The sequence below is a fragment of the Streptomyces sp. NPDC021224 genome (assembly GCF_044332905.1).
Lineage (GTDB): Bacteria > Actinomycetota > Actinomycetes > Streptomycetales > Streptomycetaceae > Actinacidiphila.
Genome location: NZ_JBIRPW010000025.1, coordinates 1 through 57,671, shown reverse-complemented (window position 1 = coordinate 57,671; position 57,671 = coordinate 1). Strand labels below are relative to the sequence as shown.

Annotated in this window: 44 protein-coding genes and 1 pseudogene (1 of these 45 running past the window's edge); 33 read left to right on the top strand and 12 right to left on the bottom strand. The window is 74.5% G+C overall.

All coding sequences use genetic code 11. The features are described from left to right. The 10 genes from ACH4PY_RS35275 to ACH4PY_RS35230 all read left to right on the top strand — a co-directional run. On the top strand, positions 1–1,541 hold the 3' portion of the coding sequence (locus ACH4PY_RS35275) for an FAD-dependent oxidoreductase (RefSeq protein WP_398192558.1). Its footprint begins 106 nt before the window's first position; 1,541 of the gene's 1,647 nt are visible here — the last part of the coding sequence; the start codon falls outside the window, past its left edge; it ends in the stop codon at positions 1,539–1,541. Positions 1,542–1,675: 134 nt separating this feature from the next. Then, a complete protein-coding gene (locus ACH4PY_RS35270) occupies positions 1,676–2,482 on the top strand; it encodes a class I SAM-dependent methyltransferase (protein WP_398192556.1) in 807 nt (268 codons plus the stop codon). 308 nt (positions 2,483–2,790) lie between these two features. After that, positions 2,791–3,801 (top strand): LacI family DNA-binding transcriptional regulator, encoded by a 1,011-nt coding sequence (locus ACH4PY_RS35265; protein ID WP_398192554.1) that lies wholly within the window; start codon positions 2,791–2,793, stop codon positions 3,799–3,801. Positions 3,802–4,102: 301 nt separating this feature from the next. Continuing rightward, positions 4,103–5,350 carry an extracellular solute-binding protein gene (locus ACH4PY_RS35260; protein ID WP_398192552.1) on the top strand — a complete coding sequence of 416 codons (1,248 nt, stop codon included), beginning with the start codon at positions 4,103–4,105 and terminating at the stop codon, positions 5,348–5,350. Beyond that, the gene (locus ACH4PY_RS35255; protein ID WP_398192551.1) at positions 5,350–6,342 is read left to right on the top strand and encodes a carbohydrate ABC transporter permease; all 993 of its coding nucleotides are present in this window, start codon (positions 5,350–5,352) and stop codon (positions 6,340–6,342) included. The genes ACH4PY_RS35260 and ACH4PY_RS35255 overlap by 1 nt, the downstream gene beginning before the upstream one ends. A 74-nt stretch (positions 6,343–6,416) precedes the next feature. Next, positions 6,417–7,178 carry a carbohydrate ABC transporter permease gene (locus tag ACH4PY_RS35250; protein WP_398192597.1) on the top strand — a complete coding sequence of 254 codons (762 nt, stop codon included), beginning with the start codon at positions 6,417–6,419 and terminating at the stop codon, positions 7,176–7,178. Positions 7,179–7,301: 123 nt separating this feature from the next. Continuing rightward, positions 7,302–9,323, top strand: coding sequence for a TIM-barrel domain-containing protein (locus ACH4PY_RS35245; RefSeq protein WP_398192549.1), 2,022 nt, complete (start codon positions 7,302–7,304; stop codon positions 9,321–9,323). Between the two features lie 65 nt (positions 9,324–9,388). Next, positions 9,389–11,185: a beta-xylosidase gene (locus tag ACH4PY_RS35240; protein WP_398192547.1), complete on the top strand. Its 1,797-nt coding sequence runs from the start codon at positions 9,389–9,391 to the stop codon at positions 11,183–11,185. 58 nt (positions 11,186–11,243) lie between these two features. Next, on the top strand, positions 11,244–11,642 hold the full coding sequence (locus ACH4PY_RS35235; RefSeq protein ID WP_398192545.1) for a signal peptidase I: 399 nt from the start codon (positions 11,244–11,246) through the stop codon (positions 11,640–11,642). Positions 11,643–11,800: 158 nt separating this feature from the next. Further along, positions 11,801–12,268 (top strand): hypothetical protein, encoded by a 468-nt coding sequence (locus tag ACH4PY_RS35230; RefSeq protein ID WP_398192544.1) that lies wholly within the window; start codon positions 11,801–11,803, stop codon positions 12,266–12,268. A 67-nt stretch (positions 12,269–12,335) separates the two neighbouring features. On the opposite strand, the gene ACH4PY_RS35225 is transcribed toward ACH4PY_RS35230, so the two are convergent. Further along, positions 12,336–15,818 (bottom strand): phosphodiester glycosidase family protein, encoded by a 3,483-nt coding sequence (locus tag ACH4PY_RS35225; RefSeq protein ID WP_398192542.1) that lies wholly within the window; start codon positions 15,816–15,818, stop codon positions 12,336–12,338. Between the two features lie 292 nt (positions 15,819–16,110). On the opposite strand from ACH4PY_RS35225, the pseudogene ACH4PY_RS35220 reads away from it, so the two are divergent. Beyond that, positions 16,111–16,857: pseudogene (locus tag ACH4PY_RS35220) on the top strand (helix-turn-helix transcriptional regulator); the annotation flags it as partial. Positions 16,858–16,866: 9 nt separating this feature from the next. Here the strand turns inward: ACH4PY_RS35220 and ACH4PY_RS35215 are convergent. Further along, the gene (locus tag ACH4PY_RS35215) at positions 16,867–18,072 is read right to left on the bottom strand and encodes an MFS transporter (protein ID WP_398192540.1); all 1,206 of its coding nucleotides are present in this window, start codon (positions 18,070–18,072) and stop codon (positions 16,867–16,869) included. Positions 18,073–18,208: 136 nt separating this feature from the next. Here ACH4PY_RS35215 and ACH4PY_RS35210 point away from each other — a divergent pair, with 136 nt between their 5' ends. After that, complete coding sequence (locus tag ACH4PY_RS35210) at positions 18,209–19,150, top strand: DUF6924 domain-containing protein (RefSeq protein ID WP_398192539.1); 942 nt, start codon at positions 18,209–18,211, stop codon at positions 19,148–19,150. 4 nt (positions 19,151–19,154) lie between these two features. On the opposite strand, the gene ACH4PY_RS35205 is transcribed toward ACH4PY_RS35210, so the two are convergent. Further along, positions 19,155–19,631 carry a nuclear transport factor 2 family protein gene (locus ACH4PY_RS35205; protein WP_398192537.1) on the bottom strand — a complete coding sequence of 159 codons (477 nt, stop codon included), beginning with the start codon at positions 19,629–19,631 and terminating at the stop codon, positions 19,155–19,157. 69 nt (positions 19,632–19,700) lie between these two features. Here ACH4PY_RS35205 and ACH4PY_RS35200 point away from each other — a divergent pair, with 69 nt between their 5' ends. Continuing rightward, entirely contained in the window at positions 19,701–20,291 is a 591-nt protein-coding gene (locus ACH4PY_RS35200; RefSeq protein WP_398192535.1) for a TetR/AcrR family transcriptional regulator, read from the top strand. Between the two features lie 284 nt (positions 20,292–20,575). Continuing rightward, positions 20,576–23,983: a CARDB domain-containing protein gene (locus tag ACH4PY_RS35195; protein WP_398192534.1), complete on the top strand. Its 3,408-nt coding sequence runs from the start codon at positions 20,576–20,578 to the stop codon at positions 23,981–23,983. Between the two features lie 63 nt (positions 23,984–24,046). Here ACH4PY_RS35195 and ACH4PY_RS35190 read toward each other — a convergent pair whose 3' ends face one another. From ACH4PY_RS35190 to ACH4PY_RS35170, 5 genes are all read right to left on the bottom strand, one after another. Next, the gene (locus ACH4PY_RS35190) at positions 24,047–25,039 is read right to left on the bottom strand and encodes an NAD-dependent epimerase/dehydratase family protein (protein WP_398192595.1); all 993 of its coding nucleotides are present in this window, start codon (positions 25,037–25,039) and stop codon (positions 24,047–24,049) included. A 36-nt stretch (positions 25,040–25,075) separates the two neighbouring features. Next, positions 25,076–26,032: an ATP-binding cassette domain-containing protein gene (locus ACH4PY_RS35185; protein WP_398192532.1), complete on the bottom strand. Its 957-nt coding sequence runs from the start codon at positions 26,030–26,032 to the stop codon at positions 25,076–25,078. Between the two features lie 79 nt (positions 26,033–26,111). Further along, complete coding sequence (locus ACH4PY_RS35180) at positions 26,112–26,876, bottom strand: ABC transporter permease (protein WP_398192530.1); 765 nt, start codon at positions 26,874–26,876, stop codon at positions 26,112–26,114. Next, a complete protein-coding gene (locus ACH4PY_RS35175; RefSeq protein WP_398192528.1) occupies positions 26,873–28,066 on the bottom strand; it encodes a glycosyltransferase in 1,194 nt (397 codons plus the stop codon). The genes ACH4PY_RS35180 and ACH4PY_RS35175 overlap by 4 nt, the downstream gene beginning before the upstream one ends. Further along, the gene (locus tag ACH4PY_RS35170; RefSeq protein WP_398192526.1) at positions 28,066–29,322 is read right to left on the bottom strand and encodes a methyltransferase domain-containing protein; all 1,257 of its coding nucleotides are present in this window, start codon (positions 29,320–29,322) and stop codon (positions 28,066–28,068) included. Before ACH4PY_RS35170 ends, ACH4PY_RS35175 begins: the two co-directional genes overlap by 1 nt. A 722-nt stretch (positions 29,323–30,044) precedes the next feature. Between ACH4PY_RS35170 and ACH4PY_RS35165 the strand changes: the two genes are divergently transcribed. The 19 genes from ACH4PY_RS35165 (at position 30,045) to ACH4PY_RS35075 (ending at position 49,984) form a co-directional block, all read left to right on the top strand. Beyond that, entirely contained in the window at positions 30,045–31,544 is a 1,500-nt protein-coding gene (locus ACH4PY_RS35165) for a class I adenylate-forming enzyme family protein (RefSeq protein ID WP_398192524.1), read from the top strand. A gap of 86 nt (positions 31,545–31,630) precedes the next feature. After that, positions 31,631–31,912, top strand: coding sequence for an acyl carrier protein (locus ACH4PY_RS35160; RefSeq protein WP_398192522.1), 282 nt, complete (start codon positions 31,631–31,633; stop codon positions 31,910–31,912). Between the two features lie 8 nt (positions 31,913–31,920). Beyond that, positions 31,921–32,589, top strand: a complete 669-nt coding sequence (locus ACH4PY_RS35155; protein WP_398192520.1) for a hypothetical protein — start codon at positions 31,921–31,923, stop codon at positions 32,587–32,589. Beyond that, positions 32,582–33,736 (top strand): beta-ketoacyl synthase N-terminal-like domain-containing protein, encoded by a 1,155-nt coding sequence (locus ACH4PY_RS35150; protein ID WP_398192518.1) that lies wholly within the window; start codon positions 32,582–32,584, stop codon positions 33,734–33,736. Before ACH4PY_RS35155 ends, ACH4PY_RS35150 begins: the two co-directional genes overlap by 8 nt. A gap of 353 nt (positions 33,737–34,089) precedes the next feature. Then, positions 34,090–34,662: a hypothetical protein gene (locus ACH4PY_RS35145; RefSeq protein ID WP_398192516.1), complete on the top strand. Its 573-nt coding sequence runs from the start codon at positions 34,090–34,092 to the stop codon at positions 34,660–34,662. Then, a complete protein-coding gene (locus ACH4PY_RS35140; RefSeq protein WP_398192514.1) occupies positions 34,659–35,939 on the top strand; it encodes a beta-ketoacyl-[acyl-carrier-protein] synthase family protein in 1,281 nt (426 codons plus the stop codon). The genes ACH4PY_RS35145 and ACH4PY_RS35140 overlap by 4 nt, the downstream gene beginning before the upstream one ends. A gap of 70 nt (positions 35,940–36,009) precedes the next feature. Beyond that, positions 36,010–37,104, top strand: coding sequence for a 4-hydroxyphenylpyruvate dioxygenase (hppD, locus tag ACH4PY_RS35135; protein WP_398192513.1), 1,095 nt, complete (start codon positions 36,010–36,012; stop codon positions 37,102–37,104). Next, on the top strand, positions 37,104–38,060 hold the full coding sequence (locus tag ACH4PY_RS35130; RefSeq protein ID WP_398192511.1) for a phytanoyl-CoA dioxygenase family protein: 957 nt from the start codon (positions 37,104–37,106) through the stop codon (positions 38,058–38,060). Before hppD ends, ACH4PY_RS35130 begins: the two co-directional genes overlap by 1 nt. Beyond that, positions 38,053–39,027: a thiamine pyrophosphate-dependent dehydrogenase E1 component subunit alpha gene (locus tag ACH4PY_RS35125; RefSeq protein ID WP_398192509.1), complete on the top strand. Its 975-nt coding sequence runs from the start codon at positions 38,053–38,055 to the stop codon at positions 39,025–39,027. The genes ACH4PY_RS35130 and ACH4PY_RS35125 overlap by 8 nt, the downstream gene beginning before the upstream one ends. Further along, positions 39,027–39,998 (top strand): alpha-ketoacid dehydrogenase subunit beta, encoded by a 972-nt coding sequence (locus ACH4PY_RS35120; RefSeq protein ID WP_398192507.1) that lies wholly within the window; start codon positions 39,027–39,029, stop codon positions 39,996–39,998. The genes ACH4PY_RS35125 and ACH4PY_RS35120 overlap by 1 nt, the downstream gene beginning before the upstream one ends. A gap of 79 nt (positions 39,999–40,077) precedes the next feature. Beyond that, positions 40,078–41,715 (top strand): class I adenylate-forming enzyme family protein, encoded by a 1,638-nt coding sequence (locus ACH4PY_RS35115; RefSeq protein WP_398192505.1) that lies wholly within the window; start codon positions 40,078–40,080, stop codon positions 41,713–41,715. Then, the gene (locus ACH4PY_RS35110) at positions 41,712–43,172 is read left to right on the top strand and encodes a condensation domain-containing protein (protein ID WP_398192503.1); all 1,461 of its coding nucleotides are present in this window, start codon (positions 41,712–41,714) and stop codon (positions 43,170–43,172) included. The genes ACH4PY_RS35115 and ACH4PY_RS35110 overlap by 4 nt, the downstream gene beginning before the upstream one ends. Then, positions 43,169–44,101: a 3-oxoacyl-[acyl-carrier-protein] synthase III C-terminal domain-containing protein gene (locus ACH4PY_RS35105; protein ID WP_398192501.1), complete on the top strand. Its 933-nt coding sequence runs from the start codon at positions 43,169–43,171 to the stop codon at positions 44,099–44,101. Before ACH4PY_RS35110 ends, ACH4PY_RS35105 begins: the two co-directional genes overlap by 4 nt. A 52-nt stretch (positions 44,102–44,153) precedes the next feature. Continuing rightward, positions 44,154–44,456 (top strand): phosphopantetheine-binding protein, encoded by a 303-nt coding sequence (locus ACH4PY_RS35100; protein ID WP_398192499.1) that lies wholly within the window; start codon positions 44,154–44,156, stop codon positions 44,454–44,456. After that, positions 44,453–45,466: a hypothetical protein gene (locus ACH4PY_RS35095; RefSeq protein ID WP_398192497.1), complete on the top strand. Its 1,014-nt coding sequence runs from the start codon at positions 44,453–44,455 to the stop codon at positions 45,464–45,466. Before ACH4PY_RS35100 ends, ACH4PY_RS35095 begins: the two co-directional genes overlap by 4 nt. Before the next feature lie 406 nt (positions 45,467–45,872). Continuing rightward, positions 45,873–46,964, top strand: coding sequence for an alpha-hydroxy acid oxidase (locus ACH4PY_RS35090; protein ID WP_398192495.1), 1,092 nt, complete (start codon positions 45,873–45,875; stop codon positions 46,962–46,964). Continuing rightward, complete coding sequence (locus ACH4PY_RS35085; protein WP_398192493.1) at positions 46,961–48,271, top strand: PLP-dependent aminotransferase family protein; 1,311 nt, start codon at positions 46,961–46,963, stop codon at positions 48,269–48,271. Before ACH4PY_RS35090 ends, ACH4PY_RS35085 begins: the two co-directional genes overlap by 4 nt. Beyond that, entirely contained in the window at positions 48,268–48,960 is a 693-nt protein-coding gene (locus tag ACH4PY_RS35080; protein WP_398192491.1) for a 4'-phosphopantetheinyl transferase family protein, read from the top strand. Before ACH4PY_RS35085 ends, ACH4PY_RS35080 begins: the two co-directional genes overlap by 4 nt. 73 nt (positions 48,961–49,033) lie before the next feature. Next, the gene (locus ACH4PY_RS35075; RefSeq protein WP_398192489.1) at positions 49,034–49,984 is read left to right on the top strand and encodes an alpha/beta hydrolase; all 951 of its coding nucleotides are present in this window, start codon (positions 49,034–49,036) and stop codon (positions 49,982–49,984) included. A 60-nt stretch (positions 49,985–50,044) separates the two neighbouring features. On the opposite strand, the gene ACH4PY_RS35070 is transcribed toward ACH4PY_RS35075, so the two are convergent. The 4 genes from ACH4PY_RS35070 to ACH4PY_RS35055 form a co-directional block, all read right to left on the bottom strand. Further along, positions 50,045–51,493, bottom strand: coding sequence for a glycoside hydrolase family 76 protein (locus tag ACH4PY_RS35070; protein WP_398192487.1), 1,449 nt, complete (start codon positions 51,491–51,493; stop codon positions 50,045–50,047). Next, positions 51,490–54,117, bottom strand: a complete 2,628-nt coding sequence (locus ACH4PY_RS35065; protein WP_398192485.1) for a glycoside hydrolase family 97 catalytic domain-containing protein — start codon at positions 54,115–54,117, stop codon at positions 51,490–51,492. The genes ACH4PY_RS35070 and ACH4PY_RS35065 overlap by 4 nt, the downstream gene beginning before the upstream one ends. Before the next feature lie 43 nt (positions 54,118–54,160). Next, complete coding sequence (locus ACH4PY_RS35060; protein ID WP_398192484.1) at positions 54,161–55,276, bottom strand: ricin-type beta-trefoil lectin domain protein; 1,116 nt, start codon at positions 55,274–55,276, stop codon at positions 54,161–54,163. A 106-nt stretch (positions 55,277–55,382) separates the two neighbouring features. Next, the coding region (locus tag ACH4PY_RS35055; RefSeq protein WP_398192482.1) for a ricin-type beta-trefoil lectin domain protein at positions 55,383–57,671 on the bottom strand (2,289 nt) is incomplete at its 5' end.

The following is a 57,671-nucleotide window of genomic DNA, read 5'->3' as shown; positions in this document are numbered from 1 at the left end:
CCTCGTCGGCCGAAGCCGTGGTCGCCGCGCTGAGCACGTATCTGGCCAGGCCCGCGGAGTCGCGGCGGCGGATCACCGTGCGCTCGGGCGGGCATTGCCACGAGAACTTCGTGTCGTCGCCGGACGTCGGCGTCATCGTGGACGTCAGCCCGATGAACCGCGTCCACTTCGACCCCGGGATGAACGCGTACTGCATCGAGGCCGGGGCCACCAACTGGGACAGCACGACCGAGCTCTACCGGACGACGGGACTCGCCCTGCCGGGCGGCTCCTGCTGCTCGGCGGGGCTCGGCGGCCATGTCTCGGGAGGCGGGTACGGGCTGCTGTCCCGGCTGTTCGGGCTGACGGTGGACTACCTGTACGCCGTCGAGGTCGTGACGGCGCCGGACGGCAGGCACCCGCAGAAGACCTTGGCCCGCAAGGACGCGGAGGATCCCGCGCTGCGCGACCTGTGGTGGGCGCACACCGGCGGGGGCGGCGGCAACTTCGGGGTGATCACCCGCTACTGGTTCCGCGGCCTGCCCCAGCCGCCCGCCCAGGTGCTGCTGCGGGCCGTCGCATGGGACTGGCAGGACTTCCTCGCCCACCCCGAGCTCTTCCGCTCGCTGGTGCGCCGCTACGGGCAGTTCTTCGAGCACGAGGCCGCGGGGCGGCTGCCCGCCTCGCCGTTCAGGTCCTACGGCTACCGGGACATGTTCACCCTGCTGAAGCTCACGCACATGAGCGCGGGCAAGGTCGGGCTGACGGTGCAGCTGGACGGGACGAAGCCGGACTCCCCCGCGCGGCTCGCCGCCTTCCTGGACTGGATCACCGCGGACTTCCGGTCGGGCAGCACCCAACTGGTGCGCGAACAGCCGCTGGACCAGGCGCTCGGCGAGCACCCCGCGCAGGGCGGGCTGTTCATCCCCACCCTGCTGCCGTGGCTCACGGCGGCCCAGAGCCTCAACGACTCCGGGCCCAACCGCTGCGCCAAGTACAAGTCGGCGTACATGACCAGGGGCTTCACCGACCACCAGATCGAGGCGATACGACGTCATCTGACCGACCCCGGGTACAGCAATCCCGACGCCCTGGTCCAGGTCGACTCCTACGGCGGCGCCGTCAACGACCGGGCCCCCGGCGCCACGGCGGTGCCGCAGCGCTCGTCGGTGCTCAAGCTGCAGTACCAGGTCTACTGGACCTGGGGTGCCGACGCCGACGAGAACGGCCTCTTCGACTACCGGGACGCCGAACTGGAGCCGGGGATCGCCGCCCCACACCTGCGCTGGATCCGCCACCTCTACCGGGACGTCTACCGGCCGACCGGCGGCGTCCCGGCCGTCGCCGACCCGGAAGACCCGGTGACCAGGGACGCCAACACCGACGGGTGCCACATCAACTACCCCGACGTCGATCTGTCCGACCGCCGGCTCAACACCTCGGGCCAGTCCTGGCACCGGCTCTACTACAAGGGCGGCTACGAACGCCTTCAGCAGGTCAAGCAGGCCTGGGACCCGCACGACGTCTTCCGCCACGAGCAGTCCGTCGCCGTGCCCCGGTAGACGCGGGGCCCGCCTTCCGTGGGCGGCCCCGGCCCGGGGGGTGGCTCGGGCGGGCGGTGCGCGGGCCGTCGGTAGAGTCCGCGGTGGCCGCCGGGGCGTCCGGCGGGCGACAGTACAGAAGGGGGCCGGCGGGCGTGGAGGACTTCGACGAGGCGGAGCGGCAGATCTGGTCGGGAAGGGCCGCGGCCTTCCGGGACAGCTTCGCCAAGCTGTGCGCGCACACGGCTCCGGCGCTGCTGGACGCGGCCGGGGCGGGGCCGGGGATCCGGCTGCTCGATGTCGGCACGGGTGCGGGCACGGTCGCCGCCGCGGCGGCCGCGCGCGGTGCCCGCGTGACCGCGGTGGACGCCGAGCCCGGCATGATCGAGCTGGCCCGCGAGGCGGCGCCGGAGGCCGACTTCCGCCTCGCCGTGCTGCCCGACCTGCCGTTCGGGCCCGGCAGCTTCGACGCGGTGGTGGCCAACTTCGTGGTCAACCACGTCGGACGGCCCGCTGCGGCCGTCGCGGCGATGCGAGCCGCGGCCCGGCCCGGCAGCCGGGTCGCCGCGACGATCTGGTGCAGCCCGGCGGGAGCGGGGCACGAACTGCTCGGCCGCGCCGTGGAAGCGGCGGGGGCACGCGACGAGGCCGGCGAACCCCGGCTCGACCCGGCGGAGGACTTCCCCCGCACGGTGGCGGGTTTCGCGGCACTGCTGGCTGCCGCGGGGCTCACCGAGGCCGGCTGCGAGCCGGTGACATGGGATCACGTCGCGACCCCGGAGGAGTGGTGGGGCGGCGCGGCCGCCGGGGTGGGACTGATCGGGCAGACGGTCAGCCGCCAGAGCCCCGGCACGGTCGCCCGGATCAAGGCGGCCTACGACGAACTGGTCCCGGAATACGCGGGCCCCGACGGACACCTGGTGCTGCGCTACCACGCCCTGCTGGGCCACGGAGTGGCCTGAGGCGGCGGGGCAGCGGGGGCCGCGGCAGCAGCCCGGTCGGCCCCCGGCTCCGGCCCGCGGGTCGGTCCGTCCCGGGCCGGGACGCAACCGGGCGGGGCACGGGCCCGGGCCCGGAGCCGACCGGCGCGGCCGCCGCCCGGCGAATTCGTGCGCGACCCCTTGAGGGCCGCGCGGCCCGATGCTACGGTCCCGCTCGTCGAATCAGTTCGACACCGCGACGCACCGGTGGCGCGGCGGCGTACGGTTTCGGCACGGCAGTCCGGCGCACACCGCGGCAGGTACGCGGGGCAGACAGCACAGGAGCGGGCATGGCGGTCACCATCGCGGACGTGGCACGGCACGCCGGGGTTTCCCGGAGCACGGTGTCGTACGTCCTCAGCGGCAACCGGTCCATCTCGCCCGGCACCTCGCAGCGCGTCGAGCAGGCCATCAAGGAGCTGGGGTTCACGCCCCACGCCGGAGCCCGGTCCATCCGCACCCGCCGCACCGGCGTGATCGCGATGGCGCTGCCCATGGTGCACGGCCCGCACAACCAGGTGCAGATGCCGTACGTGTGGGCGGCGATGACCGAGGCCCAGGAGTCGGGCCTGAAACTGCTGATGCTCACCGCCGACGACGACGGCGCCGCGATCCGGGACGTCGTCGCGACCTCGCTGGTCGACGGGGTGATGCTGATGGAGGTGCAGGAGCGCGATCCGCGGGTGGCCCTGCTGGGCGGGCTGGACTGCCCGGCGGTGATCGTCGGCAGCCCGGACCGCGCGCACGGCCTGCCGCGCGTGGACTTCGACTTCGCCACCATGGCGCAGGAACTCGCCGACCACCTGCTGGAGCTGGGCCACGGCGCGGTCGGCTACCTGGGGCAGACGCCCGAGGTGTTCGAGCGCCAGGCCGCCTACGCCTCGCATGCGCGCGACGAGGTGCTGGCGGCCCTGGAGCGGCGCGGCCAGCGCTCCGCCTGGGCGTCCTGCGACGGCTCACCGCAGGGCGTGGCGGATTCGCTGGACGGACTGTTCGAGCGGCTGCCCGGTATGAGCGGCCTGATCGTCTACAACGAGCGCGCCCTGCGGCCGGCCATGGACCGGCTGGCCGCGACGGGCCGGCGGATCCCCGAGGACCTCTCGGTGATCGCGCTGTGCCCGGACGAGGAGGCCGAGCGGACCAGCCCGCCGGTGACCTCGCTCTCGCTGCCGGCGGAGGAGCTGGCGCGGCTGGCCGTACGCAGTCTGGCGAGCCTGGTCGCGTCCCGGCCCGTGCCCGCCCGGCAGCTCCTCGCCCCCACCTGGACGGCCCGCGCGAGCACCGCGGCCGCCGCCGGCTGACCTTCCGTACCGCCCCCGGCCCGCACCCCCGCGGACCGGACCGCCCTCCCGGCCCTTCGCACTCCCCCGGCGGCCGCCCCACGGCCCGCGCCCCCGTACCCCCCGTCACCCCGTCCGCCCCTCCGTCCGCCGTTCCACCGCCGGTCCCTCCCGGCGCGCCGGGGCACCGTCCCGTACCCCCGTACCGGGCCCGCGCCGCGGGCCGGGCATCGCACGCACTCCCTCCCGTCACCCTCCTCCCATCCTCTTGCCGTCCTCCTGCCATCCGTCGAATCAGTTCGATCAATCGAAGAGGCACCTCATGAGCCGCACCACCCGACTCCCCCGCGCGTCCGGACCCTCCGCGGCAGCCGCCTGCCTCGCGGCGGGCGCCCTGCTCCTCACCGCCTGCGGCAGCGGCGCCGCCTCCGGCGGCTCCGGCTCGGCCGGCACCCTCACCGAGACCGACTACTACAGCTCGGCCCCGCAGAACACCCAGCTCCCCAAGGTGCTGGACGCGTGCGGCGAGCAGGTCGGGGTGAAGATCCAGCACCAGACCGTCCCCCGCGAGCAGTTCATGCCCAAGCTGCTCCAGCAGGCCGCCGCCCGCTCCATGCCGGACCTGGCCCTCATCGACAACCCCGACCTCCAGCAGCTCGCCGCCACCGGCGGCCTGGTCTCCCTGTCCGGCGCCGGGCTCTCGACCGCCGGCCTCTACCCGTCGATCGTGTCGGCCGGCCAGTACAAGGGCGGCACGTACGGCATCGCGCCCGGTGTGAACGGCCTCGCCCTCTACTACAACAAGGACTTCTTCACCGCCGCGGGCCTGAAGCCCCCGACGACCTGGGACGAACTGACCATCGACGCCAAGGCGCTCACGAAGGGCGCGCGGCGCGGCATCGCCTTCTCCGCGATCGGCACCGAGGAGGGCAGCTTCCAGTTCGAGCCGTTCTTCTGGACGGCGGGCGCCGATCTGAAGGACCTCGCCTCGCCGCAGGCGGTGCGGGCCCTGACGCTGTGGAAGGACCTGGTCGACAGCGGATCGGCGTCCAAGTCCGTCGTCAACTGGAGCCAGGCGGACGTCAACGCGCAGTTCCTCGCGGGGAACGCGGCGATGATGGTCAACGGCCCCTGGCAGATACCGGCCCTGGACGCCAAGAAGGACCTGCACTTCGGCATCGTCCCGATCCCCGTGCCGTCGGCCTCCGCCGAGCCGGTCACGCCGATGGGCGGCGAGGTGTGGACCGTGGGGCGCAGCAGTTCCGCCCGGCAGGCCAAGGCCGTGGCGGTCGTCAAGTGCCTGCTCGACGCCGAGCACAGCCTGGAGTGGTCGAAGGACGCCGGATACATCCCCGGCAACCAGGCCGCCGCGGCGCAGCTCGGCGCGTCCACCCCGCAGCTCGCGGCCTTCGTGACCGAGATCGCCACCGCCCGCGCGCGGACCGCCGAACTGGGCACCGACTACCCGAAGGTGAGTTCCGCGCTCTGGACCGCGATCCAGGCGGCCCTGGCCGGGGGCACGTCGCCGCAGGCCGCGCTGACCGACGCGCAGAAGCAGGCCGGCAGCTGATGTCCGCCCTGCTCGGCAGAGCCTCCCGTCCCCTCCGGCCCGGCCGCACCGCCGGGCGCGAGAACACCACCCGCCCGGCGCGCGGCCTGCGTTCCGGCCGCCGCCCCTCCCGCACCGGCTGGCGGGCGCTCGGTTTCGTGCTCCCCGCCTGGCTGTACGTGCTGGCCTTCTACGCCTATCCGCTGCTGTCGAACGTCAAGATGGGCTTCCAGGACTACACCGTCTCGTCGTTCTTCACCGGCTCCGCGCCCTGGACCGGCCTGGCGAACTACCGGGCGGTCTGGAACAGTCCGCAGTTCACCCGCACGGTCGTCAACACCGCGCTGTTCACCGCCGGTTCGCTGCTCTTCCAGTTCGCCCTCGGTCTGGCGCTGGCGGTGTTCTTCCGCCGCTCCTTCCCCCTGGGCGGGGTGCTGCGCTCGCTGCTGCTGGTGCCGTGGCTGCTGCCGCTGGTGGTGTCCGGCACGGTGTGGCGCTGGATGTTCTACAACGACTCCGGCGTGGTCAACCAGGTGCTGCTGCAACTGCACCTGGTCCACCAGCCGGTGCCCTGGCTGGTCAGCACGAACATGTCGCTGGTCGCCGTGACGCTGGTCAACATCTGGGTCGGTGTCCCCTTCAACATGGTGATCCTCTACGGCGGCCTCCAGGCGATCCCGGAGCAGTTGTACGAGGCGGCGGCGATCGACGGGGCGAACGCGTGGCAGCGCTTCACCCGCATCACGCTGCCGATGCTGCGGCCGGTCGCCCTCGTGGTGCTCACGCTGGGGCTGATCTACACGGTCAAGGCCTTCGACGTCATCATGACCGTCTCCCAGGGCGGTCCGGCGAACTCCTCGCAGACACTGACGACGTTCGCCTACCAGCTCTCCTTCCAGCAGCTGACGTTCGGGCGCGGCGCGGCCGTCGGCAATCTGCTGATCCTGCTGGCGGTCGTCTTCGCGGCCCTCTACCTGCGCGCGGTGCGCGACCGGGAAGGAGGTGCCCGGTGAGCGCCCCTTCCGCCGTACCGCGCGGGCTGCGCCGGGTGCTGGTCCCGGCCGCGGGCGTGCTGATCGTGGCCGTGATGCTCTTCCCGCTGTACTGGATGCTCGACGCCTCCCTGCTGCGTCCCGAGGACCTGGTGAGCCCGGACCCGGTGTGGTTCCCGGTGCACGGCACGCTGGCGGGCTACCGCAGCGTCCTGGACTCGCAGGGCGGGCACCTGCTGGTGAGCCTCGGGGTGTCACTCGGCACGGTCGCGGTCACGCTGCTGATCGCCGCACCCGCCGCGTACGGCATGGCGACGCTGCGCAGCCCCGGCCGGCGCGCGCTGCTCTTCGCGCTTCTGGTGGCGCAGATGATCCCGGGCATCGTGATGGCCAACGCGCTGTACGTGGCCGCCGACCACCTGCGGCTCATCGACTCGCCGGTCGCGCTGGTGCTGGCGGACTCCACGCTGTGCGTGCCCTTCGCGACGCTGATCCTGCACTCCTTCCTGCGCGGGGTGCCGGACGAGCTGAGCGAGGCGGCCGCGCTGGACGGGGCGTCCCGGCTGCGCACCTTCGTGTCCGTCGTGCTGCCGGTGGCCCGCAACGCGGTCATCACCGCGGGGCTGTTCTCGTTCCTCTTCGCCTGGGCCGACTTCCTCTTCGCGGTCACGCTGACGACGCGGGACGACCGGGCGCCCGTCACCGTCGGCATCTACCGCTTCATCGGCGCCAACCTGACGGACTGGAACAGCGTGATGGCCACAGGTGTCGTCGCCTCGCTGCCTGCCGCCGTGCTGCTCGTCGTCGCCCAGAAGTACGTCGCCGCGGGCATCGGCAGCGGCGGCCTCAAGGACTGAACCGCGGGCGGGGCACGGCCGCCCCGCCCGCCGTCCGGCCCCAGAACCCCGGCGCCACAGCCCCCGCAGTCCTTCCGCTCCCCCCCGCTCGCGGGGCCCCCGAGACCGACCCCAGGAGAGTCCGTGCCCACCCCCTTCGACGTCGCCGGCGACACCCTGACCTGGCGCAACGGCCACCATGTGCTGACCGTCCAGCCGTGGGGCGCCGACAGCGTCCGCGTCCGCGCCGGACTGCACCGCATCCTGCCCGGCCTGCCCGGCGCCCTGGAGGCGGAACCGCCCGGAGCCGATCCCGCCGCCCTCCGTGTCGAGGCCGCCGCGGACGGCTCGTCCGCCACGCTCACGCACGGCCGCGTACGGGTCGGGGTCGACGGGCGGACCGGCCTGCTGGACTTCCGGCACTCCGGCACCGGCGCCGAGGTGCTGCGCGAGCAGCCCGCGCACTTCTGGTGGCCGGGCCCGCGCTATTTCGACGCGCTCGGCGGCGGCCTGCACCGTGTCGAGCAGCGTTTCGCCGCCCACCCCGGCGAGCGCGTCTACGGGCTCGGGCAGCACGGCCACGGCCGTCTGGACCAGAAGGGCATGGTGCTGGAACTGGCCCAGCGCAACGGCGAGGTGTCCATTCCCTTCGTGCTGTCCAGCCGCGGCTACGGGCTGCTGTGGAACAGCCCCGCCGTGGGCCGGGTCGAGTTCGCCGCCAACGGCACCCGCTGGGTCGCCGACCGGGCCCGGCAGATCGACTACTGGGTGACGGTCGGCGACACCCCCGCCGACGTCCTGACCGGCTACGCGGGCGCGACCGGCTTCCCCGCCGCGCTGCCGCGGTGGGCGTCCGGCTTCTGGCAGAGCAAGCTGCGCTACCGCGACCAGGACGAACTGCTCGCGGTGGCCCGCGAGTACGCCCGCCGCGGGCTGCCGCTGTCCGTCCTGGTGATCGACTACCTGCACTGGAAGCACCTGGGCGACTGGGACTTCGACCCGGCCGCCTGGCCCGACCCGCGCGCCATGGTCGAGGAGCTGCGGGAGCTGGGCGTCGAGCCCGCGGTGTCGGTGTGGCCGTCGGTCAGTCCGCTGTCCGCCAACCACGCGCCGATGCTGGATGCCGGACTGCTCGCCGCCTCGGGCGGCGGGGCGGCCGCGCACTCGGTGTGGCCCGACGGCGACACCCCCGCGGAGATCGGGGTGGCCTTCTACGACGCGACCGACGGGCGGGCCCGCGAGTTCCTGTGGCAGCGCGTCAAGGAGAACTACTACGACCGGGGCGTCCGCGCCCTGTGGCTGGACGGCTGCGAGCCCGAGATGCGCCCTGCCCCGCACCACCTGGACTTCGCGGCGGGCACCGGCAGCGAGGTCGCCAACCTCTACCCGCGCGAGCACGCCCGCGGGGTGTACGAGCACCTGCGGGCGGCGGGTGAGGAGGCGGTGTGCTCGCTGGCCCGCTCGGCGTGGGCAGGCTCGCAGGCGTACGGCGTCGCCCTGTGGTCCGGCGACATCCCGGCGACCTTCGGCGCGCTCGCGGACTCCGTCCGGGCGGGCCTGAACGTCGCGCTGAGCGGCATCCCGTGGTGGACGACGGACATCGGCGGCTTCCACGGCGGTGACCCGGACGACGAGGCCTACCGCGAACTGGTCGTGCGCTGGTTCCAGTTCGGGGTCTTCTGCCCGATCCTGCGGCTGCACGGCCACCGCGAGCCGCGCACCGGATTCGGCCCCATCGGTGACGGCGGCGGCCCCAACGAGGTCTGGTCGTACGGCCCGCGGGCGTACGCGATCCTGCGCGACCTGCTGGAGCTGCGCGAGCGGCTGCGCCCGTACCTGCACGCCCATCTGCGGGAGGGTGAGCGCACCGGCATCCCGCTCATGCGGCCGCTGCTGCTGGCCTTCCCCGGCGACCCGGCGGCCTGGGACGTCGAGGACCAGTTCCTCTTCGGCCCGGACATCCTCGTCGCCCCCGTCACCGAGGCGGGCGCCCGGCGGCGCCGGGTGTACCTGCCGGCCGGCGCGCGGTGGACGGACGCCCACTCCGGGCGCCGCTACCCCGGCGGCGGCCACGTTACGGTGGACGCGCCGCTGGACCGCATCCCGCTGTTCGTCCGCGACGACGCGGTGACGCCGCTCTCCCCGGCCGCCGGGCCGCACGCCTGACCGGCCCGGGACCCCAGACCGTGCGCCGTCCGGCGCACGTCCCCCCCACTCCCACGGGAGGCACGATGAACCACCGTCCCCAGCGGCCGCGCCGCGCCCGCGCCGTCACGGCCGGGCTCGCCGCGGCGGCGCTCGCGGGCAGCTGGCTGCTCGGCACCCCGGCACACGCCGGCCCGGCCGACACCACCGTGAGCATCGACCTGTCCCGCCCCGGCGCCGCGCCGAACCACGTCGGCTCCGGTTTTCTGTACGGCCTCGGCCAGGACGGCTCCGCCCCCGCCGACAGCCTGCTCCAGCCGCTCGCCCCGACGCTCTTCCGCGGCGGCGGCGCCCGGCTCGACGGCGGCGGCTGGCGCGGCGACGGCTACCGCGCGGGCAGCGGCTACCAGGCCCGGATCACCTCCGCCCTGGCGCAGGCCCGCCGGGTCACCGCCGCGCCCTACCACGCCACCTACCACCTGCTGGTCTCCGACCTGTGGGGCGCCGACACCACCCAGCCCGCCGACACCGTCTACCCCTGCGACAACGGCGACTGCTCCAACTGGGCCGCCTTCGTCGACCGCGTCGTGGGCGACGTGCGGGCCTCCGGCGTGAACGTCTCCTACGACATCTGGAACGAGCCGGACGGCACCGGCTTCTGGCAGCGCGGCGTCAACAGCGAGCAGTACTACGCGATGTGGGACACCGCGGTGCGCGAGACCCGCCGGCTCCAGCCGTCGGCCACCGTCGTCGGCCCGTCCTACAGCGGCTACAACCACGGCTGGCTGGACGGCTTCCTGGGCCGTACAAAGGCCGACGGCACCCTGCCCGACGTGGTGAACTGGCACTTCGGGCAGGACCCGGTCGCCGACAACGCCGACGCGAACGCGCTGATGGCCGCGCACGGCGTCAGCGGGCGGCCCACGACGATCAACGAGTACCTGTTCGCGCAGCAGCAGAACGCGGGCTACAGCGCGTGGTTCCTGGACCGGCTCGCGGCCTCCGGGGTCTCGCAGGCCGCGCACGCCATCTGGTCCGACTGCTGCACCAGTCCCTCACTGGACTCCCTGCTGACCGCCGACGGCCGCCCCACCGGCCAGTGGTGGACCTACCGCGCCTACGCGGCGATGACCGGCAGCACCGTCGCCGCCACCAGCAGCGGCGCGATCGCCGTCGCCGGGACCCGCGACCAGGGCGCCGCCGCCGCGTACGCGCTGCTCGGCAACAACTCCGGCCAGTCCGGGACCACCACGCTGAACGTCACCGGCCTGGCCGCCACCCCCTGGCTGCGCGGCGCGAACGGCGCGGTGCACGTACGCGTCCAGCGCATCCCCGACCAGGCCCCGCTCGACGCGCCGGTCACCGTCCTCGACACCGACCTCGCCGTGTCCGGCGGCACGCTGTCCGTCCCCGTCTCCTACGCGAGCGGCACGGACGCGTATGCGGTCACCCTCACCCCGGGCACGGGCGCGAGCGGCCCCGTCACGACGGTCGTGGACGGCACGGTGACCAGCGGCACGAACTCCTTCCGCTACGGCGCGAACTGGGGCGTGACCACCGGGGTGCCCGACATGTACCAGGGCACCGCCGACTGGACGTACACCGCGGGCGCCAGCGCGGACTTCCGCTTCACCGGCACACAGGTCGCCCTGCACGCCGTCCGGGACGTCGACCAGGGCGTCATGGCGCTCTCGCTGGACGGCGGCGCACCCGTCACCGTCGACGACTACGCCCCCGCGCGCAACGCCTCGGGCACCGTGTGGACCAGCCCCGTCCTGCCGCCCGGCCCGCACACCCTGACCATCACCCACACCGGCACCCGCAACCCCGCCTCCTCCGGCGCCAACATCGCCCTCGACCGCGCGGACGTCACCACCTCCTGACCGCGCTCCCCCGCCGGGACGGCCGTCCCGGCGGGGGACCTTGATAGCGTCGGGACGCGTGAACGACACCGTGTACACCGGCCGCGCGGCCCATGACGCGGCCCTCGACCGCGGCTGGCTCCTCGGCCACTTCAAGCCCGAGGGCGACCCGCGGCACAGCGAGGACCTGGAGATCAAGTGGGGCGTCCACCCGCCCGGCGACACCCGTGCCGCCTGGGTCCGCGGCGAGCAGCGCACCGCCCTCCTGGTCCTGATCAGCGGCCGCTTCCGCCTGGACTTCCCGCACCGCAGCGTGCTCCTGGCCGAGCAGGGCGACTACGTCGTCTGGGGCCGCGGCACCGACCACTCCTGGGAGGCCGAGGCCGCCTCGGTCGTCCTGACCGTCCGCTGGCCCTCGATCCCCGGCTACACCGCCCCACCCCCGCCCACCACGCGATCGACCCCTGAACCAGCCTGACCCCGGCACACCCCGCTCCGACACACCCCGCTCCGGTACCCGACCTCCTGTACGGGTACGCCGGATTCGCTCGCTTCGTCTAGACGGGCCCGCGCACACTGCGTAGTCCGGACGAAACGCACCACGGGCCGCGGCGGGCGGACCCTACTGTTCCGGCCATGAAGATCACTCGCACAGTTGTCGCAGTCATCGGCGGGTTCGCCGCGTTCACGCTCACCGCGTGCGGACCCGCCGGAACGCCGGACGCCGGTTCCGCGGCGCGGGCCACGCCGACCGCGACGGCAAGCACCAGCACGACCCGGGCCGCCACCCCCACGACGGAACCCGCGACCACGTCCCCGTCGCCGACCACTGCGCCGCCCACGACAAGCGCCCCGCCCACCACGACCGCGCCGCCCGCGCCGAAGAAGACGGCCGCGCCGAGGAGAACGACCGCGAGACCCGTGGTCCGGCACACCGTGGCGGCGCCGAAGAAGGACGTGTGCAGCATCCGCTCCAACGCGGGGAACTGCTACAAGGCCGGCCAGTTCTGCCGCAACGCCGACCTCGGGGCGACGACGACGGACGCGAACGGGCGGGACATCACGTGCGAGACGGTGTCCGGCAGGCCGCACTGGCACTACTGACGGCGCCGGGGGCGGGCACCTTTCGGTGGCCGCCCCCGGTGGGTGTCGGTGAGAGGTGTGGTGGGGGCTACTTGAGGATCTGGACGGTCTTCGTCGTCGTGACCGGGGTCAGCGACGTGTCGTCGGTGTAGGGGCGCATGGAGTCGTTCGTCACCGAGACCGTCACCGTGCCGGGGCGCAGTGCGGTGAGGGTGTGGGTGGCGGGGTCGAGGATGGCCGTCCTGCCGTGCCTGCGGGCGTCGTCGACGGCCTTCTTGCCGCTGCCGATCGCCAGCGAGGTGGAGCCGCCCCAGTCGACGCTCATCGGGTAGGCGAGCGGGACGACCCGGGTGCCGGTGCCGACACCCTCGGGCTGGACGATGCTGCCGGACAGCCGGGCGGTGGCACCGACCCGGAGGGAGTCCGGGGTGTCGAGGGTGACGGACTGGGCGAAGGCGTGCACGTCGGTCTCCAGCCACTGCTGGTCGGCGTCGGCGCGCGTGTCCACCGACCAGTCGGCCCAGCCGGTGAAGCCGCCGCGGTCGGGGGTGCCGTACGGGTCCTTGCCGGAGGACGGCAGCACCACGTACGGGACGCCCTCGACGCGGTGGACGTCGGCGATCTGGGCGTGCGAGCCGACCATGGCCGCGCCCTTGCCCGTGGTGCCGCGGAAGTCGGTGAGCATGTTCTCGATGAGGGCGACCTCGTCACGGTCTCCGAGCTGGCTGGACTTCGTCTCCGCCGGGTCGTCGACCGGGTGGTGGGCGAAGACCATGACGTTGTGCACGGACGGGTCTTTCCGCGCGTCGGCGAGCGCCTTCTGCATCATCGGCAGCTGGTCCCAGGCGGTGCCGTGCAGCGAGCCCAGGGAGCTGGCGAGCAGGATGAAGCGCGTGCCCTTGTGGTCGAAGGTGCGGTAGGGCTGCCCGAACTCGGCGGTGAAGTTCGTCAGGTCGGACTGGACGTTGTTCAGACCGTACGACTCGTGGTTGCCCGGCACGTAGTAGCAGGGCACGGAGCCGGACCGGGGGTCCGGCGTGCTGTTCGCGGGCGGCTCCTGGCCGACCGGGATCAGGTCGCAGCCCGCGTCGGTGAGCACCTGGCGGGCGAGCACGAGGTCCTGCGGCAGGCCGCGGTCGGTGATGTCGCCGTTGAGGACGATGAGATCCGGGTCGGTCTTGCGGATCCGCGCGATCGCCGCGGTCGCGACCTGCGCCAGCGCCGGGTTGTCGGCGGTGAACTGCACGTCCGAGAGGGTCGCGAAGTGCCAGGTGTTCTTGCCCTGGAGCAGCGAGCCGTCGTCCGAGACGAGCGGGTCGGCGCGCAGCGGGGCCTGCGCGGGCAGGTCCACGGGCGTCGGGATGTCCGCCTCGACGCGGTCCAGGACGAACGTGCCCGCCTTCTGCTGGGCGACATTGGTGTTGATGCCCTGGAAGCTGGAGACGGAGACCGGGAAGACGGTGGTGGCGGGCAGCGTGAAGGTCGCGTACTGCCAGTCCGGGCTCGCGGTCAGGGCGGTGCCGTAGACGCCGCCGCTCTTGCCGTTCCCGTCGTAGTAGCCGAGGTAGGTCAGCCCGCCGGGCACGCTGATGCTCGACCTGATCCGCACCCGCAGCCGCAGCGGCTGTCCGGGCACGGTGACGCGCTGGGCGGACGAGGCCGCGGCGATGCCGACGTTGCGCATGGCGGCGAAGTCGATGCGCAGGCCGTCGGGGTCGGCCGAGAAGGTGGTGGCGGCGGTGCTGTTGTTGTGCCAGCGGGCGAGCACGTCGTCGTCGAAGTCGTAGACGGTCTTCGTCTGGACGCCGATGGTGATCGGCAGCTGCACGGACCTGCCGCCCGCGGTGACGGTCAGCAGGGTGCCCGCGGCGGTGAGCGGGGTGATCCGCAGTTTGCCGCCGGAGGGCGTGATGCCGACGACGGAGTGGTCGTAGTCGAGCGTGAGGTCGCGCGGGTCGATCGGGGCGGTGTAGCCCTGTGCGTCCCGGCCGGTGACGGAGACGGTGGCCGCGTCGGCGGGCGTGGCGTCGGCGATCGACAGCAGCTCGGAGGACAGCTCGACGGAGTCGACCGGGCCGAGCACGGTGACCTTCTGCTCGGCCTTCGCCTTCCCGTCGTGGGCCTTGACGGTGACCGTGCCGTGCGCCCCGGACCGCACCGTGAGCGTGCCGTCCTTGACGGATGCGCCGGACGCGGACCAGTGCACGGACTTCGGTGCGACCGCGACGGGCGTGAGGTGGTCGTCGACGCCCTCGGCGACGAGCGCGCGGCGCATCCCGGGGAAGACCTTCACACCGCCGTCGGCCGCGGCCGCGCCGGGGGCGGGCTTGGCCAGGAGGCGGTGCAGCTTGCCGTCGCCGGGGGCGACGAAGACACCGACGCCGTTGGGGTCATTCCGTTCCTGGCCGTCGGAGGGCACGTTGCGCACGGTCGCGTCGTCCTCGCCGAGCGAGCGGGCGACCATCGTGGTGGAGCCGCCGCCGTCCAGGTTGACGGCGGTCTGCACGCCCATCGCGACGAGGTCGCGCGCCTCCTCGTCGATGCCGACACCGCCCTTGCCCGTACCACCCGGGCCGTCCCAGGTGGCCAGGACGAGAGTGTGGCCGCCGTCCTTGAAACCGAGGGCGGTGCGCGGCGCGATCGAGGTCTCCAGGCCGGGGACGGCCTGGCCGCCGGATACGATGGTGCCGCCGTGGCCGAGCGCGAACTTCATCGTCCTGGCAGCGTTGTCGGCCAGCGCGTAGCTGAGCGTCGCGGGGTCGCCCGCCTGGAGCGTCCGCAGGGCGGCCGCGGCGGCGCCGCGTCCGACGAGCACGAAGCCGTCCGCCGGGACGGCTCCGGAGCCCGCCGGGCCGTTCGGCGTGACGGAGACGACCGCGCCCTTCTCGACCAGGACCTCGGCGATCTGGTCGTTCGCGACGCCGGTCAGGCCGGTGTTGCGGCTGTACGTGCCCCAGGCGGACGTGAAGGCGACGAGCCCGTCGGCCGGGACGCCGCCGCCGTTCGCGGCGTTGAGCGTCAGCACCTTGTGGTCGGTGCCGCCGAAGGACGCGGTCGCGTCGACGGTGAGGTCCACCAGCTGGGCGATGCCGTCCTGGCTGACGCCCACGTGCTTGCGGCTGCCGGTGGCGTCGGCGGACTTGACGACCTTGCCGTCCTGGACCTCGCCGCCGAGGGAGGCGTTGGAGTTGCCGATGTCGAAGAAGTCGCCGTTGACGCCCGCGACCGCGCCCGCCTTGTTCGCGGCAGCGCTGAGCGGACCGCCCGACGCGACCGGGCCCGACGTCAGCAGGTTGGTGCTGACGGCGTGGTCGGACAGGTCGACGGTCAGGAAGTGCGCGTCGTACCAGCCCTTCTGGTCCAGCGCCTTGACGTGCTGGAGGCTGATACCGGGGCCGGTCTGCTCGACCGTGTTCACGAGCGGGATCCCGCCGGTGGCGGGCGGGGCGGGTACGGCGGGGGCGCCGCCGTGCTTTCCGCCGCTGTCGGCGAAGGCCGCGGCGGGCGTGCCCGCCACGAGCGCCGCGGCGGCGAGCACCGCGAGCAGGGGTTTCCGGACGGTGAGTCTCATGCATGCACCTCGGGCTGGACGGGACGCTGGGGACCGCGCCCGGCGGCGGCCGCGCGCGCCTTGATCCAAAGGACGCCCCGCGGAAAGCGCGTGACGTGACGTCAAGCGCCGGGTGAACGCTGCCGTAACCCCGCGGGGCGCGCGTTTTCGCGCTCCGGGGTGCCCCTTGCGGTGGCCCGCACGAGCTTCCGCCGGCGGGTGGTCGAGGGACGATCCCGCGACGGCGGCCCGGGGCAGCCCGTGGGGACGGGGGGGGCGGAATAGACGCGGGACGTCGCGTGGTTGCGGGGGCATGACAGCGAGTGGGGGGCGCGGCACGCCCACATGGGACCTCGTGAGTGTGCACAAGTACGCGCTCGGTGTCGGGGACGCGCTGCGCGGGGTGGACGGCGCGGTCTGGGTGCTGGTCCTGGACGGCGACGTGCGGCTGGCGAGCGACGCGGCGGGGGCCGAGGCCCTGCACGCCGGGGACGCCTTCCATGTGGACGCCCGCACCGCCTACCGGCTGACCGCGCTGACCCGGGCCGAGCTGGCCGTGGGCCGGCTGCTGGCGGTGCCCCAGCTGCCCAGCCCCCTGGTCGCCCGGGAGTTCGCCGACCGGCACCGGGGTATCGCCGAGCTGGTCCGGATCTGCCCGCTCGACCCGGCGTGCGGGCAGTCGCTGTTCGCGGCGAGCTACGGCGGGCTCATCCAGGCCGCGATGCTGCAGTCCCTCGACGCGGACGAACGCGCGCGGCAGGGCCCGGACCCGCAGATCGTCGCGCTGATGTCCGTGCTCGACGCGCATCCCGGGCGTCCGTGGACGGTGGAGGGGATGGCGCGGGTCGCGCACCTGTCGCGGTCGTCGCTCGGCGAGCGCTTCCGGCGGGCCCTGGGCCGTACTCCCGCGCAGGTGCTGCGGGAGGTGCGGATGCGGCACGCCCGCGCGCTGCTGGCGACGACCGACCGGCCGGTGGAGCAGATCGCGTTCACCGTGGGGTACGGCTCGGCCGCCGCGTTCAGCCGGGCGTTCTCCGCGTACCACGGGACGCCGCCGCAGGCGTGGCGCTCAGACCCCGGGAGTGCGCAGCGAGGCGAATCCGGCGCTGCCCGCGACGGCCACGACGGCGCCGAGCAGCATCGCCGCGCGGACCCCGCTGTGGTCGACGACGGCGCCGCCGACGGCCGATCCGGCGGTGATCGCCACCTGGAAGGCCGCCACCTGCAAGGACAGCGCTGACTCGACGCTGCGCGGCTCCGCGCGGGTGACCCACAGCTGGGTGGCGACCGGCACCATGTTGAAGCCGAAGCCCCACACGACGATGCCGGCCGTCGCGAGCACCGGGTTCGTCGTCGCGACCAGCAGCAGGAGGCTCGCGCCGAGCAGCGCGGGCGCGGCGACCACGGCGAGCCGCAGCCGGGCGGCGAGCATGCCCGCCGCGAGGTTGCCGCCGAGTCCGCCGACGCCCCAGCCGAGCAGCAGCCAGACCGTGCCGCCGTCGGTGACGCGTTCGATGGCGAGCCGGATGAAGGGGTAGGCGGCGAAGTTGCCGAAGGCCACCAGGGCGATGCAGCCGACCCCGGCCATCAGGCGGCGGCCGGACACCACCCGGCGCAGCATGGCCAGGCCCGCGCCGGGCTGGGCGGGTACGGGCGGCAGCGTCGCCACCACGGAGACCAGCGCCAGCACGCTCAGGCCCGCCGCGGCCCAGAACACCGGCCGCCAGCCAACCGCGTCGCCGAGCACCGAGGACAGCGGCACCCCGATGATGGTCGCCGCGCTCACCCCGAGGGCGAGGCTGGTGGAGACCACGTGGTCGCGTCCGGGCATCGCGCGGATGCCCGCGGCGAGCGCGAAGGACCAGAAGCCGGCTATCGCGGCGCCCAGCACCAGCCGTCCCACCAGCAGCAGCGGGAAGTCGGGGGTCACGGCGACGACCAGGTTGGAGACCACGGCGAGGGCCAGCAGCCCGATCAGCACGGTCCGCCGGTCGGTGCGCGGCAGCAGCACGCCGATGGTGGGGGCCGTCACGGCGCCCGCGACCGCTGTCGCGGCGACCGCCAGTCCGGCGGTGCCCTCGCTGACGCCGATGTCCGACGCCATGGCCGGCAGCACGCTCGCGGGCAGGAACTCGCTCCCGACGAGCGTGGCGATCCCCAGCGTGAGCGCCATGACCGGCGCCCACGAACCCTCTTCCCCGGCGGTGCCGGGCTCCACCTTGCCGCCCGCCTCGGCGGCGGCTTCCGGAACGGTCGTACGACCCTCAGACATCATGGGCCCAGTCTCCCGGCCCCGTGTGCCCGCGGCTTGACCGTTCGGCCGCTCCCCATGACGCGGACGCCGGTTCCGCGGGCTGTCGGACGTGCGGGTTAGTGTCCTGTCCTGTCCCGCCGCCCTCCGAAGGAGCGTCATGTCCCTGCCCCTGCTGCCGCGGCCCGCGCCCGGTGAGGTGCTCGTGGTCGCCACCTGTTACGAGGAGGGCGCGGCCCGCTGGGGCGGGCTGGTCGAGGCGGCCGGCGGCCGCCGGGAGGGCGGCGCGGTCGTCCTCGCGGGGGGCGGGGTACGGCTGCGCCCGGCCGAGGACGTCCGGTGGGACTTCCTGCACGGCGGCAATGTGCCCGCGCTCCTGCCGGGCGGCGCCCCCGTCCCGCCCGTCGCCGTGCTGGCCGACATCCCCGTGGTGCACGGCGGGGACGGCCCGCTGCTGGTGGACCTGGCGGTGATACCCGGGCGCGGTGTCCGGGTCCCGGCGGCCCGGCTCGGCGGGATCCTGGCGCGTCTGCTGGACGGGACGCTCGCCTTCGACGACCTCGTGCACGGCATGGACGTGTGCGGCATGTACCAGGGGGACGCGGGACGGCCCGCCTTCCCCGTGTCCACGGCGGTGTCGCCCCGGCCCTTCCCCGCGCTGCCCGGCGGCGAGGAGGCGCTGCTGGTCCGCACCTGCTTCGACGACGAGGAGGGCTGGCGCGCGCTGCTCGACGAGCTGGGCGGGGCCGACGCGGACGGCAGGGTCGGCGCGGACCTGGACCCGGAGTCGATCGACACCGACCACTACCCGCTGACGGCGCTGGTCGTCGACGACCGGGCCTTCGAGGGCCTGACGCCCGGTCATGTCCCCGCGCTGGTCCCGCCGGGCGACCACACCCCGCTGGTCGCGCTCGCCTGTGCCAGGACCTTCGCGGAGCCCGGCCGGCCGCTGACCGCCGTCGATCTCCACGACACGCCGGGGCATGCCGCGGTGCTCCCGTGCGACATGGTCGGCTCGCTGGCGTGCAACCTGGAGATCGCCAACATGGACTTCCACGACTTCGTCCTCGCGGAGGGCGCGGAGCCGTGGTGGGAGGAGTGACCGGCTACAGCACCGGGAGGTCGGTGCCGTGCTCCTCGGGCGGGCGGGGGCCGAAGATACGGCGGTCGGCGGGCTCGATGGGCAGGTCGTTGATGCTGGCCTCGCGGCGGCGCATGAGGCCGTGCTCGTCGAATTCCCACAGCTCGTTGCCGTAGGAGCGCCACCAGCGGCCGCGGGCGTCGTGCCACTCGTACTGGAAGCGCACGGCCATCCGGTTCTCGCGGAAGCCCCACAGGCTCTTGCGCAGGGCGTAGTCCTGCTCGCGCTGCCACTTGGCGGTGAGGAAGGCGACGATCTCCTCGCGGCCGTGGACGAAGGTGTCGCGGTTGCGCCACACGGAGTCGGGCGTGTAGGCGAGGGCGACATGCCGCGGGTCGCGGGTGTTCCAGGCGTCCTCGGCCGCCTGGACCTTCTGCCGGGCCGTCTCCGCCGTGAACGGCGGGCAGGGCGGGCGGTCTTCCGGCACGATGGCCCCCTTCATGGAGAACGCGCGTTCTCTACGCGGGCCCTAAGGTAGGGAACGGCCGTTCCCGACGTCAAGGAGGCAAGGATGCCGGCCCCGATCACCGAGGAGCAGTCCCGCCGGGACCGCGACGCGCTGCTCGACGCGGCCGAACGGCTCTTCTACGAACGGGGTTTCCGGGCGGTCGGCATGGACCAGGTGCGCGCGGCCTGCGGACTGCCGCTCAAGCGGATCTACCGCTTCTTCCCGGCCAAGGAGGACCTGGTCGTCGCGATGCTCCGGCGCCGCGACGCGCGCTGGCGCGGGAACCTGGCCGCGTACGTCGAGACCGCCGCCGCCGACCCCCGCGGGCGCGTCCTCGCGGTCTTCGACTGGCTCGCCCGGTGGTTCGCCGAGCCGGGCTTCCGCGGCTGCGCCTGGATCAACGCCTTCGGCGAGCTGGGATCCTCCTCCGGGCCGGTGCTCGCCGAAGTCCGTGCGCACAAGCGGGCCTTCCACGCCCAGGTCGCCGCCTGGACGGCAGCCGCGGGCATCGCGGCCGAGCCGGTGTGCCTGCTCGCCGAGGGCGCGATGGTCATGGCCGGCATCACGGGCGACCCCGCCCCGGCCCGCCAGGCCCGCGCGGCGGCCGGGGCGCTGCTCGACGCCGCGGCCGCGGCCCGCCCGGCGGCCGGCTGAGCCGGGCCGGGCAGGACCTGGCACCGGAGCGCGCCGACGTAAGGACGCCGTGCCGGGAACGTCGTCGATCCGCCAACCCTGTGTAAAGCGTTGACAAAGCCACGCCGTCCTTGCACCCTGTGAGTCGCAAAAAATCGATGACAACAGCCTCAATTACTCGCTGGCGTCTGCAACTTCGCAGCATGACCGCGCTCGACAGGTCACGGAGCTGTGCAAGACGCCGTCGACGCGGCTCGCGTTCTCCCCCCACCCGCTCTCCCGTTCCCGGCAGAACAGAGGAGTTCATGAAACGCAAGCAGCTCAGACGCATGATCACCGGCATGCTGACGTCCGGTCTGGTGGCCTTCGGCCTCACCCCGCTCGCCGCCACCGCGCACGCCGCCGATCCGGTCAACCTGGCCAAGGGCAGGGCGGTCTCGGCGACCGGCGCGATCGGCGGCTACCCGGCCGCCAACGTCACGGACGGGAACCAGGGCACGTACTGGGAAGGCCCCTCCAACGTCTTCCCGCAGTCCGTGCAGGTCGACCTCGGGCAGAGCGCGACGGTCGAGCAGGTGGTGCTGCGGCTGCCCGCCTCCTGGGAGGCGCGCTCCGAGACACTCGGCGTCGAAGGCAGCGCGGACGGCACCACGTTCACCTCGCTGGCCGCCGCGCAGGCCCGGCAGTTCGCCCCGGGCTCGGCGAACAACACGGTGACCCTGGACGTCACCGACACCACCGCCCGCTACGTGCGGGTCACGGCCACGGCCAACACCGGCTGGCCCGCGGCGCAGCTGTCCGAGGTGGAGGTGTACGGGACCACCGGCACCGACCCCGGCGGTCCGGGCGACCCCGGCGACCCCGGTGACGGCGACGGCACGGACCTCGCGCACGGCAAGCCCGCCGAGGCGTCCTCCGCGACGCAGAACTTCGTCGCCGCCAACGCCACCGACGGGCAGATCGGCACCTACTGGGAGTCGGCCGGCCTCCCCGCCACGCTGACGGCGAAGCTGGGCGCCGACGCCGACCTCACCTCGGTCGTGGTCAAGCTCAACCCGGACGGCGCCTGGGGCCCGCGCACCCAGAACATCCAGGTGCTCGGCCGCGGCCAGTCCGGCGGCGACTTCACCTCGCTGGCCGCCCCAAAGGCTTACGCCTTCGACCCGTCCGGCAACCAGAACTCGGTGCGGATCCCCGTCCAGGGCAGGGCCGCCGACGTGCGGCTGGCCTTCGCGGGCAACACCGGGGCGCCCGGCGGTCAGGTGGCCGAGCTGCAGGTCTTCGGCACCCGCGCGCCCAACCCGGACCTCACCGTGACCTCCGTGACGTGGACGCCGTCCGCGCCGGTGGAGACCGACGCCACCACGGTCTCGGCGACCGTGCGCAACGCCGGTACCGCGGCCGCACCGGCCACCACCGTCAACGTCAGCGTCGGCGGCGTGGTCGCCGGCACCGCCTCGGTCGGCGCGCTCGCCGCCGGCGCCTCGCAGACCGTCTCGGTCGGCGTCGGCAAGCGGGCGACGGGCAGCTACACCGTCTCCGCGGCCGTGGACCCGACCGACGCCGTCATCGAGCTGGACGACTCCAACAACAGCCTGACCGCGTCCGCCAAGCTGGTGGTCGCCCAGAGCCCCGGTCCCGACCTCCAGGTGCTGGGCATCACCGCCAGCCCGGCGAACCCGTCGCCCGGCCAGGCCGTCTCCTTCACCGCCGCGGTGCACAACCGCGGCACCACCGCGTCCGGCGCGGCCACCGTCACCCGGGTCACGGTGGGCGGCACGACGCTCGACACCAGCACCCCGTCGATCGCGGCCGGGGCCACCGCGACCGTGAACGTCACGGGCACCTGGACGGCGACCAGCGGCGGCGCGAACATCACCGCCACGGCCGACGCGACCAACACCGTCGCCGAGACCGACGAGGGCAACAACGCCTTCTCGCAGCCGATCGTCGTCGGGCGCGGCGCCGCCGTCCCGTTCACCTCCTACGAGGCCGAGGCGGGCACGTACACCGGCACGCTGCTGACCGCGGACGCCACCCGCACCTTCGGCCACACCAACTTCGCGACCGAGTCCTCCGGCCGCAAGTCGGTGCGGCTGGACTCCACCGGCCAGTACGTGCAGTTCACCTCGACGGTGCCGACCAACTCGATCGTGGTGCGCAACTCCATCCCGGACGCGCCCTCCGGCGGCGGCATCGAGGCCACCCTCAGCCTGTACGTCAACGGCTCCTACGTCCGCAAGCTCACCCTCTCCTCGGTGCACAGCTGGCTGTACGGCACCACCGACGACCCCGAGGGCCTGACCAACCGCCCCGGCGGCGACGCCCGGCGGCTGTTCGACGAGACCAGCGCGCTGCTCAACCAGAGCTACCCGGCCGGCACCACCTTCCGGCTGCAGCGCGACACCGGTGACACCGCGTCCTTCTACATCATCGACTCGGTCGACCTGGAGCAGGTCGCGCCGCCGAACGCCAAGCCCGGCAACTGCACCTCGATCACCGAGTACGGCGCGGTGCCGGACGACGGGATCGACGACACCGCGGCGATCCAGAAGGCCGTCATGGACGACCAGAACGGCGTCATCAACTGCGTCTGGATCCCGGCCGGGCAGTGGCGGCAGGAGCAGAAGATCCTCACCCCGGACCCGCTGCACCGCGGCCAGTACAACCAGGTCGGCATCAGCAACGTCACGATCCGCGGCGCGGGCATGTGGTACTCGCAGCTCTACACGCTCACCCAGCCGCAGGACGCGGGCGGCATCAACCACCCGCACGAGGGCAACTTCGGCTTCGACATCGACGGCAACACGCAGATCTCCGACATCGCCATCTTCGGCTCCGGCCGGATCCGCGGCGGTGACGGCAACGCCGAGGGCGGGGTGGGCCTCAACGGGCGCTTCGGCAAGAACACCAAGATCAGCAACGTGTGGATCGAGCACTCCAACGTCGGTGTGTGGGTCGGCCGCGACTACGACAACATCCCCGACCTGTGGGGCCCGGCCGACGGCCTGCAGTTCAGCGGTATGCGCGTCCGCGACACCTACGCCGACGGCATCAACTTCACCAACGGCACCCGCAACTCGCAGGTCTTCAACTCCTCCTTCCGCACCACCGGCGACGACTCGCTCGCGGTGTGGGCCAGCAAGTACGTCAAGGACCAGTCGGTCGACATCGGCCACGACAACCACTTCACCAACAACACGATCCAGCTCCCGTGGCGGGCCAACGGCATCGCGATCTACGGCGGTTACGGCAACACGGTCGAGAACAACCTCGTCTACGACACCATGAACTACCCGGGCATCATGCTGGCGACCGACCACGACCCGCTGCCCTTCTCCGGGCAGACGCTCGTCGCCAACAACGCCCTCTACCGCACCGGCGGCGCCTTCTGGGGCGAGCAGCAGAAGTTCGGCGCCATCACGCTCTTCCCGTCCAGCCGCGACATCACCGGGGTCACGATCCGCGACACCGAGATCCACGACTCGACGTACGACGGGATCCAGTTCAAGACCGGCGGCGGCAACATGCCGGGCGTCGTGATCAGCAACGTGACGATCGACAAGTCGAACAACGGCGCGGGCATACGGGCCATGGGCGGGGCCCGGGGCAGCGCGACGCTGACGAACGTGACGATCACCGGCTCCGCGCAGGGCGACGTCCTGATCGAACCCGGCTCGGGATTCACCATCAGCGGCACACCGAACAGGTGAGCCGTGCCGCCGCCCGCCCCCGGCGGGCGGCGGCCCCGTGCGGGACCCCCGGGGCCCCGGGCTTCAGGCCCGGGGCTCCGCCTGCTGTCCGGCGAGCGGGCGGGCGAACCACTCGACGGTGATCGCCAGGCCCTTGTCGACGTCCACCACCGGCTGCCAGCCCAGCGCCGCGCGGGCCAGCGCGATGTCGGGCCGGCGCAGCCCCGGGTCGTCCACCGGGCGCGGCACGAAGCCGACCGGCGAGTCGGAACCGCACAGGTCGCGGATACGGTGGGCCAGTTCCAGGATGGTCAGCTCCACCGGGTTGCCCAGGTTGACCGGCCCGGGGTGCCCGGACGCCGCGGCGGCGAGCAGCCCCGCCACGGTGTCGTCGACGTAGCACAGCGAGCGGGTCTGCGAGCCGTCCCCGGCGACGGTCAGCGGTTCCCCGGCGAGTGCCTGGGTCACGAAGGCGGGCACCGCCCGGCCGTCCCCGCGCCGCATCCGCGGGCCGTAGGTGTTGAACAGCCGCACGATGACGGTGTCCACACCGAGCGTGGTGCGGTAGGCGGTGGTGAGGGCCTCGGCGTAGCGCTTGGCCTCGTCGTACTGGCTGCGCGGGCCGACCGGGTTGACGTTGCCCCAGTAGCTCTCCGGCTGCGGGTGGACGAGCGGGTCGCCGTAGACCTCGGAGGTGGAGGCGAGCAGGAAGCGGGCGCCCTTGCGGTGGGCGAGGTCCAGGGCGTTGGCGGTGCCGTGGGAGCCGGCCCGCAGCGTCTCCAGGGGGTGCCGGGCGTAGTCCAGCGGGGAGGCCGGGGAGGCCAGGTGCGCCACCAGGTCGACCGGCCCCGCCACGTCGAAGGGCTCGCAGACGTCGCGGACCTCCAGCGTGAAGCCCGGGTCGTCGGTGCGGGCGTGGAGGTTGTCGGTGCTGCCGGTGAGCAGGTTGTCGACGCACACGACCTCGGCGCCCTCGGCCCGCAGCCGGTCGCACAGGTGCGAGCCGACGAACCCGGCCCCGCCGGTGACCACCGCCCGCCGTACGGTACGGCTCCGGTCCGCTGCCCGCTGCTCCATCGGCTTCTCCCCCGTCGTCGCGGTGTGCTCCATCGGTCAGGACTCCCGCAGCGAGCGGCCGGTCCTGGCCAGGAACACGTCGTCGAGCGTGGGGCGGTGCAGCTCGATCGTCGCCAGCTCCACCCCGACGTCGGCGAGGGCGCGCATGATGCGCGGCATGGCCGTCTCCCCCGCGTCCACCGCGAGCCGCAGGTCCCCGGCGTCGCGCACCTCGGCGGAGCGCACACACTCCAGGCCGGCCAGCACCTCGGCGGCCTTCGCCGGGTGGTCGGCGACCTCCAGGGTGACGACCTCGCCCGCGATCTGCCGCTTCAGCTCGGCGGGGGTGCCCTCGGCGACGGTCCGGCCGCCGTCGATGATGGCGATCCGGTCGCACAGCGCGTCGGCCTCGTCCAGGTAGTGCGTGGTGAGGAAGACCGTCATCCCGTCGGTGCGCAGCCGGCGGATCTCGTCCCACATGTGCGCGCGGCTCTGCGGGTCCAGGCCCGAGGTCGGCTCGTCCAGGAAGAGCACCTTGGGCCGGTGGACGACGCCGAGCGCGATGTCCACCCGGCGCCGCTGGCCGCCGGAGTAGGTGCGGCAGTTCCGGTCGGCATAGCCGGTCAGGTCGAAGGCGTCCAGCGCCTCGGCGGCACGCTCGCGCGCCTCGGCCCGGGAGGAGCCGAACATCCGCGCCTGGAGGACGAGTTCCTCGCGGGCGGTGACGTCGTCCCAGGTGCCGCCGCCCTGGGCGACGTAGCCGATGCTGCGCCGCACCTGAGCCTGCGCGGTGCGCAGGTCGGCGCCCGCGACGACGGCGTCGCCGCCGTCGGGGGGCAGCAGGGTGGCGAGCATCCGCAGGGTGGTGGTCTTGCCCGCGCCGTTCGGGCCGAGGAAGCCGAAGATCTCCCCCGCGGCCACGGTCAGGTCGAGGCCGGTGACCGCCTCCACGGTCGTGGACGAGCGGCGCCGCCCGGTGCGGAAGGATTTCCGCAGGTCCCTGGTCTCAATCATCGAGGCGTCCTTGTCGTGCTCGGGGGTGTGTGCGGTGCGGGGGTACGGCGGGGGCGGTACGGCGGGGCGCGCGGCGCGGTCAGCGCACCGAGCGGGCGAACAGCCGGGCCGACCACGCCAGGGCGACGAGCGCGACCGCGGCCAGCAGCGCGATGCTCTGCCACACCGAGGAGTCCCCCGCATGCCCGGCGAAGAGCGCGCGCATGCCGACGACCGCGCGGCTGAAGGGGTTCCAGTCCGAGATCCGGCGCAGCCACAGCGGGGCGAGCGCGAGCGGCAGCAGCGTGCCGGACAGCAGCATGAGCGGCTGCGCGATGTTGTTGACCACCTGGCCCAGCGCGTTGGGATTGCTCACCTTGAGCGCGATCCCGTACGACACCGCGGAGCTGGTCAGCGTGATGAGGGCGAGCAGCACGTACGCCAGCAGCAGGTCGGTGATGTGCACGAACAGGCCCAGCGGCATCGCCAGCACGATGATGACGGCCGCCTGGACGACCAGCACCACGACATCGCGCAACGCCCGGCCGAGCAGCAGTGCCACCCGGCTCACCGGCGTCACCCGGGCCCGCTCCACGACGCCGGACGCCAGCTCCGCGAGCAGACCGAAGCCGACGTAGAGGCCGCCGCCGAGCGCGAGCGCGACGAGCATGCCGGGGACGTAGATGCGGTAGGCGTCGGTCATCGAGTCGGCGCCCATGGACGCCAGCGCGGGCTTGAGCAGCGGCGCGAACAGCGCCATGTAGATGACCGGCTGGGCCACACCCAGCAGGATGGACAGCGGCGACCGGGACAGCAGCAGCATGTGCCGCTGGAAGACCAGCCAGGTGTCGCGGAGCGTCTTCACGTCGTCGTCATCTCCCTTGCGGCGGAGCGTGGTTCGGGTGGTGCGGCCAGGAGTCCTTCGAGGTGCCGGGCCGCGGCCGCGGCGCCGCCCGCGGCGGCGAAGGAGTCGCGGACCCGTCCGGCGGCGGCGCGGTAGGACGGGTCGTCGAGCACGGCGAGCAGCGCGCCGCGCAGCTCCTCCGGGCGGGCGCTGGGGAATCTGACCCGGCGTCCCGCGCCGACCGCCGCGACCCGGGCGGCGTTGAGCGGCTGGTCGCCCTTGATGGGCGCGACGACCAGCGGCACACCGTGCGCGAGCGCCTCGCAGACGGTGTTGAGCCCGCCGTGGCTGACCACCGCGTCCAGCCGCGGCATCAGCTCCAGCACCGGGGCCCGCGCCCGTACCAGCACATCGGCCCCGGGCGCGCCGGGCACCGTGCCGTCCGGGGCGATCACGATGGCCTGGACGCTTCCGGCGATGGGGCGCAGTGCCTCGACGACCCGGGCGTGGAAGTCCTCGGCGAGGTCCAGCGCCAGGGTGCCGACGGTGACCAGCACATGACGGCGTGCCGGGTCCAGCCACTCCCACGGGAAGGAGGTGTCCGGGGGCCGGGCGGCGAGCGCAGGACCGACCAGCCGGGCGTTGTCCGGCCAGTCGAGCGGGCCGTTGAGCGCCTCGCCCGTGAAGCCGACCAGCAGGTGCGGGGAGAAGCGCAGGTCGTGCGGCGGGCGGCCGGGCATCCCGGCGGCCGTCCAGATCTCCGCCATCCGCTCGTGGATCCACGCCTCGACGAGCGGCAGCGCCCGGTAGGGCCGGGTCAGCTCCATGGTGGTCGGCGCGAGACTCGCCCAGGGCAGCCCGGCGCGGTGCGCCGCCACGGCGCCGGCCACGGCGTGCTGGTCGACGGCGAGGACGTCCGGCCGGAAGGCGGCGACGGCCCGCTCGATGCCGGGCAGCGTCACCCGGGCGTGCGGGACGATGTAGCCCTCCCAGCGCGACTTCGCCGCGGCCATGCCCCGGTCGGCCTGCCCGCGGTGCGCCCGCAACGGGATGGGCGCGATCGCGGCGTCCGGCCCGAGCACCGGCCGCAGGAAGGACTCCGACCCGGCCCACAGCACGTCGTGGCCGCGTGCGACCAGCTCCTTCGACACCGCGGCGAGCGGGTGCACATGCCCGCTCAGCGGCAGCGAGACGAAGAGGTAGCGGCCCATCAGCCGCTCTTCGCGGGAGCGGTGCCGCGGTCGCCCTCCGCGTCACCGGGCCGGCCGGCGTCGCGGCCGGCGGGCCGGTCGGCGTGGGAATCGCGGTGGGCGGCCACGTAGGCGGCCACGTCACCGACCGTCAGCTCGACGATCGCGTCGATGTCCAGCCCGGCGACGTGCCCGGCGAGATCGACGCGCTCGCCGTAGCGCTCCCGCAGCGCGGCGCTCCAGGCGGCGAGTTCCTGGCTCTCGACGAGCAGGTCGCCGTCCACCCGGCTGGCGGGTGTCACGGCCTCCAGCCACGCGGCGTCCTCGCCGGTGATCCGCCGCAGCAGGTCCGCGACCGGCCGTACGAGCGCGTCCGTGTCCGCCGCCGCGTCCGACGCGGCGGTCGCGGGTTTGACGGCGCGCAGGGCGCCGTAGGTGATGACACCGGTCTCGAAGCCCCTGGTCATGAGCGGCCCCGCGTGGAAGAAGCCCAGCACGTCCACGCCGCGTTCGCGGGCCAGCCGGCGCATCTCGGTACGGCCCCGGTCGTAGCGGGCGATCTGCGCGAAGGACGGGTCCCAGGAGTTGGCGACGGCCTTGCTCCAGTCGACCGTGGCGACCTCCGCGAAACCGGCCGCGCGGGCGAGCCGCTCGTGCTCCTCCAGCGACGAGAAGTGCGGCATGACCTGGTGCTGGAGGATCTGCCGCACGAGGTCGCGCTCGTCGTCGGCCAGTTCGCCGTCGCGCACCGACCAGGTGGCCACCGCGAGGATGCCGCCGGGGCGCAGCAGGCGCAGCGCCTCGGCGAAGAAGGCCGGGCGGTCGGACAGGTGCATCAGGCTCTCCAGCGCCCAGACCACGTCGAAGGACGCGTCCGGGAAGCCGGTGGAGAGCGCGTCCAGCTGGTGGAAGCGGGCGCGCCCGGCCAGCCCCGCGGCCTGCGCCTTCTCCCCGGCCCTGGCCGCCTGCCGGGCGCTCAGCGTGACGCCCTCGACGGTGCAGTCCATCGCACCCGCGAGGTGCAGCGCGGGACCGCCGATGCCGCAGCCGACGTCCAGGACGGTCGAGCGGGGCGGGACACCGGTGAATTCGACCAGTTCACGCACCAGCCGGTCGGTGGCGGCGTGCCGGTCGGCGCCATTGGCGCCGGGTATTTCCCCCGGATCCCAGAAACCGTGGTGGACGTGTTCTCCCCACAGGTCCTCGTAGAGATCGAGCGTGATGTCGTAGTAGCGCTCCACGGCCGTGTTCAGGCCGGCGCCGGTCCCAGGTTCCAATGGCGGCCAATCCTCGGGAAAAAGAGCATGCGGAATCGGGAATGCGGTAAGCGGAATAACGTGGGCAAGCATGCACCGGGCCGACGGCGGCACCGCGGGATACGGCGGCCGGGACACGGGCACGTGAATAAGGAAACCGGGAGCGGTGCACATGTTGCCCCGGAAGTGCGTGCAGGAAGTGCGGAACGCAAGAGAAGCGGAGTTGGTGCAGCGCAGGAGCAGGACGTGGGGGATCGTGCAGGACGGCGGTGCGGTGAGAAGCGCGCAGGAGGGCGCGAAAACGCAGGCCGGGAGGTCGGCCGCGGAAATGGGACCACCGAGCCGTGAGGGCGACTGGGGGATCACCTGCATGTGGCGGTGCCGTTCTGAGCTGCCAACTTCCAGCCGGATCACGGCAGTTGGCCAATGAGCGGCCATGCTAGCGGCGGGCGTCGCGGATCGTCAATACGAGAAGATTTGTGTCGCGTGTGACGGATCGATACAGCAGGGATTGATGAGGAATTTGTCGCCGCAGACCGGAGCGGGGCTTGACAGCGCGGAATTCTGAGTTGAAAGTTCGGCGTGGGAATTTCGGTCGGCCCGCTATTGATCTGGACCATTCCGATTGCCCCGGCGCGGTCCGGCCCGCCCGGGCCGGATTCGCCGGCGGACCGGGAAACCGGGAGCGGCGGACCGCCGGGAAACCACCAGACCGGGAATCATGAAAGGGGTCCGGGTTCTTCATGAAGGCTGCCTCGACGACATCCTGGGAAGGCCGGGACGGGTCCTGGGACGGCTCCTGGGTGGACGACGTCCTGCTCGCCGGGCCCGGCGCCGACGTCTGCCTGGTCTTCGACGCGCCCGTCACACGGGCCGAGCTGCGCCGCCTGGTCCGGGAACGGCAGGCCGAACTCGCCGCCGCCGGACTGCGCGCGGGCGGCACCGCGGCGCTGTGCCTGGCGCCCTCGCTCGCGCTCGTCACCGACCTGCTCGCGGGCTGGCGCGGCGGCGCGCAGGTCGCGCTGCTCGACCACCGGCTCACCCCGTACGAGACCGGGCGCGCGCTGGAGCGGCTGGCCGCCCAGGTCGTGGTGACCGCCGAGCCCGTCGGGCCGGGGCCCGCCCGCGGCTACCACGAGCAGCACCCGGTGGTCCGCGCGCGGGCCGGCGGACTGCCCGCCCGCACCCCGCACGCGCTGGTGCAGCTCAGCTCGGGCTCCACCGGACCGGCGAAGATCATCGGCCGGACGTCCGCCGACCTCGTCGCCGAGATCGGCCGCTACGCGCGGATCGACGGGGTGCCGCGAGCCGGTGAACGCATCGTCTCGATGGCCTCCATGGTCCACGTCCTCGGCCTCGTCGGCGGCCTGCTGCACAGCCTGGCCGCGGGGGTGCGGCTCGCCTTCCCCGCGCGCGCCGGCGCCGAGGGCATCCTCGCCACCGTCGCCGCCGGGCATGAACCGACCACGCTGCTCGGCGTGCCCTTCCACATCGAACTGCTCAGCTGGGTCGCACGGCCGCCGCGGCTGCCGCAGCTCACCGGCATGACGACCGGCGGCGAGCTGGTGCGGGCCCGTGTGCACGAGGCCTTCACCGACCGCTACGGCGTGCGGCTCGGCAGCATGTACGGGATGACCGAGGTCGGCGTCATCGCCACCGACCTGTTCGGCGAGCACCGCCCCGAGGTCACGCCCGCACCGGGCATCGCCGTACGGGAGGCGGGCGGCGAACTGCTGATCGCCACCGAGCGGTCGCCCTACATCGGCCTCGACGACCCGGACCGCTGGTCGGACGGCTGGCTGCACACCCGCGACGGCGGCAGCGTCGATCCGGCGACCGGGCGGATCCGCGTGCTCGGCCGGCGGGACTCGCAGGTGTCGGTGGGCGGCCTCAAGGTCGATCTCACCGAGGTCGAGCACACCCTGGCCGAACTCCCGGACGTCGCCGACGCGGTCGTGGTCTTCGGCTCCTCCGTCGAGGCCTACGCGGTCCTGCGCGCGCCGGACGCGCGCGACCGCGTCGAGGCCGGGCTCCAGGAGCGGCTGGCCCCGTACAAACGGCCGCGGCTGCTGCACGTCGTCGACGAACTGCCGCGCACCGCCACGGGGAAGCTCGTGCGCGACCTCGCGGTGCTGCGCGCGGCCGCCACCGCGGCCCCGAACCCCACCGCCGCCGCCACGGCCGCGTCCGCGCCCGTGTCCGCGTCCGCCGAACCGCCGCCGGACCGGCCGCCCGCCGGGTGACCCGCCGTCCCGGCCCCCGCCACCGTCACCGTCACACCGTCAGCACCGCCGCCGTCACGCAAGCCACCGCAGAGGGAGCCCCCGCGATGTCCACCGAGATGTCCACCGATGAGATCCGCGCGTTCGTGCTCGAAGCGCTGAGCGAGATGAACTACAGCGTCGCCGACGTCGACGACGACACCCCGCTCGGCCCGGCCGGCATCGACCTGGAGTCGCTCGCCCTGGCCGAGCTGGGCATCCGCGCGGAGGAACGGTTCGGCGTCGTCTTCGAGGAGGACGAGGCCGAGCAGCTCGGCACGATGACGCTGGGCGAGTTCGGCGCGGCGCTGGCCGCCCGGATCGCGTCGGCCCCCGCCGCGGGCCAGTGAGCGCGGCCGTGCCGCAGCCCTCGCCGCCGCAGGTGCCACCGCCGTCGCCCGCCGCGCCGGGCCGCGCCGAGATCCTCGCGATCCTCGCGGCCTTCGGCGACCGCCCGCCGGAGGAGGTCCCCGAGACCGTCGACTCGATGGAGCTGGCCTGGCTCGTCCACCAGCTGGAATCCCGCTACGGGGCGACGGTCCCGGATTCGTCCCTGGTCCGCATGACGACGGTCACCACGGTCCTGGACGAACTCGCCGCGCTGACCGGTCCGTCCGACGGCCCCGGCACGAAGCCGGACGGCCCGGCGGCCGGCGTCGACGACCCCGCGGCGGCCCCGGACGGCCCGCGGGCCGACGGCCCCGCGGCGGGCGACTACGCAGACCGGCGCGCCGCCGCGCCCGGCTCGACGGCGCACGGCGGCGCGGCAGGCGACCCCGGAACGGACACCTCAGCCGCGGCGCGCAACGACACGGCCCCGCACACCGTCCACCCGGACGACTCCTTCGCCGTTGCCGCAGACATCCCGCTCGGCGACCCGCACACCGCCCGCGCGGACAGCACCGCGGCCACCGGCCCGGCGGGCGGCTCCGGAGCCGCCACCGCGTCCCCGGTGCCGGACGGATCCGCGTCCACCGGCCCGGCCGCGGCAGGCTCGCGGGGCGGGGACGGCGGCGCGCGTGGATGACGGCGGCGAGGTGCGGCGCGGGGCGCGGGAGGTCGTCCTCAGCGGGGTGGGGGTGCTCAGTGCGTTCGGGGTCGGGACGGAGCCGCTCATGGCGGCCGTGCTCGCCGGGCGGCCGGGCTTCACGCCCGTGGAGCGCTTCGGTGTCGGCGGCCGGCGGGCCGGGCACGCCGCCGTGCATCCCGGATCGCCCGTGCTCGCCGACGAGTTGCCGCGGATGATCGCTCTCGCGTGCGAGCAGGCCGGGCTGTCGGCCGCGCTGCGCGCCCGCTGCCCGCTGCACCTCGCCGTGCACGGCGACCCCGCGCTGCCGCGGGTGGCCGCGAGTGAGCGGGCGGCGCACGGCGCGGGCCGCTTCGCCGAGGGCGTCGCCCGGCGGGCGGGGCTGTCCGGCGCGGCGCGCGCGTACACCTCGGCCTGTGTCGCGTCGAGCACCGCCGTCGCGGACGCCGCCGCGCTCGTCGCCAGGGGACGGGCCGAGCGCGTCGTGGTGGCGGCCGGATACCTGGTCGACGCCGACCAGTTCGCCCTCTTCGACGCGGGGCGGGCGCTCGCCCGGGACGGGCGGGTGCGGCCCTTCAGCGCGGGACGCAGCGGGCTGCTGCTCGGCGACGCGGTGGTCGCGGTGGTGGTCGAGTCCGCGGCGGCGGCACGCGACCGCGGGGCGCGGCCGCTGGCGCGGCTGGCGGGGTGGGGGCGCGCGGGGGACGCCCATCACGTCGTCCGTCCCCGGCCGGACGGCGCGGGCCTGGCCCGCGCGGTCACCGCCGCCCTGCGCCGGGCAGCCCTCGCGCCGGAGCGGATCGGCTACGTCAACGCGCACGGCTCCGGCTCGCCCGCGGGCGACGCGGCCGAAGCGGCTGCGCTGCACCGGGTGTTCGGCCCGGGGGCCGCGACGCTGCCGGTGAGCTCCACCAAAGCCGTGCACGGGCAGGCCCTGGAGGCGGGCGCGCTGCTCGAACTCGTCGTCACCGTCTCGGCGTTGGCGGCGGGCCGGCTGCCGGTCAACGCGGGCTGGCTCGGCCCCGACCCCGACTGCCGTCTGGGGCTCGTCCTCGACGCCCCGGCACCGGCCACGTCCCCGTACGCGCTGAGCCTGACAACGGCGTTCGGCGGCGCGAACACGGCGCTCCTGGTGGCCGCCGCATGACGCCCACCACGCGCGATACGGCCCGCCCGCCGCACCCGCAGGCCACCCCGACGCCCCCCGCGGCCCCGGCCACCCCCGACGGCGACCGCCGGACCCCCGCGACCGCGTACCCGGCGGACCGGGTGGTGCCCGACCCTCCGGCGCGAGAGCCGGAGCAGGACCCCGGTCGCCACGCCGGACCCGCCGCGTCTTCGCACCCACAGGCCGCACCCACGCTCCCCGCGTACCCGGCGGACCGGGTGGTGCCCGACCCTCCGACGCGAGAGCCGGAGCAGGACCCCGGGCCCCACGCCGGACCCCCCGCTCCCGTACGGGAGAACGGGCCGCACGCTCCCGTCACGGCAAGCTCCGGCGTGCCCGGCGGTGGCAGCGGCGAGGCGTCGCCCGCTCCTGCGGAAGGTTCCGGGCACGACGCGGAAGTCGTCGCGCTCGCCCGCGCGTTCGGGCTGCGTGTGCCGGCCGCCGCGCGCTGGCCGGAGGGCGCGGCGGAAGGGGAGGTCCCGTTGCTGCCCGGCTTTGTCGGGTCGTCGTTCAGCCCGCTCGCCGCGGAGGTCGCGCGGCGGTGTCTGGGGCGGCGGGCCGGGGGGCCGGTCGCGTCCACCGGCGTGGTCGTGGTCAGCGCGCTGGGGGATCTGGAGCAGGCCGTGGGCGTGGCGGAGACGGTCGACGGCGGGGGGCGGCCGGGGCCGCTGGCGTTCTTCCAGGCCGTGCCGAACGCCGTGGCCGGTCATGTGGCGGCCCGCTGGGGGCTGTTGGGGCCCGTGGTGTGCGTCGCCGACGCCGCCTCGGGCGTGGAGGTGGCCGCGCTGCTGATCGAGGACGGCGACGCGGACGAGGTGCTGCTGATCCGGGTGGAGCAGGCGGCGACCGCCGGGGCGCGGGACCGCGCCGCGGCCGTACTGCTGAGTGGAGGGGATGTCCCGTGACAGGTGCGCGAGGCACGGGCGGCGAGGTCGTCGTGACCGGGATGGGCATGGTCACCCCGGTGGGCACGACGGCCGCCGAGGTCGTGGCGGCGATGTGCGAGGGGCGGTCGGGGCTGGTGCGGCCGCCCGCCGGGAGTGCGCTGGAGGGGAGCGTGGACGTCGCCGCGTTCGGCCCGCCGGTCGATCCGGCGTCCGTGCTGCCCGCGCCCGAGACCCGGGTGGTGGACCGCTACATCGTGATGGCACTGCGGGCCGCGGCCGACGCGCTGGCAGACGCGGGCATCGAGGTGGGACGGGACGTCGACCCGTACCGCATCGGGGTGATCCTGTCCGGCACCGGGGGCCTGGCGACGCTGGAGGCGCAGGTCGTGACGCGCACGCAGCGCGGACGGCTGGGCGTCAGCCCGTACCTGCTGCCGGGGATGCTGCCGAACATGGGCGCCGCGCGGGTGGCGATCCGGCACGGCATCCGCGGCTACAGCTCGTCGATCGGGACGGCGTGCGCGGCGGGCGCGCAGTCCGTGGGCGAGGGACTGCGGCTGCTGCGCGCGGGTGAGGCGGACGTCGTGGTGTGCGGGTGCAGCGAGGCGCCGCTCTTCCCGACGCTGGCCGACACCTTCTCCAACGCCCGCGCCCTGGCGCGTGGTTGGGCCGCCGACCCGGCGGGGGCGAGCCGTCCCTTCGACCGCCGCCGCAACGGCCTGGTGCTCGGCGAGGGCGCCGGGGTGCTGGTCCTGGAGCGCGCGGAGCACGCGGACGCGCGCGGCGCGGCGGCCTACGCGGGCCTGGCGGGCTGGGGCGCGACCAACGACGCCCACCACCCGACGACCCCGCACCCGGAGGGCGAGGGCGCCGCCGCGTGCATGCGCCGGGCGCTCGCGGACGCGGACCTCGCGCCCGCCGACATCGGCTACGTCAACGCGCACGGCACGAGCACGAAGATCGGCGACCGGGCCGAAGCCCTGGCGATCCGCCGGGTGTTCGGCGCGGACGGCTGCCCGCCGGTGAGCGCCACCAAGGCCGTCACCGGGCACATGCTGGGCGCGTCCGGCGTGGTCGAGGCGGCGGTGAGCGTGCTCGCGCTGCGCCGCGGGGTGCTGCCGCCGACGCACAACCTGGACGACCCGGACCCCGACTGCGACCTCGACCACGTCCGCAAGGCCCCCCGCCCGGCCCCGGGGATCGGCCACGTGATGTCGAACTCCTTCGGGTTCGGCGGCCACAACGTCAGCCTCGTCATCGGCCCGCCGGGCACCCGGCTCGCCCGCACCGTCTGAACGGCGCGCGGCGGTCCGCTCACGGCACCGCCCCGCGCCCGCACCGCACGTCATCGACCAAGGAGCGGCAATGGACTACCTCGGCATCGACCATGTCGAGTTCTACGTGGGCGACGCGCGCCAGGCCGCGTTCGTCCTGTGCTCGGCCTTCGGCTTCCGGGTGCACGGGCACGGCGGCCCCGAGACGGGCCTGCCGGACCAGCGCAGCCTGCTGCTCGTCCAGGGGGACTGCCGGGTGCTGCTGACCTCGGGCCTGCGCCCCGACCACCCGGCGGTGGACTACGTGGCCCGGCACGGCGACGGGGTGGCCGTGATCGCCTTCGGCACCCGGGACGCCGGCGCCGCCTTCGCGGCGGCGGTGGCGGGCGGTGCGACCCCGGTCGGGCCGCCGCGCACGTACGAGGGCCCGGACGCGTCGGTGCGCACCGCGACCGTCTCCGGTTTCGGCGACGTGGTGCACCGCCTGGTCGAACGGCACGGCGCCGCCGGGGACTTCCTGCCCGGCGCGATCGTGCCCGTGGACGAGGAGCCCGCCGCGCCGGAAGGTCCCGGCCTGCTCCGGACGATCGACCACGCAGCGGTGTGCCTGGAGGCGGGCACGCTGGAGGCCACCGTCGCCTTCTACCGGGCGGCCTTCGGCTTCGACCTGATCTTCGAGGAGTACATCGAGGTCGGCGGCCAGGGCATGTTCTCGCAGGTGGTGCAGAGCCCCGGCGGCAACGCGACGCTGACGCTCATCCAGCCGGACCTGAGCCGTACCCCCGGCCAGATCGACGACTTCCTGGCCTGGCACGGCGGTCCGGGTGTGCAGCACCTGGCGCTGACCACCGACGACATCGTGGAGGCCGTGGACGCGCTCGGCGGCCGGGGCGTCGGCTTCGCGCCCACCCCGGCGAGCTACTACAGCTCGCTCGGCAGCCGGCTCGGCGCCGTGGACCTGCCGGTGGACCGGCTGCGGCCGCGCGGCATCCTCGTCGACCGCGACCACTGGGGGCAGATGTACCAGATCTTCGCCCGGTCGATGCACGTGCGCCGCACGTACTTCTGGGAGCTGATCGAGCGGCACGGCGCCCGCACCTTCGGGACCAGCAACATCCCGGCCTTGTACGAGGCGAAGGAGCGCGAGCTCGCCGCCGTCCGCGCGACCACGAAGGCAGGCCTGTGATGACCGTCGACCAGGACCGTACGACCGCCCTCGCGGCAGCGGACTTCACTCTCACCGAGGCGGAGGCGGCGCTGCTGCCGGACGACGCCGACGTGGCCTTCTACGCCGAGCACGGCTGGTACCTGACGAAGAAGCTGCTCGACGACGCCGAGGTGGACGAGCTGGTGGCGGCGAGCGAGCGCTACTACGCGGGCGAGCGCAGCCGTACGCTGCCGGTCCGCCCGCCGCGGCTCGCGGCCTGGCAGCCGTCGGACGGGCCGGTGCAGCGGCACAACGACTACGTGCACGTCGAGAGCGACCCGATCGCCCGTATCCTGCGCAAGCCGCTGATCGGCGCGGTCGCCGCCCGGCTGGCGGGGGCCGCCGAGATCCGGGTCTTCCAGTCGACGCTCATCCTCAAGCCGCCGGTCGCGGGCGAGCCCAGCAACATCGTGCCCTGGCACATCGACAAGCACTACTGGTCCACCTGCACCTCGGAGCGGATGCTGACCGCCTTCGTCCCCCTCCACGACTGCGGTGAGGAGATGGGCACCCTCACCGTCGTCGACGGCAGCCACCGGTGGCGGGAGACCGGCCGCGAGGACTCGATGACCCGGCACTTCGCCGACCGCGACCGCGACCAGCTGGAGGCGGTGCTCGCCGCCAACGCCGCCCACAACGGCGCGGAGATCCGCAAGGTGCCGCTGGTCATCCCCAAGGGCCACATGAGCTTCCACCACTGCCGGACCTACCACGGCAGCGGCCCCAACGTCAGCGGCCGGCCGCGCCGCGCGATCTCCTTCCACCTCCAGGACGGCGACAACGCCTACCGCCGCTTCCCGCTGGAGGGCGGCGGCGAGGCCGTCTACAACCACGACGTGCTGGTACGGCGGCTGCCGGACGGCCGCCCCGACTACGCCGACCCCGCGTACTGCCCGGTGCTGTGGCGCGGCGAAGGGCCGCGGAAGCGTGGCTGACGCGGACGGGGCCGCGGGCCTCTACCGGACGATGGCGCTGATCCGCGGCTTCGAGCAGCGGGCGGTCGAGCTGGTACGGGCCGGTGTCGTGGCCGGCGGCATCCACCCCTGCACCGGGCAGGAGGCGGTCGCCGCCGGGACGTGCGCGGCGCTGCGGACCGACGACCTGATCACCAGCACCCACCGCGGGCACGGCCATGTGCTGGCCAAGGGCGCCGACCCGGCCCGCATGATGGCCGAACTCGCCGGGCGGGACACCGGGCTCAACCGGGGCCGGGGCGGCTCGATGCACGCCGCCGACTTCGCCGCGGGCGTGCTGGGCGCCAACGCGATCGTCGGCGCGGCGGTGCCGATCGCGGCGGGCGCGGCCTGGGCGCTGCGGCAGCGCGGCTCGGACCGGGTGGTGCTCAGCTACTTCGGCGACGGGGCCGTCAGCCAGGGCGTGGTGCTGGAGGCGTGCAACCTGGCGGCGCTGTGGCGTGTCCCGCTCGTGCTGGTCTGCGAGAACAACGGCTGGGCCACCTCGATGCGCCCCGCCGACACCATGGCCGGCACGGTGACGGGCCGCGCGGCGGCCTTCGGCATCCCCGCGGTCACCGTGGACGGCATGGACGCCGAGGCCGTGCGCGACGCCACCGCCGAGGCCGTCGCCCGGGCCCGGTCGGGCGCGGGCCCGGCGCTGCTGGAGTGCACCACCTACCGCTTCGACGCGCACCACACGTGGGAGCACACCGCACGCCCCCGCTACCGCAGCGAGGAGGAGGCCGCGGCGGGCCGGGCCCGCGACCCGCTGGAGATCCAGGGCGCCCGGCTGCCCGCCGCCGTACGCGCCGCGGCCGACGCCGAGACCGCGCGGGTGCTGGACGACGCCGTGCGGTACGCGCTCGAAGCGCCGCACCCGGACCCGGCGACCGCGCTGGACCACCTGTACGCGACCGGGCTGCGGCCCAGGGCGGGGGCACTGTGATGCCACGGCTCTCCTACCTCAAGGCCCTCAACCGGGCGATCGGCGACGAGATGGAGCGCGACCCGGACGTGGTCGTGCTGGGCGAGGACGTCGGGGTGGCCGTCACCAATGTGACGGCGGGGCTGCTGCGGCGGTTCGGCCGCGACCGGGTGCTGGACACGCCGATCTCCGAGCAGGCGTTCACCGGTTTCGCGACCGGGGCGGCGATGGCGGGGATGCGCCCGCTCATCGAGTTCCAGATCCCGGCGCTGCTCTTCCTCGCCTTCGAGCAGATCGCCAACCAGGCGCACAAGTTCTCGCTCATGACGGGCGGCCAGACCCGGGTGCCGGTGACGTACCTGCTGCCCGGCTCCGGGTCGCGCGACAGCTGGGCGGGCCAGCACTCCGACCACCCCTACAGCCTCTTCGCGCACGTCGGGGTGAAGACGGCGGTGCCGGCCACGCCGGCGGACGCCTACGGGCTGCTGGTGACGGCGATCCGGGACGACGACCCGGTGGTGGTCTTCGCGCCCTCGGCCGCGCTGGGGGTGCGCGAGGACGCCGACTTCGGCGCGCTCGGCCCCGTACCGCTGGGCTCGGGGCGGGTGCACCGCGCGGGCACCGACGTCACCGTCGTGGCGGTGGGGCACCTGGTGCACGACGCGCTCGCGGTCGCCGAGGAGCTGGCCGGGACGGTGTCGGTCGAGGTCTTCGACCCGCGCTCGCTGCACCCCTTCGACTGGGCGGGACTCGCCGCGTCGCTGGAGCGCACCGGACGGCTGGTCGTGGTCGACGACTCCAACCGCTCGTGCGGCATCGGCGCGGAGATCGTCGCGACCGCCGCGGAGGAGATGCGGCTGACGGCCCCGCCCCGCCGGGTCACCCGCCCGGACGGGGCGGTGCTCCCCTTCGCGCGCGAGCTGGACCTGGCGTGCCAGCCGACCCGGGCGCAGCTGCGGACCGCGGTGGAGAAGGCGGTGCGCGGCGGATGAGCGGCACCACCACCGCCGCCCGCGCGGCAGCGGGACGACAAGGCGACATGACGACGAGGCGACACTCAGGAGGAACACCGTGACCGGCAGCGACATCCGGGCCAGGCTCGCCGCCGACCCGGAACTGGGCGCGGGCAACGTCCTGCCCAAACTCTTCGAGCACGGCGCCGACCCCGGGGGTCCGGGCGCCGCCTTCGACCAGCCCGTGGACGGGCTCCCGGCCGGGACCGAGCTGACGCTCGGCGCGCTGCGGGAGCGGGTCGCCGCACGGGCCGCCTGGTGGCACGAGCGGGGCGTCGGCCCGCGCGACCCCGTCGCGGTGTACGTGTCCGGCTCGGCCGACACGCTGCTGACCTTCCTGGCCCTCACCTGGCTCGGCGCGATCCCGGCGCTGATGAACCAGTACCTGACCGGCGACACCGCCGCCGCCTACCTGCGCAAGCTCGGCGCCGGCGCGCTGGTGACCGACCCCGCGCACCGCGAGCGGCTCGCCGGGCACGACCTGCCCGGCCTCACCCTGCACGCCGACGCGGCGGACACCGGCACCGGCGACCCGGGACGCGCGCCCGCGCCGTACCGGCACCACGCCGACGACCCGATCGCCGTCACGCACTCCTCCGGCACCACCCGGATGCCCGCCGCCGTGGTGCACTCGCACGCGAGCCTGTTCGCCGCCATGCGGCTCTTCCGGCTGACCGCGCCGCGCGCCCGGGGGGCCGCGCGGATCCTCAGCGCGCTCCCCGCCGCGCACGCGGCGGGGATCTCGGCGCTGAACATGGCGCTGTGCCTGCGCAGCGACCTGCTGTTCCTGTCCACGCAGAACGACGGGGCGGCGGTCGTCGACGCGATCGAGCGCTGGCGGCCCACCGGGGTCCTCGGCTTCGCCGCCACCTGGGCGCAGCTGGCCCGGCAGGATCTGGCGGCGCGCGACCTGGAGTCGGTGTCGCTGTGGTTCAACACCGGGGACTGCGCGCACGAGCCGCACATCCGGCGGCTGGTCGCCGCGGGCTCGCGCGAGACCGCGACCCGCGGCGGGGTGCGCCGGATGCCCGGCTCCAGCTTCGTCGACGGCCTCGGCTCGACGGAGATGGGCCACTCCGCCTTCCACATCACCCACACCCGCACGACCGAGCGCTACGGCCGCTGCGTCGGGGTGCCGCACGGCTTCGCGGAGGTCGCGCTGCTGGACACCGCGACCGGACGTGAGGTCCCGCCGGGCGAGGTCGGCCAACTGGGGCTCAGGGCCCCGACGCTGGCGCCGGGCTACTGGAACGACTCGGCGGCCACCTACCGCAACCGGCTGGGCGGCTACTACCTCACCGGCGACCTGATGTACCGCGACGAGGAGGGCTACTACTTCCACGTCGACCGGGCGGTGGACGCGGTCGATCTCGGCGGCGGCGAGCGCCTCTACACGGCCATGTCGGAGGAGCGGATCCTCGCCGCGTGCCCGGACGTGCACGACTGCACGGTGGTCTCCGACCGGGTCGGCGGGCAGGTCGTCACCGACGTCCTGCTGGCCCTGCACGAGGGCGCCGACCCGGACGCCGACCGCGCCCCGGCCGTCCGCGCCGCCCTGACCCCGGCGGCCGCGGCGACGCTGCGCCGCGTCGTCGTCATCTCGGACGCCGACCTCATCACGGGCCCGACGGGCAAGGTCCGCAAGTTCCTGATGCGCGAGCAGCACCGGGCCCGTACGGCGGAGGTGGGGGCATGACGGACGAGCAGCGGGCCGGGGCACCGGTCCCGGAGGCCGGGGCGGCTCCGGTCGTCGCCGAGCGGATCGTGGTGGGCTTCGCCGGGGAGGGCGAGGGCGAGGACGAGATGTCCTGGGGCATGTGGGAGATCTGGCAGGCCATGGGGCGGCAGCGCAACCCGCTGCCCATCGGGGGCCGCGCCCCGCTGGCGCCGGGCACCACACTCGCCGACCTCGCCGCCGAGCTGCGCTACCTGCTGGAGCGCTTCCCCTCGATGCGCACCCGGCTGCGGCTCGCCCCGGGCGGCCGGGCCATGCAACGGCTCTTCGCCACCGGGCAGATCACGCTGGAGGTGTACGACGCCGCTCCCGGCGCGGACGCCGACGAGGTTGCGGCGGCCGTCGAACAGGCTTACTGCGACCGGGAGTTCGACTTCTGCGGGGAGTGGCCGGTGCGGATGGGCGCGGTGCGGCAGGACGGCCGGCCCGTCCACCTGGTCACCGTCATGCACCACCTGGCCACGGACGCCCTCGGCGGCGCGATCATGCTGGGCCAGGTGGGCACCCGGGACACCGCCCCGGTCGGCGGCATGCAGCAGCTGGAGCAGGCCCGCTGGCAGCGCTCGCCCGCGGGGCGGCGGCAGAACGCCCGGGCGATGCGGCACTTCGAGAGCGTCCTGCGGACCATGCCGGAACGGCAGCTCCCCGGCCCCACCGATCCGCGCGAACCCCGGCACTGGGGAGCCGAGTTCCACTCCCCGGCGCTCACGGCGGCGCTGCCGCACATCGCCGCGCGGACCGGCGCCGCGGTCCCCGGCATCCTGCTGGGACTGTTCGCGATCGGACTGCACCGGGCCACCGGGATCAGCCCGGTGGTGGTCCGGCCGGTGGTCGGCAACCGCTTCCGGGCGGCGCTGTCCGACGTGGTCTGCATGGTCGCGCAGGCCGGGGTGTGCGCGATCGACGTGGCGGGTGCGGACGCCGCGGACGTCGTGCGGCGCGCCGGGCAGGGCGCCATGACGGCCTACAAGCACGCCTACTTCGACCCGGAGGCGCTGGACGAGCTGGTCGCGCGGATCTCGGTCGAGCGCGGCACGGACGCGAACATCAGGACGTACCTGAACGACCGCAGCAGCTACGCCCTGCCGCCCGAGGGCCGCACGGCGCCGACGGACGTGCGCGAGCTGCGCGACGCCCGCCGCGACACCGTCTTCCGCTGGTACGAGCAGAAGGAGGACCAGACGGAGCGGTTCTTCGTGCACGTGGACGACGCCCCGCAGGGCGGGTTGCGCTTCGAGATCCACATGGACACGCACTACGTCTCGCCCGCCCAGGCCGAGGCCTTCGCGTACGCCATGGAGGCGGCGGCGATCGAGGCGGCACTGCCGGACGGCGGCGCGGACGCGTCCGTGGACGTGCCGGTGGACGTGCCCGTGGACGCGGGCGAGCCGGTCGGGGCCGCGGAGTCCCGCCGGTGACGGCGCTCAGCGCGGTGGCCGCCTATGTGCCGGAGGGCCGGCTGCCCGTCGAGGACGTCGCCGGGCCGCTCGGGCTCACCCGGATGCAGGTCAAGGTCTTCCGCCGCTACCACCGGCTCGGCGAGGTCGCCCGCGACCCGGACGGAACGCTGGAGGACCTGCTGCGCGGCGCGCTCGCCCGGCTGCTCCCGGCGCTGCGCGGACGCGAGCGGGACGTGCGGTACGTGCTGCACGCGCGGACCTTCCCGACCGTCGCGCCCTACCCGTACGACCCCGTGCGCGCGGTCTGCGCGGAGTACGGCCTCGGCCACGCCGCCGTCTTCTCCGTCGGCCACCACGCGTGCGCCTCCGGGCTGCTCGCGGTGGACGCCGCGGGGCGGCTGCTCGCCGCGGACGGCGACCCGGACGGGCTCGCCCTCGTCCTCAGCGGCGAGAAGGCGTTCACCCCCGAGGCCCAACTGGTCCCCGCCACCTCTTTCTTCGGCGAGGGCGCCGCGGCCTGCCTGGTGAGCGCGGCCGGACCGCGCGACCGGGTGCTCGGCTACGCGGTCGAGCAGCGCGGCGAGTTCGACGGCGACGCCCCCGAACTCGCCGCGGAGTTCCAGCGGGTGTACGCCGACGCGCTCGCCGCGGCGATCACCGCCGCGCTCACCGGTGCCGGGCTCACCGCCGAGGACGTGACGCTCTTCCTGCCGCACAACGTCAACCGCGTGGCCTGGCACCAGGTGTGCCGCATCCTCGGCGTGCCGCGCGAGCGCGTGCTGCTCGACAACGTCGCCGACACCGGCCACGTCTTCTGCGCCGACGCCTTCGTCAACTACCGCACCGCGCTGGACCGCGGGCTGCTGCGGCCGGGCGAACCGTACGTGATGGCGGCCGCGGGCGCCGGGCTCGGCGCCGCCTTCTCGGCGATGGTCCTCGTCCACTGACCCCGCCCCCTCCCCCCGGGCACGACCCCGAACCCCCTGAGAGGCCTGACCGATGACGGAGCAGCACCCCGCCCCGACCGCGACCGACCCCGAGCTGCGCGACCGGCTCGTCGACGGCATCCGCGGCCTCCTTCCGCGCGTGCTCAAGCGCGAGGTCGACGCCGTGACCGCCGACACCGCGCTGCTCGACGCGCTCGGGCTGACCTCCACCACCGGCCTCGAACTCGTCCTCGAACTGGAGGAACAGCTCGACCTGGAGATCAGCGTCGAGGAGCTGGGCCGCGAGGACTTCGGCACGGTCGGCTCGCTCGCCGACTACGTCGCCGGCAACCTGCTGACGGACGCGGACGCGTGAGCGTGCGCACCCTGGCGGCGGCGACGGCCCCCGGCGCCGCCCCCGCGGGCTGGGGCGTGCGCCGGGCCGTCCGCCTCGCCTTCCCGGAGCCCGCGCCCCCCGCGCCGGACCCGGAGCGCACCGAACGCCTGCGCGTCTACCTCACCGACCTGCTGCGCCCCTACGGGCTCGCCCTCGGCTCGGAGCCGCCCGACCGCGGCGGCCGCGCGTACGGCGACCTGGCCGCGGAGCTGATCCGCCGGGCGGTGCCCGCGGGCGAGCAGGTCGATCTGCTCGTCCTCGCGTACGCCGTCCCGGACGTCACCCCGGGCCGCGCCACGGCGACCTGGCTGAGCCATGTGTGTCCCGGCAGCCCGCTGGCCTTCGCCGTCGCCGACCAGGGCCCGGCCGCCGCCTTCACCGCCCTGCGGCTGATCCACGCCTACGCCACGACCGCCGCCCTCCCCCGCGCGCTCCTCCTCGTCGTCGAACAACCCGCGCTGCCTTATGCCCCGTTGACCTCACCCGGGCCGGGCGGCACCGTGGCGGCAGCGTACCCGCCGCCGGAACCGGCCGCGGCGGACGGCTCCCCCGCGCCGCCGACCCCGGACGCCCGCGCGGCCGTGCCCGGTCCGCCGCTGCTCCCCGACGCCGCCTACGGAGTCGCCCTGCTCCTCGGCCCGCCCGCGCCCGGCGAACAGCCCGCCGGGCTCGGCGCCCTGCGCACGGGCGACGCGACCGCCGCGGACGTGCACGACGCGCTCGGCGCGGTCGCGGGCGACGCGGTCGCGGTGCTCGGACCGGGCCTCGGCGCACGGGACCTCGGCGCCGGGACGCGGCTGCGCCACGCCGCCGCGACCCGCCCCGGCACGGGCGTGTGGTGGGAACTGGCCGACGCGCTCGCGCAGCCGTCCCCCGCCCCCCGCCGTCTGGTCCTGGCCGACCGCGCCCCCGCCTCCGAAGGCCTCGCCCTGGCCGCGCTGGACCTCCCACCCGTCACCACACGGGAACCCGCAGGAGCCACCCGATGACGACGCCCCTCGCCGGATCCGGCCACCGGCTCAACACCCCGCCATGTAAAGCCCCCGACCTCCCCGGCCCGCACCACGGAGCCGCGCCAGTACCCGCCGGGCCCGGCCTCAACGCCCCGGCCCGTAAAGCCCCCGACCTCCCCGGCCCGGACCACGGAGCCGCACCAGTACCCGCCGGGCCCGGCCTCAACGCCGAGCCACGTAAAGCCCCCGGCCTCTTCGGCCCGCACCACGAAAGCGTGTCAGTACCCGCCGGGCCCGGCCGCCACCGGCTGACCAGGCGGGCACGGAGCGCCGCGGCCTCCCGCGGCCTCCAGGACGCGGACCGCGCGAGCCCGGCGGCACCCGCCGGACACGGGTGCCGCCGGGCCGGCGGCCGGGCGCGGGAAGCCGCGGGAGCGCACCGGTGACCGCCCCGACGCTCGCCGGCTACGAGCGGGCCGCGCGGCAGCGGCTGGACGGGCCGGTGTGGGACTACATCGACGGCGGGGCCGAGCGCGAGCGGACCCTCGCCGCCAACCGGCGGGCCTTCGAGCGCGTGTCGCTGCGGCCGCGCGTCCTCGTCGACGTCTCGCGCTGCGACACCGGTGTCGAGCTGCTCGGGACGCGGCTGCGGACGCCGGTCGGTGTCGCGCCCACCGCGTACCACCAACTCGCGCACCCGGAGGGCGAGATCGCGACCGCGCGCGGCGCGGAGGCGGCCGGGGCGCTGTTCGTGGTGAGCATCTACGCGAGCCGTTCGGTGGAGGAGATCGCCGCGAGCGCGCGCGGGCCGCTGTGGATGCAGCTGTACTGGCTGCGCCGCCGCGAGGCCCTCGCCGACCTGGTCGAGCGCGCGGCGGCCGCGGGCTGCCGCGCGATCGTGCTGACGGTGGACGCGCCGCGGCTGGGCCGCAGGCACCGTGACGCGCGCAACGGCTTCGCGCTCGGGCCCGGCATCCGCGCCGCCAATCTCGACGCGGCGCTGACGGCCACCGCCCATGTGGCAGCCGCCGGGCGCTCCGCGCTCGCCGTGCACGCGGCCGAGGCGGTCGATCCGGCGGTGACGTGGGCCGATCTCGGCTGGCTGCGCGGGCGCAGCGCGCTGCCGCTGGTGCTCAAGGGCATCCTCACGGCGGAGGACGCGCGGCTCGCCGTCGAGCACGGCGCCGACGCCGTGATCGTCTCGAACCACGGCGGGCGGCAGCTGGACGGCGCCCCCGCGAGCCTGGACGTGCTCGCGGAGGTCGCGGGTGCGGTGGGCGGGGCCTGCCCCGTCCTGCTCGACGGCGGGGTGCGCGGCGGCACCGACGCCTTCGCCGCGCTGGCGCTCGGCGCGCGTGCCGTCCTGCTGGGCCGCCCGGTGCTGTGGGGCCTCGCGGCGGACGGCGCCGCGGGCGTGTCGGGCGTGCTGGACCTGGTGACCGAGGAGCTGGCGCACACCATGGCGCTGGCGGGCCGCCCGGACCTGGCGTCGCTCGACGCCTCGGCGGTCGCGACCGGAGGAGGAGCCCGATGACGGTGGAGCTGTCGCGCGACGACCTGCACATGTCCGTGTCCGACCCGGAGTCGGCGTCGATGAACTTCCTCAACGAGGTCGCCGCCCGCTTCCCCGACGCCGTCTCGCTCGCGGCCGGCCGCCCGTACGACGGTTTCCACACCACCGACGACCTGCACCGCTACCTGCGCGGCTACCTCGCCCACCTGGAGGCGCTGGGCCTGACCCGCGAGCAGCGCGAGCGGCAGCTGCTCCAGTACGGCAGGACCAACGGGTACCTGGGCGACCTGATCGCCCGGATGCTCGCGGTGGACGAGGGCGTGGAGGTGCCGCCGGAGGCGGTGATGGTCACCGCGGGGTGCCAGGAGGCGATGGTCATCGCGCTGCGCGGACTGTGCGCGCGGCCCGGTGACGTCGTGCTGGCCGTCGAGCCCTGCTACGTCGGGCTGACCGGCGCGGCCCGGGTGCTCGGCGTCGAGGTCGTCCCGGTGCCCGAGTCGGCGGACGGCCTGGACCCGGAGACGGTGCGCGAGGTCGCCGCCGCGGTACGCGCGTCGGGCCGGCGGCCGCGTGCCTTCTACGTGGTGCCGAGCTTCGCCAACCCCTCGGGCGCGTCCATGCCCGTACCCGCCCGGCGGCGGCTGCTGGAGGTGGCCGAGGAGGCGGATCTGCTGGTCCTGGAGGACGACCCGTACGGGCTGTTCGGGATCGACGACGCGCCGCGGCCGACCCTCAAGGCGCTCGACCCGGGCGGCCGGGTGGTCTACCTCGGCTCGTTCGCGAAGTCGTGCTTCCCCGGTGTTCGGGTGGGCTTCCTGGTCGCCGACCAGGTGGTGGTGGGCGCGGACGGGCGGCGCACACTGCTCGCCGAGGAGCTGTCGACCGTCAAGAGTCTGCTGACGGTCAACACCTCGCCGGTCGCGCAGGCCGTCGTCGGCGGCTTCCTCGTCGAGTCGGGGTGCAGCGTGCGGGCGGCGGGCAAGGCGAAGACGGCCTTCTACCGCGCCAATCTGCGCACCCTGCTGGCCGCGCTGGAGCGGGAGTTCGCGGACGAGCCGCGGGTGCGGTGGAACGCGCCCGCGGGCGGCTTCTTCGCCGTCGTGGACGTGCCCCTGACCGCGGACGAGGCGATGCTGGAGGTCTCGGCCCGCGAGTACGGCGTGCTGTGGACGCCCATGAGCTTCTTCTACTCCGCCGGATCGGGCGGGGGCCGCCACCGGATCCGCCTGTCGTGCAGCGCGCTGCCGCCCGACCGCGTCGAGGAGGGGGTCCGCCGCCTCGCCGCCCTGGTCCGCGCGCACGCGGACGCTCCGGGGGCGCGGAGGTGACGGCGGTCCAGGTGTGGGTGGTGGCCGACCGGCGGTCGGAGCAGCTCGTCACGGAGCTGCTCGGCGTCCTCGACGACGAGGAGCGGCAGCGCGCCGCGGCGTACCGCTCGGCCGACGACCGGCGCCGCTTCGTCCTCGCGCACGGCGCGCTGCGGCACATCGTCGCCGGGTCGCTGGGCGCGCCGCCCCACGAGATCCGCTGGACACGCGGCCCGCACGGCAAGCCCGAGCCCGCCGGGCGCTGGAGCGGGGTGCACGTCAACCTCTCGCACTCCGGCGAGGTCGCCATGGTCGCCCTGTGCGCTTCCCGCCCCGTCGGTGTGGACGTCCAGCAGGTGCTGCCGCGACTGGACGCGGTGGCGATGGCCCGCCGCTACTTCCCCGCGCAGGAGTCGGCGGCGGTCGCCGCGGTCGCCGATCCGGACGGCCGCGCCCGCCGCTTCGCCCGGCTGTGGGCCCGCAAGGAGGCGCTGACGAAGGCGCACGGGGGCCGTCTGACCGAGGGCCTGCGCGTCCCGGTGCCGGCCGGCGGGCCGCCGCCGGACACCCCCGCACGGGACGCCTGGGCCCGGGGCTACCGCGTCCACGACATCCCGGCGCCCGCGGGCTACCGGGCTGCGGTGGCGCTGTCCGGCAGCGCGGACTTCGCCGTCACCCACCACGTCTGGCCCCCGTCCCCCGCACCCTGACCGTCCGCGCCCGGCCCTGACGCACCGCAGCCCGACGCACCGCAGCGCGACCCACCGGAAGGCACGCGATCCCATGCCCCTCGACCCGCAGCTCCAGGACCTGCGCGACCAGCGCGCCCGCAGCGGAGCGACACCGCTCTACGCGCTCTCGGTGGAGCAGGCCCGCGCCGCCGACCTCGCCGCGGTCCGCGCGTCCGGCGGCAGCCCGCGCGAGCTCCACGAGATCACCGAGCGGACCGTCCCCGGTCCCGGCGGACCACTGCCGCTGCGGATCTACCGGCCCGGACCGGGACGCGAACTGCCCGCGCTGCTCTACTACTTCGGCGGCGGCTGGACGCTCGGCAGCCTGGACACCGCCGATCTGCTGTGCCGCACGCTCGCCGCGGAGGCCGGCTGCCTGGTCGTCGGCGTCGGCTACCGGCTCGCGCCCGAGCACCCCTTCCCGGCGGCGGTGCACGACTGCCACGCGGGCCTGCGCTGGGTCGCGGAGCACGCCGCCGAGATCGGCGCGGACCGCGCCCGGCTGGCCGTCGGCGGCGACAGCGCGGGCGGCAACCTGGCGGCCGCGGTGACGCTGCTGGCGCGTGCCGACGGGGATCTCCCGCTGGCCGCCCAGGTCCTGGTCTACCCCAACACCGACCAGCTCGCCGACGACGGCTCGATGCGCGAGAACGCCGACCCGTACCTCTTCAACCACCACTCGGTGGCCTGGTACACCCGCCACTACCTGACCGGCGCGGCCGACGCCGCCGATCCGCTGGCCTCGCCGCTGCGCGCCACCGACCTGCGCGGCCTGCCGCCCGCGCTGGTCGTCACGGCGGAGTACGACCCGCTGCGCGACCAGGGCGAGGCCTACGCGCGGCGGCTCGCCGAGGCGGGTGTGCCGGTGGAGGCGACCCGCTACCCGGGCATGGCGCACGGCTTCTTCGCGATGGCCGGGGCCGTGGACGCGGCCGCCGAGGCCACCGCCCAGGCGGCCCGGCACCTGCGGCGCTGCTTCGGGCTGCCGCCGGAAGAGGGGTGACCCCGCGGCGCGCTGGGGGGGGCGGCGCGCCGCGGGGCCGTCACGGGGGCCCGCCGGGGATCAGCCGCGCGACCACTTCTGGTTCGCGCCGCCGTTGCAGGACCAGATCTCCAGCTGGGTGCCGTTCGCCGTGCCGTTGGCGGTGGCGTCCAGGCACTTGCCGGAGCCGGGGTTGAGCACTGTGCCGTCGGAGCGGAGCGTCCACACCTGCGCCGAGGTGCCGTTGCACGTCCACAGCTGCACAGCGGTGCCGTCGGCCGTTCCGGCGCCGTTGACGTCCAGGCACTTGGCGCCGCCGTAGACCGTCAGCTGCCCGGCGGCGGTGGCCGTCCACTGCTGGTTGGCCTGCCCGTTGCAGTCCCACAGCGCGATCCGGGTGCCGTCGGTCTGCGACGCGCCGGGTACGTCGGCGCAGCGGCCGGAGCCCTGGCCGCGCAGCACGCCCGCTTCGGTGGGCGTGGTGGTGGCCCCGGCGGCGGTGAGGGTCGCCGCGGCGGCGGCCTGGGTGGTGGGCGACCAGAGGGCGAAGGGGCCGACGAAGGAGTTGCCCTGCCGGCCGGAGCTGTCGGTGTCGTTGGCGAGGATGGAGTCGGCGGTGGTGGTCAGGAAGCTGTCGTACCGGGTGGTGCGGGTGGCGGTGGCGAGAGCGCGCAGGTAGCGGGCGAAGATGCCCTTGAACGCCTGCCCGTCGCCGGAGCAGTTGGGCTCGCAGCCCTCGTAGAGCACGCCGTTCCGGCTGAAGTGCTGGGTTGCGGCGGTGGCGACGGACTGCGCCGTGTCCAGCAGCGAGCTGTCGCCGGTGGCGCGGTCGAGCTCGACGAGGCCTTGCAGGATGACGCCCTGGTTGTAGGTGTAGTCGGCGGTGTGGAAGCCGCAGCCGGACGCGTCGAGGCCGTCGCGGACGAGGTTGCCGTCGATGAGGCCCGTGTTCTTGAACCAGTTCCACTCGGCGGTGGCCCAGCCCAGGTAGGTGGTGTCACCGGGGATGCGGTTGTGCAGCCCGGCGGTCGCGGCGAGGAACAACTCGTTGGCGATGGAGGCCTTGTACGTCTTGGCGGTGCTCCAGTAGACGCCGCCGCCGCAGGTGCCGTCCCAGTAGCTGTGCATGTAGTCGGCCGTGGTCCTGGCCATGTTCAGGTAGGCGGTGTTGCCGGTGATGTCGTACGCCTGCAGCCACGCCAGGCTCCACCAGCCGGTGTCGTCGATGTAGTCGTTGGTGAAGCTGCCGTTCTTGGCGAAGGCGCCGGAGATCGCGTAGTCGTAGCTGCCGTCACCGGTGGCCTGCCGGTAGGTCATCACGGTGCTCAGCGACACCGCGGAGGTCCACCAGTCGCTGCCGATGCGGCCGGTGCCGGGGTCGTAGGACTGCATGAGGACGGCGACGCTGCTGCCTGCCGGGCCGCCGCCCGCGGCCTGCGCGCCCCCGGCGCCGGGCAGGAGCAGCAGGGCCCAGCCCAGCAGGACGACGAGGGCGCGCCCGACCAGGCGGCGGGGTGCGGACGGGGTCATGACCGCCTCCAGATCTGGTTGTTCTGCCCGTTGCAGTCCCACAGCTCCAGCTGGGTGCCGTTGGCGGTGCCGTTGTCGTAGGCGTCCAGGCACCTGCCGGAGCCGGTGTTGACGATCGTGCCGTCCGAGCGGACCTTCCACTGCTGGCCCGCGGTGCCGTCGCAGTCGTGGATCTGGACGGCGGTGCCGTTGGCGGTGGCGCCGCCCGCGGCCTCCAGGCAGCGGTTGGCGAAGACCGTGAACTCGCCCGTCACGGTGGAGGACCAGCGCTGGTTGGTGCCGCCGTTGCAGTCCCACAGCGCCGGGCGGGTGCCGTTGGCCTGGTTGCCGTTCGGCAGGTCGACGCAGCGGCCGGAGCCGCCGCCCTTGTAGGGGGCGGTGGTGTTCGCGCGGGCCCAGTTCTGGTTGGCGCCGCCGGTGCAGGTCCAGATCTCCAGCAGGGTGCCGTCGGTCCTGCCGTTGCCGGTGGCGTCGAGGCACTTGCCGGAGGCCGGGTTGACGACCGTGCCGTCGGCGGTGACGTTCCACACCTGCGCGGGGGTGTTGTTGCAGGTCCAGATCTGCACGGCGGTGCCGTCAGCGGTGCCGGAGCCGCTGACGTCCAGGCACTTGGCTCCGCCGTAGACCGTCAGCTGCCCGGCGGAGGTTGCGTGCCACTGCTGGTTGGCCTGCCCGTTGCAGTCCCACAGGGCCACCCGGGCGCCGTCGGTCTGCGCCGATGCGGGCACGTCCACGCACAGCCCGGACTCGGCTCCCTTCAGGGCGCCGGACTGGCCGTGCGGGTCGCACGTGGTCAGGCCCGCGGTGTAGGGACACAGCGCGGTCACGAAACCGCCGTCGGCGGACTCGGCCACCGACAGGGTGTCGCCGGAGGTGACGACCCTGGTGTCGTGGGTCAGGCCGCCGGAGCCGTCCCGTACGGTCTCGGCGAGCCACTGGCCGGAGCCGAGGAAGGACAGCGGGGTGGAGTGGGTCGTGGCGGCCTGTGCGGAGATGCCGCCGACGAACCAGCGCCCGCCGGCCCGCCGGGCGACGTACACCTCCTTGCCGGGGGTGCCGCCGAGCAGCCGGGTCTCGTCCCACGCGGTGGGCAGCTGGTCGAGGATGCGCAGTGCCTCGGGATGCGCCTCGTAGCTCTCCGGGCTGTCGGCGAAGTGCTGCCAGCCGGACTCGAAGACGACGGCGGTCGCGAGTTCGGCCGCGTCGGTGGTGTCGCGGCCGGTCATGCTGAAGACGACCGGGGTGAAGTCCATGCTGGAGATCACGTTGCGGGTGAAGGGCAGGATCGTGTCGAAGGCCGCCCGGTTGCGGAACTGCTCCGAGCCGTACACCGCCTCGGCCGCGACCACCTGCGGCCAGGTGCGCTGCATGCCGCGCGGCATGGCGGTGCCGTGGAAGTTGACCATGAGCTTCAGGCTCGCGGTCTGCGCGAGCACCGCGTCGTACCACTGGAGGGTCGGCTGGGTGTACTCGTCGATGAAGTCGATCTTGACCCCGGCCACGCCCCAGTCCCTGACCTGCGGCAGCCACTGGTCGCGCTGCTGGGCGGTGCGCAGGTCGGAGGAGTTGAACCAGAGGATGAGCTGCACGCCCCGGGTCTTGGCGTACGCGGCCAGGTCCGGCACCCAGGAGGACGACCAGCCCTCGTCGACCAGCACGTAGGGCCAGCCCTGGCGCTGGGCGAAGTCGACATAGCTCTTCTGCCGGGCCTCGCTGGACGGGCTGCCGTGCTCGCTCAGCCAGGACCAGGCGACCGCGCCGGGCTTGATCCACGAGGTGTCGGAGACCTTGGACGGCTGCGCCAGGTCGTCGACGAGCGTGGACGACGTCACCTCCGCGAGGCTGCCGAGCGCGGCGGTGCGCCAGGGGGTGGACAGTGGCAGCGAGGTCGTCACACCGCTCGCCGGCGCGACGGTGTAGGTGGCCGACCCGGCGGTGTGCGCGAGGGAGGAGGCGGCGTAGCGGCCGTCGAGGTCGGTCTCGGCGACCAGCGCGTAGGCGCCGCCGACCTGGAAGAGCGCGGGCTGCCGGTAGGTGTTGGCGGGAGCGCCGGAGGCAGTGCTGCCGAACCACTGGCCCTGGTCCTCGGGGTCCGGCGGCGCCAGCCAGACGGGCGACGAGCCGGGCGCCGTCCAGGACGACGCCTCGCCGGTGACGGTCACCGAGCCGCTGCCGGGCAGCACGTAGCGGTAGGCGACTGCGGTGTCGGAGGCGCGGACAACGATGTCAAGCCGCGCGCCGCCGGTGCCGGAGAAGGAGAGCGTGCTCTCGGTGTAGCGGGTCGAGCGGCTGCGCTGCTTGCCCGTCGTCATGCTGTACGACTCGGTGACGGTGCGGTCGCTGCGCTGCAGGAAGGTCAGGTTCTTCGTCAGGTCGGCGGCGCTGGTGCGGATGCCGATGGGGGACGGTGACAGCACGCTCTGGCCGCGGCTGGTGGCGCCGAAGGTGAGGCTGCCGTTGTCCAGCGTGACCTGGGCCGCGGTCGGGGAGCCGGCCGAGGGGCCGCTGACGGTCCAGCCGGTGGCCGCGGCCGCGCTGTGCGCCGGGACGGCGAGCGCCGCGAGCGGGAGGAGCAGCGCCAGCAGCCAGCGTCGCAGCAGCCGTCTGTGCGGGATATGGGGCATGAGGGCTTCCTAGGGTGGGGGGTGCGGACCGGGTGGCGACGGTTCAGCTGAGGGACCACTGCTGGTTGGCGCCGCCGTTGCAGTCCCACAGCACCAGCTGGGTGCCGTCGGTGGTGGACAGCTGCGGGTCGTCCAGACAGCGGCCGGAGACGGGGTTGCGCAGGCCGCCGTTGTAGGGCTGCCACTGCTGGTTGCCGCCGCCGTTGCAGTCCCAGATCTCCACGCGGGTGCCGTCGGCGGTGCCGTTGTCGTAGGCGTCCAGGCACTTCCCGGCCGCGCGCACGGTGCCGTCGGCGGCGGCCGTCCAGCTCTGCGCGGCCGTGCCGTTGCAGCCCCAGATCTGCACGGTGGTGCCGTTCGCGGACGAACCGCCGTTGACGTCCAGGCACTTGCCCGCGACGCCGGAGTGGTAGGACCCGGTCACCGGCTGCGGGGCGGTGATCCAGCCCGCGGCGTCGGCGGCGGTGAGAGCGGTGTTCCAGGCCGCGGCCATCTTCTGGTAGCCGGTGTCGTTCGGGTGCAGCGAGTCGGCCAGGTCGGCGCTGGTGAGGGCGCCCATGTCGGCGAAGCCGACGTGCCGCCCCGCGGCCTGCTCGCTCTGCGCGATCTGCCGGACGGCGGCGTTGTAGGCGGGCTCGGCCTGGACGACCGGCGCCGAGGTGGAGGTGATCAGGTCCGCGAGCAGGATCGTCGCCCCGGGGGCGTCGGCGGCGATCCGGTCGACGAGGGCGCGCAGCCGGTCCGGGGCGGTGGCTACCTGGTAGCCCTGGTTGAGGTCGTTGGTGCCGATCATGAGCGTGACGACGTTGGGCTTGTAGGTGGCCAGCGCCGAGTCCGCGATCGCGTCGATCTGGTCGATCCGCCAGCCGGAGTGACCCTCGTTGTCCGGGTCGGACATGGTGCCGCCGCGCCCGGAGCCGACGAAGTCGGGGACGTAGCCCCCGGCGCTGAGGGTGGAGAGGAGCGGGCCGCGGTATCCGTTGCCCGTGCTGCTGCCGACGCCCCAGGTGATGGAGTCGCCCAGCGGCATGAGCCGCAGCGCGCTCTGCCGGGCGGCGTCCGGTGCGGGGGCGGCGGCGTGCGCGGGGACGGCGGCCGCGATGGCGGCGGCCAGTAACGCGACCGCGGGGAGGGTGGCGAGGGGGGTGCGTCCGGTCATCTGATCGCTCCTTGTGGGGGGTGGGGGGTGCGGTGCGGGGTGGTGCCGGGGTGGGGCCCCGCCGCACCCGGCGGGGTGCCCGTGGGGGGCGGCGAAGGCGGTAGGGCTAGGAGCGCCGCCAGACCTGGTTGGGCTGGCCGTTGCAGGGCCAGATGTCCAGCGCGGTGTTGTTCGCGGTGCCCTGCCCGACCGCGTCCAGGCACTTGCCGGAGGCGACGTTGACGACCGCGCCGTCCGCGCGCACCCGCCACTGCTGGTTCGCGCTGCCGTTGCAGTCCCAGATCTCCACGGGGCTGCCGTCGGCGGTGGCGCCGCCGGTCACCTCCAGGCACTTGGTGTCGTAGGCGGTGAGCTGGTCGGTGGCGGTGGAGGTCCAGATCTGGTTGCTGCCGTTGTTGCAGTCCCACAGGGTGGGCCGGGTGCCGTTGGCCGTGGCGAAGGCGGCGAGGTCGACGCAGCGGCCGGACTGCCCGCCCTTGACCGGGCCGGACACCGCACCGCGGGCCCAGACCTGGTTGGCGCCGCCGTTGCAGGTCCAGATCTCCAGCACGGTGCCGGGGGTGACACCGTTGCCGGTGGCGTCCAGGCACTTGCCGGAGCCGGTGTTGACCACCGAGCCGTCGGACCGGACGCTCCAGGACTGCGCCGCGGTGTTGTTGCAGTCCCAGATCTGCACGGCGGTGCCGTCGGCCGTGCCGGAGTTGGCGACGTCCAGGCACTTGGCGCCGCCGTAGACGGTGAGCTGGCCGGACGGGGTCGCCGTCCACCGCTGGTTGTCGCCGTTCGTGCAGTCCCACAGGGCGACCTGGGTGCCGTTGGTGCGGCTCGCGGCCGGTACGTCGGCGCACAGACCCGAGCCGCTGCCCTTGAGGATGCCGCCGATGCTGCCCGCGGCGTTCGGCGTCACCGAGAGGTTGTCGAACTGGTCGGTCTGGTAGCCCGCCACGCCGAAGCCGATCTGGCCCGCCGCGTAGGTGCTGTCGTGGACGGTGCCGAGGGTGCCGCCGTCCACGCTCGCCGTGATCTGGTCGCCGGAGAAGCCGAGCGCCAGGGTGTGCCAGGAGCCGGTGCCGAGCGCGGCGCGGGTGCCGGAGGCCAGCGTCGTGGAGGTCCCGGCCGCGGAGGTGCGCACGATCGACCAGCGGCCGCCGTCGTCGGCCCGCAGCTCGTACGCCGCCTGGTGGCTCTGCGGGCGGTTCTGCAAGCCTGCGCGGCCCAGCACCTCGGCGGTGCCGGCCTGCCGCAGGTCGACGTCGACGCTGACGGTGTAGTCGGTCCAGGTCGGGTCGCCGGCCAGGGTGAAGGCGTCGGAGTCGTCCTGCCACTCTATGGGCTTGGTGGCCGCCATCTGCTGCACGCACTGCCCGGAGCGGCCGTTGGCGCACGGCTGGGCCTCGAAAGCGCCCTGCATGTCGGACAGGTACTTCGCCTCGGTGCCGTTGCCGTAGCCGTCGAAGGTGTCGGAGTAGGGCAGCGCGAGGGCGTGCGCGGCCGGGGAGGTCGCGGTGCCCTTGCCCTGGCCGGTGGTCGTGGTGGCGGTGTAGATCCAGCCGGGCTGGAGCGTCAGCGCGTAGGAGCCGCCGGACGGGGTGACGTCCTGGCTGTGCACGAAGTCCGTGGCAGCGCTCGGGCTGTTGACCCGGGTGGCCCACACGTGCACGGTGCCGGTGGACAGGCCGCCCTGGACGTGGACGTTCACCGTCTGCGCGGCGGTGGCGGTGGTGGTCTCCAGGACGGTCGAGTAGTCCTTGCCGTTGGGGGACTTGAGGGTGATGTAGCTGCCGTTGGTCTCGGCGCCGCCGAGGTAGCCGGAGGCGGAGTCGACGAACTGCCAGCCGGGCTGGGCGAACTGGGTGACCTGGGCGGTGGCCCAGGTGTTCTCGCCGATCGAGTAGCTGCCCGACCAGGGCGAGGGGGCCGTGGCCAGGCCCACGGTGTCGTACGGGAGGTTGGGGTAGAGCGCGGCCACCAGGGGCCAGTTGAGGTACGCGGTCATGCGCGCGTCGGTGTAGCCGCGCACGATGGAGCGGATCAGCGCCGGGGCGCCGGAGTTCATGTCGAGGGAGCCGTTCTCGCTGGCCCACAGCGGCTTGCCGTTGTTCTTCGCGGCCGTCGAGGACGAGCAGGTGTCGGCGTTGCCGCCGTCACCGCCCGCGCAGGGGTAGTGCGCGCCGATGACGGACACCGCGTTGTTGAAGGCGGAGTTCGACGCCATGTCGTCGGCGACCTGCCACCCGGAGTCGTCGGCGACGAGCTGCACGTTGCCGTAGCCCGCGGTGTTGAGCGCGGTGCGCAGTTGGACGTACCAGTTGGCGTCGTGGCCGCGTTCGTTCCAGCCGCCGAGGTAGGTGATGGGCAGTCCGTGCTGTTTGGCGCAGTCGAGCCAGGAGATCAG

Bases quoted from the DNA above. Each gene is read 5' to 3' on its own strand.
- ACH4PY_RS35265 (WP_398192554.1), top strand. From the start codon at position 2,791: ATGGCGGTCACCATCGCGGACGTGGCACGGCACGCCGGGGTTTCCCGG.
- ACH4PY_RS35260 (WP_398192552.1), top strand. From the start codon at position 4,103: ATGAGCCGCACCACCCGACTCCCCCGCGCGTCCGGACCCTCCGCGGCA.
- ACH4PY_RS35255 (WP_398192551.1), top strand. From the start codon at position 5,350: ATGTCCGCCCTGCTCGGCAGAGCCTCCCGTCCCCTCCGGCCCGGCCGC.
- ACH4PY_RS35250 (WP_398192597.1), top strand. From the start codon at position 6,417: ATGCTCTTCCCGCTGTACTGGATGCTCGACGCCTCCCTGCTGCGTCCC.
- ACH4PY_RS35240 (WP_398192547.1), top strand. From the start codon at position 9,389: ATGAACCACCGTCCCCAGCGGCCGCGCCGCGCCCGCGCCGTCACGGCC.
- ACH4PY_RS35230 (WP_398192544.1), top strand. From the start codon at position 11,801: ATGAAGATCACTCGCACAGTTGTCGCAGTCATCGGCGGGTTCGCCGCG.
- ACH4PY_RS35225 (WP_398192542.1), bottom strand. From the start codon at position 15,818: ATGAGACTCACCGTCCGGAAACCCCTGCTCGCGGTGCTCGCCGCCGCG.
- ACH4PY_RS35215 (WP_398192540.1), bottom strand. From the start codon at position 18,072: ATGATGTCTGAGGGTCGTACGACCGTTCCGGAAGCCGCCGCCGAGGCG.
- ACH4PY_RS35210 (WP_398192539.1), top strand. From the start codon at position 18,209: ATGTCCCTGCCCCTGCTGCCGCGGCCCGCGCCCGGTGAGGTGCTCGTG.
- ACH4PY_RS35205 (WP_398192537.1), bottom strand. From the start codon at position 19,631: ATGAAGGGGGCCATCGTGCCGGAAGACCGCCCGCCCTGCCCGCCGTTC.
- ACH4PY_RS35200 (WP_398192535.1), top strand. From the start codon at position 19,701: ATGCCGGCCCCGATCACCGAGGAGCAGTCCCGCCGGGACCGCGACGCG.
- ACH4PY_RS35195 (WP_398192534.1), top strand. From the start codon at position 20,576: ATGAAACGCAAGCAGCTCAGACGCATGATCACCGGCATGCTGACGTCC.
- ACH4PY_RS35190 (WP_398192595.1), bottom strand. From the start codon at position 25,039: ATGGAGCAGCGGGCAGCGGACCGGAGCCGTACCGTACGGCGGGCGGTG.
- ACH4PY_RS35185 (WP_398192532.1), bottom strand. From the start codon at position 26,032: ATGATTGAGACCAGGGACCTGCGGAAATCCTTCCGCACCGGGCGGCGC.
- ACH4PY_RS35175 (WP_398192528.1), bottom strand. From the start codon at position 28,066: ATGGGCCGCTACCTCTTCGTCTCGCTGCCGCTGAGCGGGCATGTGCAC.
- ACH4PY_RS35165 (WP_398192524.1), top strand. From the start codon at position 30,045: ATGAAGGCTGCCTCGACGACATCCTGGGAAGGCCGGGACGGGTCCTGG.
- ACH4PY_RS35160 (WP_398192522.1), top strand. From the start codon at position 31,631: ATGTCCACCGAGATGTCCACCGATGAGATCCGCGCGTTCGTGCTCGAA.
- hppD (WP_398192513.1), top strand. From the start codon at position 36,010: ATGGACTACCTCGGCATCGACCATGTCGAGTTCTACGTGGGCGACGCG.
- ACH4PY_RS35130 (WP_398192511.1), top strand. From the start codon at position 37,104: ATGACCGTCGACCAGGACCGTACGACCGCCCTCGCGGCAGCGGACTTC.
- ACH4PY_RS35120 (WP_398192507.1), top strand. From the start codon at position 39,027: ATGCCACGGCTCTCCTACCTCAAGGCCCTCAACCGGGCGATCGGCGAC.
- ACH4PY_RS35110 (WP_398192503.1), top strand. From the start codon at position 41,712: ATGACGGACGAGCAGCGGGCCGGGGCACCGGTCCCGGAGGCCGGGGCG.
- ACH4PY_RS35100 (WP_398192499.1), top strand. From the start codon at position 44,154: ATGACGGAGCAGCACCCCGCCCCGACCGCGACCGACCCCGAGCTGCGC.
- ACH4PY_RS35085 (WP_398192493.1), top strand. From the start codon at position 46,961: ATGACGGTGGAGCTGTCGCGCGACGACCTGCACATGTCCGTGTCCGAC.
- ACH4PY_RS35075 (WP_398192489.1), top strand. From the start codon at position 49,034: ATGCCCCTCGACCCGCAGCTCCAGGACCTGCGCGACCAGCGCGCCCGC.
- ACH4PY_RS35070 (WP_398192487.1), bottom strand. From the start codon at position 51,493: ATGACCCCGTCCGCACCCCGCCGCCTGGTCGGGCGCGCCCTCGTCGTC.
- ACH4PY_RS35065 (WP_398192485.1), bottom strand. From the start codon at position 54,117: ATGCCCCATATCCCGCACAGACGGCTGCTGCGACGCTGGCTGCTGGCG.
- ACH4PY_RS35060 (WP_398192484.1), bottom strand. From the start codon at position 55,276: ATGACCGGACGCACCCCCCTCGCCACCCTCCCCGCGGTCGCGTTACTG.